Raw genomic sequence first — 57217 nt, forward strand, 5'->3', positions numbered from 1 at the left:
GTCTTGGTGCTGGCGACGGTGACGGGATGCGCGGCCCAGCCGCCCGCACGGGTGCCCCTCGCCGCGCCGGAGCGCCCCGCTGCCTCCGCCGACCCGGAGGCGCTGGCCAGGCGGCTGACCTCGATGCAGCGCGACTGGCCCGCCCGCCCCACCGAGTGCGGCCGGTGCGTGGCACTCACCTTCGACGACGGGCCGGGCGCCGACACCGGCAGGCTGCTCCGGGTGCTGCGCGAGCACGACGCGCGGGCCACGTTCTTCGTGGTCGGCCAGATGGTGGCCGCTCCCGGCGGGGCCGCCCTCCTGCGCCGCATCACCGGCGAGGGGCACGAGCTCGGCAACCACTCGTGGACCCACACCGAGCTCACCACCCTGCCGCGCCGGCTGATCGCCCAGGAGCTCCAGCGCACCGGCGACCTGGTGCGCTCGGTGACCGGGGTGCGCATGCACCTGATGCGGCCGCCGTACGGGTCCACCGACCGCACGGTCGCCGAGGAGTCCCGGCGGCGCGGGCTGGCGCAGATCCTGTGGAACGTCGACACCCACGACTGGCGCGACCGGGTGCCCGCCGTCGTGGCCAAGCGTGCGGTCCGGGCCAGGCCCGGCTCGGTGGTGCTGCTGCACGACATCCACCGCACCACCGTCGACGCGGTCCCGCGGATCATCGAGACGCTCACCCGCAAGGGATACCGGCTGGTGACGGTGAGCGAGCTGTACGAGACGCCGCCGGAGCCGGGCCGGCGCTACCTCGCGGCGGAGCCGAAGCCGTGACCGCGGGCCCGGCATGGCAGGCTGGGCGCCATGGGTTTCACCGGCATCCCGGACGAGGCGTTCCTGTTCTACGAAGGGCTTGAGGCGGACAACTCCAAGACCTATTTCTCCCGCCACAAGCACCTGTACGAGGAAGCGGTGCGGGCTCCGATGCTGGCCCTGGCCGACGAGCTGGCCGAGGAGTTCGGCGACGCCAAGCTGTTCCGCCCGTACCGTGACGTCCGCTACGCCAAGGACAAGTCGCCGTACAAGACCCATCAGGGCGTCTTCGTCGACCTGATGCCCGGCATCGGGTTCTACGCCGAGGTCAGCGCGGCCGGCGTCCAGGCCGCGGGCGGCCTGTTCTCGCAGGCGCCCGACCAGGTGGCCCGCTTCCGCGCGGCCGTCGACCACGACGAGACCGGCAAGCCGCTGGAGACCGTGGTGGCCGCGCTCGACGCCGCCGGCTACGAGCGCGGCGGCGAGCGGCTCAAGACCCGGCCGCGCGGCGTGCCGGAGGACCATCCGCGTCTCGACCTGCTGCGCCACAGGTCGCTCTACGCGAGCCGCCGGTTCGAGCCGGAGCCGTGGGTGCACACCGCGCGGGCCGCCGACCGGGTGCGCGCCTGCTGGCGCGACTTCCGGCCGCTCATCGAGTGGCTCTGCGCGCACGTACGGGGGAGCGAGCTGCCGCGCAGGCCCTGATCAGGGCTGCTGGGAGGTCTCGTCTCCCCTGAGGATGCGGTCGACGGTCTGGCCCGCGGCCGAGGTGGCGGCGGTGGTGACCGCCGCGATCACGATGGCCAGCAGCGGCGTCGCGAGGCTGCGCAGGCTGCGGACGTTGCGCACCCTGGCCCACGGCTCGCCGGCCAGGTGCATGATCCGCCACTCCCAGTAGAGGCCGAGCCCGATCGAGACCAGCGCCACCTTGCCCACGATGATGGCCACCACCTGCACCTTGTCCATCGCGCCCAGGTCGGGCTCGGCGAGGGCCGACAGGTAGCCGGACAGCTCGGTGGCCAGCGCGGCGGCCATCAGGTGGAGCGCCTTCGTCATCGGCTGGGTGCCGCGGACGCGCGGGTAGAAGTAGCCGAACAGGAAGCCGAACGCGGGCAGCGCGATCACCGAGCGGGCCTCGAACACGAAGCTGCTCAGGTCGGCCCCGGCGGGCACCCCGAACACGATGAGGAACGGCAGGCTCAGCAGCAGGCTGACGACGAACCCGCAGACGCCGTTGTGCCAGGGGGAGCAGCCCGCGGCGGTGGCGAAGGCGGTCTCGGGGTGGCCGCCGTGCCGGCGCAGCGCCGCGTCGAGTCCGTCGCGCTGCCTGCCGAACTCCTCCATGGACAGCTCGCCGGTGCCGATGCGGCCCCGGCCGGCGCGGTAGAGCTCCTGCTCGGAGGCCAGCAGCAGCCGCCGGTGCAGCGCGGACCTGATCAGCTCGCGGTGCTCCTCCTGGTCGCCCGGCTCGACGACCGACGGGTGCGGATGGGTCAGCAGCCAGCGCGCCGTCACCCAGGCGATGAGCGCGGTGATCGAGAGCATCGGCAGCGGCACGTTGATGTCGCCCAGCGTGGCGCTGCCCTGCGGGGCCAGGTAGGCCACCATCAGGCAGATGATCATCGTGGCCTCGGCGGCGGAGCTCCGCGTCGCGTCCAGGGCCGAACCGAGCCGCCTGAGCCGGAGCACCAGCAACAGGAACCCGAGCAGCAGCAGTCCCATCACCCCGCGCACGGCCGGGGTCAGCTCCAGCTCGCCGATGTGGGGCATGACCCGGCCAGGCACCTCGCGGCTCCACGAGCCGGCGTCGAGCCACTCGCTCGGCCAGCCCTGCACCATCAGGCTCACCACGACGGCGACCACGGCCGCGCCGCGCGTCCACTGCTTGATGGCCACGGCGACGGCGGCCACCGGGATCAGCGCCCAGCAGAACGCCAGCAGCAGCCGGACGCTGTCGGGCGGGTAGACCTGGGTGGCCAGCGCCTTGCCCCACAGGGCCAGGGCCAGCAGCGCGACCGCGGAGCCGGCCGCGAAGGCGGCCAGCCGCACGACCACGATCCGCACCCCGAGGTCGGCGCTGAGCACCACCGCGGACCCGGCGGCCGCGACCGCGGCGACACCCGACCCGGTGAGCAGCGTGTCGCCGGGGAGCTGCCCGTAGCGGTAGGACCACGACAGCATGCCGACCGCCAGCAGGACGCCCACCCCTGTCGCGCCGAGCGCGTCACGTGGCGTCCACTGCGGCCCGGTCGGCAGCACCTGGACCGCGTGGCGCAGCGCGAGCAGCGGCAGCCCGCCGAACAGCATCACGTACGCGGGCAGCGTGAACTCCTCGGCCACGGCCGGCAGCAGCACCACCGGCACGGCCAGGGCCAGCCCGGCGGCCAGCTCCCGGTTGGCCGTCCGCTGCCACCACTCGCCGCCGAGCGCGCGCAGCAGCAGCGCCGCCAGCACGACCGCGGTGAGCACGCCGAGCGCGGTCGCCCAGGAGAAGTCGTCCTCCTCCCGCACGTCGGGGAAGCCGTAGGAGCCCTGCGCGAGCGTGACGCTCACGGGGTAGACGCCGACGGTGAACTCCAGCCGCTGCCGCTCCTCCCGGTCGGGTTCGATCGAGGCCGCCCGCAGCACGGTCCACTCGCCGGGCAGCAGGGTCACCTTCCGGTGGACGACCAGCAGCGGCCGGGCGGTGGGGGCGTTGAAGTCGACGCGCATGAGCTCTTCAGGACGCACCTGCCGCAGCAGCGTCACGGTGAAGCGCACGGTGGTGCGGCCGTCCTCGGTGGTGAGCAGGGGCGGCAGCCGGGAGGCCGGGGCCAGCACGGTGCCGTTCACCTTGACGGCGCCGAACCCGTCGTCGGTGAAGCGCCGCATGCCGCGCGGGAACTCGGCCCCCTGCCGGAGCGTGCCGGCCAGGCTGTCGGTGGAGTCCATCAGCATCCGGTGCACGATCGTCACCTTCACCTGACGCCGGCGCTCGTCCAGCCGCCCCTCGGGCACGCCGGCCAGATCGGCGGCGCTCGCCGGGGCGATGGTCACCTCGGTGAACGCCTCGCGGTCACGCTCGACGCCGGGCTCGGCGCGGGTGGCGGGGAGGTTCCACGAGTCGCCCTCCAGCATCGAGGGCGGGACCGCAGCCGGAGGCACGGGCTCCGCCGCCATGGTGCACCAGATGATGGCGCCCATCGATATGACGGCCAGCCCGAACCCGGCAACAGCTCGGAGCCTCTCCACAGTCTGGATGATTCACTCGCCCGGCCGATTGTTCTCGCTGATGGGGTAACGGTGTGATTACATTGCTCCGGTCTTGACATCTTCTGTCTATTTCCGGAGCGTAAAAGCCCGCCAATCCCTTGAATTCCCCTTCTCCAGGTACGGCACACCTCACTAGAGAGGTAAGCGGAAATGCGTGATTCCGCATCGTAGCCTCCGACCAGGGAACCTGTGCTCCGCTCCCGGATTCCCGAATCGCCGCCCGGAGAAATGACTACGGGCCACTCCGCCGTACCGGAGAAACAATCTCCACACGGCGGGGTGACCCGGAGTAAGGACGGTCAGGCGCGCTTGGCGCGGGCCGCGGCGCGGCCCCGCGTGGCGGCGTCGAGAATCACCTTGCGGATGCGCACCGCGTCGGGAGTGATCTCCACGCACTCGTCCTCGCGGATGAATTCCAGCGCCTGCTCCAGCGAGAGCACGCGCGGCGGGATCACCTTCTCCGTCTCCTCCGCGGTGGAGGAGCGCATGTTGGTGAGCTTCTTCTCCTTGGTGATGTTGACGTCCATGTCGTCGGAACGGGAGTTCTCGCCGACGACCATGCCCTCGTAGACCTCGGTGCCGGGCGAGACGAACAGGGCGCCGCGCTCCTGGAGGTTGAGCATCGCGAACGCGGTGACGGGCCCGGAGCGGTCGGCCACCAGCGAGCCGCTGCCACGCGTGCGCAGCTCCCCGAACCAGGGCTCGTACGCCTCGAACACGTGGTGCACCAGGCCGGTGCCGCGGGTCTCGGTGAGGAACTCGGTGCGGAAGCCGATCAGCCCGCGCGCCGGCACCACGAACTCCATCCGGATCCAGCCGGTGCCGTGGTTGGTCATGTGTTCCATGCGGCCCTTGCGCACGGCCAGGAGCTGGGTGACGGCGCCGAGGTAGTCCTCAGGGCAGTCGACCGTGAGCCGCTCCACCGGCTCGTGCACCTTGCCGTCGATCTCCTTGGTGACCACCTGGGGCTTGCCGACCGTCAGCTCGTAGCCCTCGCGGCGCATCTGCTCCACCAGGATGGCCAGTGCCAGCTCGCCGCGGCCCTGCACCTCCCACGAGTCGGGCCGCTCGGTGGGCAGCACGCGCAGCGACACGTTGCCGACCAGCTCCCTGTCGAGGCGGTCCTTCACCATGCGGGCGGTGACCTTGGCGCCCTTGACCTTGCCGACCAGCGGCGAGGTGTTGGTGCCGATCGTCATCGAGATGGCGGGCTCGTCGACGGTGATGAGCGGCAGCGGGCGCGGGTCGTCGGGGTCGGCCAGCGTCTCGCCGATCATGATGTCGGGGATGCCGGAGATGGCGATGATGTCGCCGGGGCCGGCCTCCTCGGCGGGCTTGCGCTCCAGCGCGTCGGTCATCAGCAGCTCGGTGATCTTCACCCGCTGGATGCTGCCGTCGGTGCGGCACCAGGCGACCTGCTGGCCTTTGGTCAGCCGGCCCTGGTGGATCCGGCACAGCGCGATGCGGCCGAGGTAGGAGGAGGCGTCGAGGTTGGTGACGTGCGCCTGCAGCGGCGCGCTGGGGTCGTAGGTCGGGGCCGGGATCGTCGACTTGATGATGTCGAACAGCGGCTCCAGGTCGGCCGACGCGGGCATGGTGCCGTCGCCGGGACGCTCCAGCGAGGCGCGGCCCGCCTTCGCCGAGGCGTAGACGATCGGGAAGTCGATCTGGTCGTCGGTCGCGTCGAGGTCCATGAACAGCTCGTAGACCTCGTCGACCACCTCGGCGATGCGCGAGTCGGGCCGGTCGACCTTGTTGATGCACAGGATGACGGGCATCTTGGCCGACAGCGCCTTGCGCAGCACGAAGCGGGTCTGCGGCAGCGGGCCCTCGGAGGCGTCGACCAGGAGCACCACGCCGTCGACCATGGACAGGCCGCGCTCGACCTCGCCGCCGAAGTCGGCGTGGCCGGGGGTGTCGATGATGTTGATGGTCATGCCGCCGTGGCGCACCGCGGTGTTCTTGGCGAGAATGGTGATGCCCTTCTCGCGCTCGAGGTCGTTGGAGTCCATGACCCGGTCATCGACGTCCTGGTTGGCGCGGAACGCCCCGGACTGCCAGAGCATGGCGTCGACGAGCGTGGTCTTGCCATGGTCGACGTGCGCGATGATCGCGATGTTCCTCAGGTCGTCGCGGCTGTTCAAAGGCATGATGAGTTCTCGCTCTGTATTGATGGGGCCGGCCGCGCGATCTCGCGACCTTATAAGTCTAGTTGATCCCCTCTGGTGACACGCGCGGACTGGAGAGGCCGCTTCCCTGAGGTGCTGACCTAGGGAAGGTGCCACACTGTGACGTCAGAGTGATCCTCCCGCCACAGATGGTGACCACATGCCGCAGTTCTTCGCCGGCGCGCCGACGGACGACGTCGAGCGGCTGTGCCGGCTGCTCGACGGGATCCCGCTCGCGCTGGAGCTGGCCGCCGGGTGCGCGCTGAGCCCCGGGCGGATCGCCGACCGGCTCGGCGGGCGCCACGGTCTCCTGCCCGCCTCCGCCGACGGGGCCGGCAAGGTGCTGGCCGTGGTGCGGCTCGGGCACGAGCTGCTGGCGCCCCGTGAGCGGGTGCTGCTGCGCAGGCTGGCGGTGTTCGCCGGGGCGTTCGACGCGCCGCTGGCCGGGGCCGTGTGCGGCGACGGCGGGATCCTGCGGCGGGCCGAGGTGCCCCGGCTGCTCGACCGGCTCGTGGCCGCCCGATTGGTGACGGGGGCGTACGCGCTGCGCGGGGTGGTCAAGGAGTACGCGGCCGAGCGCCTGCGGGAGGCGGGCGAGCACGACCTGCTGCGCGACCGGCACCTGAGGGCGCTCTGCGAGGCGTACGAGGAGTGTCATAAGGGGGCGTCACTGGCGCGGCGGCAGCCGTGGCCGGAGCGGGTGCGCCACCTGCGCAGGGCGCGGGCACTCGGGGCGGAGTGCCGTGCCGCCCTGGGGCGGGCGGTGGAGCGCGGGGAGGCGGCGTGCGGGCTGCGGCTGGTCAGGGCCGCGATGGCGATGGGGGTGTCCTGCCCGGACGACGCGCTGGAGCGGCTGCCTGCGCTCGGGGCGCCGGGGGAGCTGGCCGACTGCGCGCAGGTGCTGCTGGGGTGCGCGCGCGGGGCGGTGGAGCCTGTCGTGGCGGGGGTGGACGGGCTGCGGGCGCGGGGCTACTCGTACTGGCTCGGGGTGGGTTACAACGCGGCGGTGCGGGTCTGCTTCGCGAACGGGCGGTGCGGGCTCGGCCGGCGTTACCTGGGCGAGCTGGAGGCCGCGGCGGCGGCCGACGACGACCTGGTGGCGCTGGCGGGGGCGCGGATGGCGCGGGGCGACCTGGCGCTGCTGGCCGGTGAGGTGCCTGAGGCGCGCGGCCACGCGGGCGCCGCGCTGACGCTGGCGCGGGAGGCCGGTGACCCGCGCGCGATCGTCGCCGCGCTCCGCCGCCTCGCGGCCGTCGCCGACACGGTGGGCGACCACGACGAGGCGGCCCGCCACCGCGCGGGCACCCTGCCGATCCTGCACGCCATGGGAGAGCAAGCGCCGCACCACATCCTGTCCCAGGCTTGAGCGGGCGCGACAGCTTCTCGCGCGGCCTGAAGGGCAGCGGCGACAGCCTAACGTGGGCCTGATCGGGAAGTCGCGCGTTGGCGCGCGCCGGTGCCGACGGTCCGGTTCTCGCCCTGGTCGGCGAGTGCAGCGGGCCGGAGGCACGCATGACGGCGGCCGGCCCGAGGGGTTTCCCGAAAAGCCTTTGATCTTGTCTTTGACGGGAAGATCCGTCAGATACAGGAGAAACGCCTCAGGGGAGGTGGGCGGCAAGATATCCGTGGGCCAGTCGCTTGCACTCGGCGATCAGGTCGGGGTCGCCGTCGGGGTCGACCCGGAAGGCCAGCTTGAGTACGGCGTCGGCGGCCTCGACCGTGACCAGGACCGCACGGTCGAACGCCGGCCCGGCCGGGGCGTCGAGCAGGTCGACGGTGATGGCGCGCAGGCGGTCGGCCACGATCGCGTTGTTCTCCAGGGCGGTGTCGAGCATCCGGTTGGTGCCCTCGATGGCGGGGCCGCCGGGGGCGCGCAGGATCTCGCCGAAGTCGACCACCGCGAACCCCGGGGTGGTCCGCTTCATGGCCACGAACTCGTCGATCGCCAGGTCGACCAGGTCGGTCCAGTGGCCGAGGTCGGCGGCGGTGATGCGCTCCTTGATGCGCTCGGTGACGCGGCCGAGGAACGCTTCGAGGTTGCGCAGGGCCAGCGCCCGCACCAGCCCCTGCTTGTCGGGGAAGAACTGGTAGAAGGTGCCGATCGGCACCTCGGCGCGGCGGGCGACCTCCTTGGTGGTCAGCGACTCGTAGCCGATCTCGTCGAGCAGGAACGCGCACTCGTCGAGCATCCGCTCCACCCGTTCCAGGCTGCGGCGCTGGGCCGGCCTGCGACGCAAGGTACTCGTCATGTCCCCATCCTGGCGCATTACCCGCAGGTAGCGGGCGTCTCGGTTAACATGAGCCGGACTCAAGCAGAGGGAGCCGGGCATGTTCCTGTGGGGTACGGCGACGGCCGCTTACCAGATCGAAGGCGCCGCGGACGAGGGCGGCCGGGGGCCGTCCGTCTGGGACACGTTCTCCCGCGAGCCCGGCCGCACCAGGAGCGGCCACACCGGTGACGTCGCCTGCGACCACTACCACCGCTGGCCGGAGGACGTCGCGCTGATGGCGGGGCTCGGGGTGAACGCCTACCGCTTCTCGCTCTCCTGGTCCCGGATCCAGCCGTCCGGGAGCGGGCCGGTCAACGCCGAGGGCCTGGACTTCTACGACCGGCTGGTGGACGCGCTGCTGGCGGAGGGCATCACGCCGGTGCCGACGCTGTTCCACTGGGACCTGCCGCAGGCGCTGGAGGACGGCGGCGGCTGGCTCGCCCGCGACACGGCGCACCGCTTCGCCGAGTACGCCGCGCTGGCCGCCGGGCGGCTGGCCGACCGGGTGCGGATGTGGATCACGCTCAACGAGCCGTTCGTGCACATGGCGTACGGGTACGCGATGGGGATCCACGCCCCTGGCCGCGCCCTGATGCTGGACGCGCTGCCCGTCGCGCACCACCAGCTGCTGGGCCACGGGCTGGCGGCGGGCGCGCTGCGGGCGGCGGGGGCCGGGCAGGTGCTGATCACCAACAACTGCACGCCGGTCTGGCCCGCGTCGGAGTCGGAGGCGGACCTGGCGGCGGCGGAGGCGTACGACGTCCTGCACAACCGCCTCTTCAACGACCCGGTGCTTCTCAGCAAATACCCAGATTTGTCGGCGTACGGGATGACAAATCTAGACTTCGTGCACGACGGGGACCTCGACCTCATCGCGACCCCGCTGGACGGCATCGGGATCAACTACTACAACCCCACCCGGATCGCCGCACCCTCCTCCGAAGGGCTGCCGTGGGAGGACGCCGGGATCTCCGGCTACCCGACCACCGCGTTCGGCTGGCCGGTGGTGCCGGACGGGCTGCGGGAGCTGCTCGTACGGCTGAAGGACCGGTACGGCGAGCGGTTGCCGCCCGTGTACGTCACCGAGAACGGCTGCTCCCAGGAGGACGTGCCGGGGCCGGACGGCGTGGTCGACGACCGGGGCCGGATCGCGTTCCTGGAGCAGCACATCGAGGCGATGCGCCGGGCCGGGCGGGAGGGGGTGGACGTGCGGGGATACTTCGTCTGGTCGCTGCTGGACAACTTCGAGTGGGCGGAGGGCTACCACCAGCGGTTCGGCCTGGTGCACGTCGACTTCCCCACCCAGAGGCGCACCCCGAAGGCGTCCTACGCCTGGCTGAGGGACTTCCTGTCGTCAGAACACTGAGACGTGCACGTGGTCGTAGTGGTTGGCGGTGGCCCCGCCGCGGTCGGACATGGGATCCCAGCCGCCGCCCGACCTGATGTCGTAGTAGCGCTGCTTCCAGATGATGTACATCACGCCCAGCCGGTCGCCGTTGCGGATGAGCCACTCCGCCAGGGCGTCGCCGCGGTCGGCCTCGCCGCCGCTGGCCATGCCGCGGGAGATCATGAAGTCGCAGGCCCGGCCCTTGCCGTGTTCGCCGGGGTCACCGGGGCGCAGGCAGCCGACCCCGTACGGCATCGGGAAGTTCTGCATGACCTCGGCGCGCACGTTGACCATGCGCTGGGTCAGGCCGCCGGCGCTGCCGGGCTGCTGGAAGCCGTACTTGGCGAGCAGTTTGTCGAGGTCGCGGCGCTTGCTCTGGAGGGTCTTGATCTCCTTCTGGAGCTTCTTGATCGTGGTGTTGGCCCGCAGCTTGGCCTTCTGGGCGTCCTTGATGAGCCTCTCGACGCCCGCGACCCGGTTGGCCCGCTCCTCGATCATGTGGGTCATGTTGGCCGCCTGGCCGAGCGCCTTGTAGGGGTCGATCTCCGTGCCGAAGAGCCGGGTGGTGTCGAGCGGGCCGAGGATGTAGGAGGTCTCGGCCAGCGCGGCCAGGTCGGACTGGGCCTCCGCCAGGCGCCTCTGCAGTGAGCCGGAGGTGTCGACGGCCTTCTTGGCCTGGATGCGGATCTCCTCCAGGCTCTGGATCGAGCCGCGGTAGCGCTCGTTGAGCTGAGAGGCCTGCTTGGTGAGCTTGCGCAGCTCCGCAGGGCTGGGGTCGGCGGCGGCCGGCCGCTCGGAGGGGAGCGCGAGCAGCCCGGCGAGGACGATGGCGAACACGGCCACGCGCCCGGCTTTCACGCCCGTCCTCCCCTCGTAGACGACCGAAACTATAGAAGATGATCTTGAAAGCTGTCATCTTAACGGCTCAACTCGCGACCGTTTAGTGAGGATTGTCCTGGCTGTCCGGAATAAGACAGGAATAAAGATTGGGTCTTGCCGGGATCGTCAAGTCCCATTGAGATGGCGATCGTACGCGTCTCTGCGAAGGGGCAGGAACCTGTGTCTCGTTCACTCACCCTTGTCACGGCCGTGATCCTCGGCTTAGGCACGTCCATGGTCGCGCTGCAAGCCCAGGCGGCCGTGGACCCGCTACCGCCCGGCGACCGGATCGAGCTCTACCAGCTCGACAGCCCGCTCGGCACCGCCCAGGCCCTCAGGGAGAAGGGCTTCGACGTCGTCCAGCAGGAGATCCGGAACGGCAAGGAGCACATCGAGCTCACCGCCGCCCAGAAGGATCTCGAAGGGCTGGAGAAGCTCGGCCACGAACCCGCGCCCGTACGCAACCCGCAGGGCCAGACCCAGCTCCAGGCGGCCAAGGCCCAGGCGGCGAGCGGATACACCGTCTACAAGTCCTACTCCGAGAGCGGCGGCATCGCCGACCAGCTCAGGAAGATCGCCGACGAGAACAAGGACGTCGTCAAGCTCCAGTCCATCGGCAAGACGCTCCGCGGCCAGGACATCCTCGCCGCCAAGGTGACCTCGCTGGCCAGGGTGCTGCCCGACGGCATCAAGCCCGCCACCCTGTACTCCGCCACGCAGCACGCCCGCGAGTGGATCGCCACCGAGGTGGACATGCGGCTGCTCAAGCACGTGGTGGCCAACAAGAGGCAGCTCAGGAGCCTGCTGGACCGGACCGAGCTGTGGTTCGTGCCGGTCGCCAACCCCGACGGCTACGACTTCACCTTCACCGAGGGCAACCGCCTGTGGCGCAAGAACCTGCGTGACGTGAACGGCGACGGCCAGATCACCACCGGCGACGGCGTCGACCTGAACCGGAACTTCCCCACCAACTTCCACTACGACGAGGAGGGCTCCTCCTCGATCCCGAGCAGCGAGACCTACCGCGGCGCCGGCCCGGCCAGCGAGCCGGAGACGAAGGCCATGGACGGCCTGCTCAAGCGGGTGAAGTTCGAGATGCAGCTCAACTACCACTCGTACGGCCCGCTGCTGCTCTACCCGTCGGGTTTCCAGATCGCCACGGAGACCGCCGACCACCCGATCTACCAGGCGCTGACCGGTGACGACGAGAACCCGGCGGTGCCCGGCTTCGACCCGGACCTGGGCGCCGAGCTCTACACCACGAACGGCGAGACCACCGACCACGCCCACTCCACCTACGGCACGCTGGCGTGGACGCCCGAGCTGAACGAGGGCTGCGACGGCTGCGGCTTCGTCTTCCCCGACGACGAGGCGCTGGTGCAGGCCGAGTTCGAGAGGAACCTGCCGTTCGCGCTCGACGTGGCCAAGTCGGCGGTCAACCCGGTCGAGCCGGTGAGCCACCTGGGCAACACCACGCCGGACTTCGTCCTGGACCCGTTCGACGTCAGCTACGGCAAGAACCAGACGGTCCAGGTCAACGCCAAGCGCAAGCTCGGCCCGGTGTTCCTGAACTACCAGGTCGACAACGGCCGCACGCGGGTGAAGCTGACCAAGGAGTGGAAGGGCGGCGAGCGGTACGGCAAGGGCTACGACCGCTACTACCACCGGTTGCGCGGCGAGATCACCGGCACCAAGCCGGGCGACACGGTCAAGGTGTGGTTCAGCTCCCTGGGCAAGAAGAGCCAGTCGTTCACGTACAAGGTGCACGACGACATCGGCGGCAAGGTGCTCGTGCTGGCCGCCGAGGACGTCACCGGCCTGAGCCCGGCGCAGGGCGTCACCGAGGCGAAGTACGCCGGCGCCTACGCCCAGGCGCTCCAGGCGGCCGGTTACAGCTCCGACGTGTACGACATGGACAAGATGGGGCGCAAGGCGCCGCACCCGCTGGGCGTGCTCAGCCACTACAAGGCCGTCATCTGGGAGACCGGTGACGACATCATCCCGCGCAGCGCGGGCCAGGTGCCCGGCACCACCTCCCTGGCGGGCGTGGACACCGAGCTGGCCGTCCGCGACTACCTGAACGAGGGCGGCAAGGTCATGCACGCGGGCAAGTACCCGTCGTACGCGGCCAACGCCAACGGCGCCTACTACTACGAGCCCGACCAGCCGGGTCAGCCGGAGTGCTCGGCGCCGAGCGACCCGCCCTGCATCCCGGTGTTCAACGACTTCCAGCAGTACTGGCTGGGGGCGTACGTCTACTTCGACAACTCGGGCAGCGACCCGGCCACCGGCCAGCCGTACCCGGTGAAGGGCGTGAACGGCGGGTTCGACGGCTTCGGGGGCACGCTGGAGCCGGACGTGCACACCAACGCCTTCGTGGCCACCTCGGCGATCCTGCCCGCGGACAAGTTCCCGCTGTTCGCCAGCTCGGCGCCGATCAAGTGGGAGCGGCCCGGCGCCCCGTTCGACCCGCACACCGGGTCCTGGGACGTCTACAGCGGCATCGCCGACGTCTCATGGAAGCGGCTGAGCAAGACGATCGACCTGACCGGCCGGTCGAGCGGCGAGCTGACGTTCTGGGCGTCGCTCGACACCGAGGCCGACTGGGACTTCTTCATGGTGGAGGCGCGCACGGCGGGCGGCGACGACTGGACGACGCTGCCCGACGCCAACGGCCACACCTCCCAGGCGACCGGCAGCAGCTGCCAGTCCGGGTGGAGCAGCATCCACCCGTTCACCCAGCGGTACCAGGGCCCGGACTGCGAGCCGACCGGCACCTCCGGCTCCTGGAACGCGGCCTCGGGCAACTCCGGCGGCTGGCAGCAGTGGCGGATCGACCTGACCCCGTACGCGGGCAAGCAGGTCGAGGTCTCGATCTCGTACGTCAGCGACTGGGCCACCCAGGGCGCCGGCGTCTTCGTCGACGACGCGGTCGTCACGCTGGACGGCGCGACGGCGGAGGAGACCTCGTTCGAGTCCGACCTGGGCGGCTGGACGGCGGCGGGCCCGCCCGAGGGCACGTCCGCCTCGGTGAACAACTGGGCCCGCACGGACCAGGTGTTCGAGGAGGGCGCGGGCATCACCACGCGCGACACCGTCTACCTGGGCTTCGGCGCGGAGAGCCTGCTCGACCAGGCCACCAGGACCGACCTGGTGAAGCGGTCGATGGCGCACCTGCTCAACGGCCGGCGCTGACGGTCTGAAGAGGGGCACGGCACCGGGTGCCGTGCCCCTCTTGCGTGCCCGGACAGAACATGATTCGGTCCTCTTGCGAAGAAAGCATTCGGTTCCGGCAGGAGGCTCACGACATGCGCCAGCACGACAAGCTGTTCATCGGGGGCGAGTGGGTGACCCCGGCGGGCACCGGCACGATCGACGTGATCAGCCCGCACACCGAGGAGGTCGTCGGCCGGGTCCCCGACGGCACCGCCGAGGACGTGGACCGGGCGGTGGCCGCCGCCCGCGAGGCGTTCGACCACGGGCCGTGGCCGCGCATGACGTTCGCCGAGCGGGCGGCCGTCATCGGCAGGCTGGCCGAGATCTACGCCGAGCGGCAGGGCGAGATGGCCGCGCTCATCACCGAGGAGATGGGCTCGCCGATCACCTTCTCCAACCTCGCCCAGGCGCCGCAGCCGCTGGGCATGCTGCAGTACTACGCCCAGTACGGCGCCACGTTCGAGCAGGAGGAGCAGCGGCCCGGCGTGTTCGGCCCGGTGACCGTCCGGCGCGAGCCGGTGGGCGTGGTGGCGGCCGTGGTGCCGTGGAACGTCCCGCAGTTCGTCACGATGACCAAGGTCGCGCCCGCGCTGCTGGCCGGCTGCGCGATCGTGCTCAAGCCGGCCCCCGAGACGCCGCTCGACGCGTACGTCCTGGCCGACATGGCGCGCGAGGCCGGGGTGCCGGCGGGCGTGCTCAACATCGTGCCCGCGGGCCGCGAGGTGAGCGAGCACCTGGTGTCGCACCCGGGCGTCGACAAGGTGGCGTTCACCGGCTCGACCGCGGCCGGCCGGCGCATCGCCTCCATCTGCGGCGAGCAGCTCAAGCGGGTCAGCCTGGAGCTGGGCGGCAAGTCGGCCGCGATCGTGCTCGACGACGCCGACCTGGCCTCCTCGATGGGCATGCTGGCCATCGCCTCGCTGATGAACAACGGCCAGGCGTGCGTGGCGCAGACCCGCATCCTGGCCTCGCGCAACCGCTACGACGAGGTCGTCGAGGCCGTCGTGAACATGGTCAACTCCCAGCCCGTCGGCGACCCCGCCGACCCGGCCACCGGCATCGGGCCCCTGGTGGCCCGGCGGCAGCAGGAGCGGGTCGAGGGCTACATCAAGATCGGCATGGACGAGGGCGCCAAGGTCGTCGTCGGCGGGCTGGAGCGCCCGCACGACCGCGGCTGGTACGTCGCCCCGACGGTGTTCGCGAACGTGACCAACGACATGCGCATCGCCCGCGAGGAGATCTTCGGCCCGGTCCTCGCGGTGATCCCGTACGAGGACGAGGCCGACGCGGTGCGGATCGCCAACGACAGCGACTACGGCCTGGCCGGCACCGTCTGGACGGCCGACACCGAGCACGGCATGGACGTGGCCCGCCAGGTGCGCGCCGGCACGTACGGCGTCAACTGCTACATGATCGAGACGGGCGCGCCGTTCGGCGGCTACAAGGCCAGCGGGCTCGGCCGCGAGCTGGGCCCCGAAGGGCTGGCCGGCTACCTGGAGTACAAGACGATCGCCCGGCTGGGCTGACGTCACGACGAGGGCCCCGGCGACGCGCCGGGGCCCTCGTCGTGCCGCGGATGGCACCCAGCGCGCCCCCGCGACGCTAGGTGCCCACCCTGCGGTGGACCACTTTGGGCAATCAGCCGACTACGAGAAGTATGAACCACGCCCATCGCCTGGGCGGATCGCTTACCCCTGAGACTTCTCCCGGCGGTTTGCTGCTGTCCGCCCTAGGTAGACGTGTTTTATTCAGGAAAAGTTCGAGGAGATCCACTTTCCGATCCTGCGGACCAGTTCGGGGGTCGCCGCGGACTCCGCGTGGCCGTACCCGGGCTCGATCCACAGCTCCTTCGGCTCCCGCGCGCCCTCGTACAGCTGCCGGGCGTGATCGAGCGGGAAGAACGCGTCCGCGTCACCGTGCACGATCAGCAGCGGCGTCGGCGAGATCAGCGCGGCGGCCTCGTGCGGCGGCATCGGGATCGGGTCCCAGCGGCCGACGGCGATCCTGGTCCGCTTCGCCATCCTGGCCGCCCAGCGGCCCAGGGGCTGCTCGATGATCCAGTGGACCTGGCGCATCGGCTTGGTGCCGCGGTAGTACCACCGGGCCGGGCCGCTGACCGCGACCACCGCGTCCGCGCCCTCGCACAGCCCCGCGTGCCGCACCGCCACGGCGGCCCCCATGGAGAAGCCGACCACGGCGATCCTGCGGTAGCCGGTCGCCCGCGCGTGGCGGACGGCCGCGGCCACGTCGAGGATCTCCTTGTCGCCCACCGTGCTCTCGCCGCCGGACCTGCCGTGGCCGCGGAAGTCGAAGGCGATCACCCCGCCGTACGCGCTGAGCACGTGCACGATCCGCCGGGCGGGCCGCTCCCGCCACGAGCCGGTGAACCCGTGCGCCACCACGATGCCGACGTCCCGCGCCGCGCTCCCGGTGGGAGGGGTGTGCGCGGCGTCGATGCGCACGCCGTCGTCGGTCCTGAGCATGACGGGGAAGCTGGGCGCGAACTGCATGCTCCGAGCTTAATTTCCCTCCCCGGGCCGCCCGCGTTCAGCTGGGGGTGTCGAGGCGGGACTTCAGGTCGTCGTCCAGCTTGAGCTCCGTCGCGGCGATGGCCTCCTCCAGCTGGGCCATCGAGCTGACGCCGACGATGGGCACGTGGCCGTCCGCCAGGAGCCAGGCCAGCACCACCTGGTTGGGGGTCGCGCCGAGCTCCCGCGCCACCTGGTGCAGGACCTCCAGGCGGCGGGTCGTACCGGGGTGGTGGTAGATGTCGGGGATCGGCCGGTCCTCGCGGGTGTAGGCGCCGAACATCAGCGTGTTGTACGCCCACAGCGTCACCCCGGTGTCCTCAAGGTAGCCCAGGTGCTCGTCCGTGGTGAGCGTGTGGCCGCTCTCGACGAGCTTCGTGTACGGGCGCGGGCGCAGGTAGGTGTGCCGGAGCTGCAGGTGCGTGTACGGGGTCCAGCCGTGGGCCGCCGAGACGTTCCTGGCCCGCTCCAGCCGCCAGGCCGGCAGGTTGCTGGCCCCGATGGCCAGCGCCCGCCCCGCCTGGACCAGCTCCTCGAACGTGCCCAGCGTCTCCTCCAGCGGCACCGACCTGTCCTCGATGTGCGCCCAGTACAGGTCCACGCGGTCGGTGCCCAGCCTGCGCAGGCTGCCCTCCATCGCGGTACGGATCGCCGCGGCGGACAGGCCCTCGGCGGAGTCGAGGGTGACGTCGCCGGGCACCGTGGGGCGCGCGCCCACCTTGGTGCTCAGGTACACCTGGTCCCGGTTGCCCCGGGCGGCGAGCCAGGCGCCGATGGCCAGCTCGCTCTCGTCGCCGGTGCGGCCGGGCTCCCAGAACGGATAGTTGTCGGCCGTGTCGAGCATCCGGCCGCCGGCTTCGACGAAGCGGTCGAGGATGGCGAAGGTGTCCTTCTCGCTGACGGTCGTGCCGAAGGGGATGGTGCCGAGTGCGATTCTCATGGCTATGACGATGGAAGCTGGAGCGCACTCCATGTCAACCGCCCACTTTTATCGGATTTATCGGGCTATTTCGGGCATTTCGACCTGGAGCTTGACCTGGAGTCCGCTCCAGGTGGCATGCTCTTTCGCGTGAGCGTCTACACCCCCGCCGAGGTCGTCGAGGAGACCGGCTTCACCCTCGACACGCTGCGCTACTACGAGAAGATCGGCCTGCTCGAACGCGTCGAACGCAACGCCGCCGGCCAGCGCCGCTTCACCGAACAGGACATCGGCTGGCTGGGCATGCTCCGCTGCCTGCGCGACACCGGCATGCCGATCGCCCAGATGCTCCGCTTCGCCGAGCTGACCCGCGCCGGCGACCACACCATCCCGGACCGCATCAAACTCCTCGAAGAGCACGACCGCCGCGTCGAGGGCCAGATCGACAACCTCCAGGAACGCAAGCGCTACATCAGAAACAAGATCTCCTACTACCGCAGCGTCCTCTGACCGAGCGGCTTCAGCTGTCGGGGTAGAGCACGCCAACTGCCATCACTTTCCGTGCTCATGATGTAACGGTAAGTTCATGGCCGCCCCGCGATTCGCCGCCTCATGGAGGAGATCATGACGTCCACCGACTGGCCGGTCTACACGCCGTGGGCCCGCGAACACTACGGCCGCGGCCTCCAGGAGGGTGTGGCCGAAGGGAAAGCCGAAGGGAAGGCCGAAGAGGCTGCCAAGTCGGTGCTGCTCGTGCTGGACGCGCGGGGCTTCGAGGTTCCCGACGACACTCGTGCGCGGATCACCTCCTGTACGGACCTGGCTCAGCTTCATTCCTGGCTCGTCCTCGCGGCCACCGTCCAGACCCTCCAGGGCATGTTCGGCGACTGAACCGGCGGGTCAGCGGTAGGCCGAGGCCTGGAGGGTGTAGAGCTCGGCGTAGAGGCCGTCGAGGGTCATGAGGGTCTCGTGGTCGCCCTGTTCGGTGACCTCGCCGTGGCGGAGGACGTAGATGCGGTCGGCGTAGCGGACGCTGGCCAGGCGGTGGGTGATGAGCAGGACCGTGCGGCCGTCGGAGTGGTGGCGGATGCGCTCGAAGAGCGCGTGTTCGGCGCGGGCGTCCAGGGCGGCGGTCGGCTCGTCGCAGATGAGCAGCTGGGCGTCGCGGTGGAAGCCGCGGGCGACCGCGATGCGCTGCCACTGGCCGCCCGACAGCTCGTGGCCGTCCTTGAAGCGGCGGTCGAGGAGGGTGCGGTAGCCGTGGGGCAGCTCCGCGATCACCTCGTCGGCCCCGGCCACCGCGGCCGCCGCGTGCAGGGCCGGCTCGCCCTTGCCGGTGCCCATGGTGATGTTGTAGCGGGCGTTGAGGGGCCAGCGGGTGTGGTCCTGGGCGATGACGGCGGTGCGCAGGCGCAGGTCCTCCGGGCTGACGAGGCGCAGGTCGACGTCGTCCCACAGGACGCTGCCGGTGTCGGGCTCGTACAGCCCTGAGAGGATCTTGGCGAGGGTGGTCTTGCCGGAGCCGTTCTCGCCGACGAAGGCGATGACCTCGCCCCGCTTGATCTCCACGCTGACGCCACGCAGCGCGGGCTCGTCGGAGCCGGGGTAGGTGAAGGTCAGGTCGCGGGCGCTGATCCGTTCGAAGCGCTCGGGGGCGGGGGAGCGGCTCGGGTCGGGCTGGCGCCGCTCGGCGTCGGCGCAGAACTCCACGAAGTCGGTGAAGTAGAGGCCCTCCTCGTAGAGCCGGTTGGTGGCGTACATGAGGTTGGCCAGCGACTGGGAGCCGGAGCGGATGGCGAGCACGGCGGTGCCGGCGACGGCGAGCGGGATGGCGCCGAGGGCCAGCAGGATGCCGAGCGCGACGTAGACCAGGCCGCTGCCGAGCCCGCCGAGCGCCTCGCCGACCAGCTTGGCGACGGTCTGCCGCCTGGCCAGCCGGAGCATCACCTCCTGCTCCGCCCTGGCGACCGCGTCGTACATGCGCAGCAGGAAACCGCGCATGGTGAACGAGCGGACCTCGGCGGCAGGGTCGCGCTCGGCCAGCAGGTCGGCGGTGATCCACTTGCGGCGGATGACCGGGATCAGCGCGAACATGGTCGTGTAGCGCATCCTGGCGCTGCGCACCGCGGCCCACGCGTCGGGCAGCACCGCGAGCAGCAGCAGCGGCAGCAGCACCGGGTGGAGGACGCCGAGCACGCCGGCCACGGCGGCGATGCCCACGGCGGCGGTCACCACGTCGATGGCCGAGGTCACCACCGTGTCGGCCACCGACACGCCGCGCAGCCTGGCCCGCTGGAGCGAGTCGTGGAACGCCGGGTCGTCGTAGGAGACCAGCTCCACGCGGCTGGTCAGGCCGTAGAGGCGCTCCTCCGTCAGCCGGGCGACCTGGGGGGTGAGCCGGGCCTGCGCCCAGCCGGCGCCCGCCGTGACGGCGGTGCGCAGCGCGGCGGCGGTGGCGACCAGGATCAGGCTGGGCAGCGCCGCCCGCACCCGCTCGGGCGTGGGCCCCTCGCTGAACAGGGCGTTGAGCACGCCCGTGGTCGCCAGCAGCCCGAACGCGGTGAAGACGCCGCCCAGCAGGTTGAGCGAGACGGTGGCCAGGGTGTCGCGGGGGCTGGCCCGCCAGGCCATGCCCATCGCCTGGCGGATGAGGGAGGGGAGGCGCCGGGCGATGGTCAGGAACCCCACCTCGGCCATCTTGTCGGTGTGCGCGTGCCAGTCGGAGAGGGATATCTCGCCCAGTTCGAGGGGCTCGTCGGCCATACCTGGTGTTGTTCCCGCCCGCACCGGCGAATCCGCATGCGATGTTCCTTCGCGTTGCCGGGGGAGTATGCCGACCTGTTATCCGCACGTCCTTGACGCATCAGCGGGCGAGATGGGTTGATGGCCCTACTGACAACGTTGTCAACTCACCGAAGTTCGGGGGCTTCTCGAAGGGATGGTGTGCGATGAGACGACGGTGGATGGCAGCCGCCGCGATCACTTTTGCGAGCGTGCTGGGCCTTTCCGCCTGCGGCGGCGGCGGTGGTGACACGGCCGGCGGCCAGCCGAGCGGCGGGAAGCAGCAGGTCGAGGTCTTCTCGTGGTGGACCGGCCCCGGCGAGGCCGACGGCCTGCAGGCCATGCGGCAGATCTTCGAGCAGCAGAATCCCGGCCAGACCTTCTTCGACGCCGCCGTGGCGGGCGGCTCGGGAGACAAGGCCAAGGCGCTGCTCGCCTCCAAGCTGCAGGCCGACACCCCGCCGGACACGTTCCAGGGACACGCGGGCGCCGAGCTGCAGGGCTACATCAAGGCGGGCGACCTGGAGGAGCTGAACTTCCTCTACGACGAGCTGAAGCTGCAGGACGTCTTCCCCTCCCAGCTCATCGAGCAGATCAGCGTGGACGGCAAGATCTACTCGGTGCCGGTCAACATCCACAGGTCGAACGTCCTGTGGTTCAACCCGGCCGTGCTCAAGGAGGCCGGCGTGGCCGGCGCGCCGAAGAGCATCGAGGAGTTCCTCACGGCCCTGGAGAAAGTCAAGGCCACCGGCAAGATCCCGCTGTCGATCGGCTCCGAGTGGACCGCGGTCCACCTGCTGGAGAGCGTGCTGCTCGGCTCGCTCGGCACCGACGCCTACAACGCCCTGTTCCTGCCGGGCGCCGACTGGAACAGCGCCGGGGTGACCAAGGCGCTGGAGGACTTCAAGAAGATCATGTCGTACGCGGGAGATCCGCAGGACGACTGGCAGCCCGCCGCCAAGCAGGTGGCCGACGGCGAGGCCGCGTTCAACGTCATGGGCGACTGGGCGTACGGCTACTTCCACAACCCGCCGGAGGGCGGCCTCGGCAAGACGTCGAAGACCGACTTCGACTGGGCGCCCTCTCCCGGCACCGAGGGCACGTACCTGTGGCTGTCGGACAGCTTCACGCTCCCCAAGGGCGCCAAGAACCGTGACGGCGCCGTCGCGTGGCTGAAGGTCGCCGCCAGCAAGGAGGGCCAGGACGCGTTCAACCCGAAGAAGGGCTCCATCCCCGCCCGCAAGGACGCCGACCAGGCGCTCTACACCGACTATCTGGCCGACGCGCTGAAGGACTGGTCGGCCGACAAGCTCGCCGGCTCCATCCAGCACGGCGTCGCGGTCAACCAGCCGTGGCTGGCCGAGATCAACACGCAGGTCGGCCTGTTCCTCGGCACGCAGGACGTGGCCGCGCTGCAGAAGGGCCTGGCGGACGCCGCGGCGGCGAACGCCCAGTAGGACGACGGCACGGCAGGCGCGGCACGCGCCTGCCGTGCCTTTTCACGGAGGGAGTGGTCGGTGAGACGAGTGCGCGCCTGGCTCCCGGGGCTGCTCCTTGTCGCGCCGTCGATCGTGGCGATCGGCGTGTTCGTGTACGGCATGCTGGGGTGGAACTTCCAGCTGGCCATGACGGACAAGCACGACGAGGTGTCCGAGGGGGAGTTCGTCGGGCTGACGAACTTCATCGGCATCTGGGACGAGGCCCGATGGCATCTCTCGGTCAACCACGCGATCATGTTCACGGTCGTGTTCGTGGCCGGGGCGCTGGTGCTCGGGTGGTTCCTGGCGTTCCTGATGGAGAAGGGCGTCCGCGGCGAGGGCACGTTCCGGGCGATCTACCTGTTCCCGATGGCCGTGTCGTTCGTCGCCACCGGCATCGTGTGGCGGTGGCTGATGAACTCGGGCCAGGACGAGCGGGCCGTCGGGCTGAACCGGATGTTCGACTGGCTCGGGCTGCCGCAGTGGCAGTGGTTCCGGGACCCGGACTGGGGGATGGCGGCCATGGCCATCCCTGCGATCTGGCAGATGTCCGGATATGTCATGGCGTTATTCCTGGCGGGGTTCCGCGGCGTCCCCGAGGAGCTGCGGGAGGCGGCGCGGGTGGACGGCTGCACCGAGTGGGGCGTCTACCGGCACGTGGTGCTGCCCCTGCTGCGCCCGGTCACCCTGTCGGCGCTGATCATCCTCGGGCACATCTCGCTCAAGGTGTTCGACCTGATCGTGGCGGTCTCCGGCAAGCAGGTCATCACCGACGTGCCGGCGGTGTTCATGTGGGTGGCGGTCTTCGACTCCCACGATCCGGCCAAGGGGGCGACCATCGCCTCCTACATCGTGCTCAGCGTGGCCGTCTTCGTGATCCCGTACCTGATCTGGTCCGTACGTAAGGAGAGGCGGCCATGACGGCGGTCGCGGTGGCGGGGCGCAGGCGCCGGGCCTTCTCGCTCGCGAAGCTGGCGGTCCTGATCGCGTTCGTGGTGATCTTCCTGATCCCCATCTACGTGCTGCTGGTCACCAGCTTCAAGCCGCTCACCGAAGCGGACCCCGGCCAGGCGTGGAACCTGCCGCAGACGTGGACGTTCGAGGCGTGGCGGGTGGCGTGGGAGAAGCTCGCGCCCGGCCTGTGGAACAGCGTGCTGCTGGCCGTGCCCGGCTCGATCCTGTCGTGCGCGCTCGGCTCGATGAACGGGTACGTGCTCTCCAAGTGGCGCTTCCCCGGCGCGGACGTGCTGTTCACGCTGTTCCTGTTCGGCATGTTCATCCCGTACCAGGGTGTGATGATCCCGCTGGTGCAGCTGCTCGTCGGGCTGAACGAGCTGACCGGGATGCAGGGCGTCTGGTACGGCGGCATCCCCGGGCTGGTGCTGGCCCACGTGGTGTACGGGATCCCGATCTCCACGCTGATCTTCCGCAACTACTACGTGACGATCCCGGACGAGCTGATCGAGGCGTCGCGGGTGGACGGGGCGGGGATGCTGCGCACGTACTGGTCGGTCGTCCTGCCGGTGTCGGGGCCGGCGATCGCGGTGGTGATCATCTGGCAGTTCACCTCGCTGTGGAACGACTTCCTGTTCGCCGTCTTCCTCACCGGCCCGCAGAGCTGGCCGGCCACGGTGATGCTGAACAACATCGCCGGAGCCCAGGCCACCCCCTACAGCCAGCAGATGGCCGCGGCCATCCTGGCGTCGATCCCGACCATGCTCATCTACGTGCTGCTCGGCCGGTTCTTCATGCGCGGCCTGATGGCCGGCGCGCTGAAAGGGTGACGGCGGGGTTGGCGCAGTGCGCCGGCGGCTCACCGCGGACGTACCTGGCCACGTCGGCGGCCACGATGGAGGCGGCCTTCATGGCCGTCTCCTTGCTGGCGCCGGCCAGGTGCGGGGTCATCACCAGGTTCGGCGCGGCGAGCAGCCGCGAGCCGGGCGGGATCGGCTCCTCGGGGAAGACGTCCACGCCGGCGCCGAACAGGTGGCCCGACTCCAGCGCGTCGCAGAGCGCGTCGTAGTCGAGCAGCGCGCCGCGCGCGCAGTTGACCAGTACCGAGCCGCGCGGCATCAGCGCGAGCTGCTCGGCGCCGATCATGCCGGTGGTCTCGGGCGTGGCCCGCGCGTGCAGCGACACGAACCGGGAGCGGCGCAGCAGCTCGTCCAGCTCCACCTGTCCGGGCACGTCCACGTACGGGTCGTACACGAGCACCTCGGCCCCGAAGCCCTCCACCATGCGGGCCACCCGGCGGCCGATCGCGCCGTAGCCGACCAGGCCGACCGTGCTGCCCTCCAGCTCCGGGCCGACCCTGTCGTAGGTGTAGTAGTCGCCGCGCCAGACGCCCCCGGCCAGGTCGCCGTGCGTCTGCGGGATCCGGCGGGTGGCGGCGAGCAGCAGCGCCATCGTGTGCTCCGCGGTGGCCACCGCGTTGCGCCCGGGGGCGAAGGTGACCGCCACGCCGGCCTCGGTGGCGGCCTCCAGGTTGGCGTTCACCGGGCCGCCCCGGCTGACGCAGAACAGCCGCAGGTCGGGGCAGGCGTCGAGGACGCGCCTGGTGAGCGGGGCCATCTGGGTCACGCACACCTCCACGCCCCGCAGCGCGGCGATCAGCTCGTCCTCCACGTCCGACGCCTCGTCGACCTCGCCCACGGGGCCGAACGGGACGACCGGCCACGGCAGGGTGAGCTCGCTGATCGCCAGGCCACCGGCGACCTCGCGGCGCAGCGCGCCGGCCAGCAGGTCGTTCCGGACGAAGTGGTCGCCGGCGGCAAGCACTCGGATGGTCAACGAACGGCTCCAATCGGGGTGTTGTACTGCAGGATCGCGGCCCGGGGCGCGTCGTCGCGCAGGCGCAGCTCGGTGAGGGCGCAGTTGTCCAGGCGCGGGAACAGCCGCCGGTACTCGCCGAGCGGCACGCCGACGAGGCGGCACAGGGCGATCCTGATGGCGGTGGTGTGCGCGACGACGAGCACCCGCCCGTCCGGGTCGGCGGCGGCGATGTCGCGCAGCGCGGCCGTGAACCGGTCCGCGGCGGCGGCCGGGTCCTCGCCGCCGGGCAGCGGGTTCGCGCCGGGGTCGGCCTCGAAGGCGGCACGGGCCTCGGGGAAGCGCTCGCGCATCTCCCCCGCGGTCAGCCCCTCGGCCTGACCGAAGTCCAGCTCCCGCAGCCGCTCGTCCACCCGCAGCCGCACCCCGGCCGCCTCGGCGCTGGCACCGGCGGTGATCTGGGCCCGGCTCAGCGTGGACGCCCACACCGCGCTCAGTCCCGCCCCGGCGGCCCATCCGGCTAGCTGCCGCGCCTGCTCGTGACCGCGCGGGGTCAGCTCCACGTCGCTGATCCCCGCGTAGCGGTTCTCGGCGTGCCAGACGGTCTCACCATGCCGCACCAGCACCAGCGTCGCGGCCCTTGCGTCGGTCACCACGTCCCCCTCATCCCGTTCTCAACGATCCCCACCAGCCCCGCAAACCGCGCCCCGCCCTCGTCCGGCGCCACTCGCGGCGGTTCCGCTCGCGGGGGTCGTACCGCCTGCGAGGGCTGAGGCTCGGCCGCGGGCCGCACCCTTGCGGACTGCACCCTTGCGGGCTGCGCCCCTGCGGTTGGCCGCGCGCCATGTGTGGGCTGCGGCTTGTCCACGGGGCGCGCCGCTCGCGGGGGTTGTGCCGCCTGTGAGGGCTGAGGCTCGGCCGCGGGCCGCACCCTTGCGGGCTGCGCCCCTGCGGGCTGCGCCCCTGCGGGCTGCGCCCCTGCGGTTGGCCGCGCGCCCTGGGTGGGCCGCGTTGTGTGCGCGGGCGGGGTCATCGCTCGCTCCTTTGGCGGGCGTGGGCGGCGGCGGGGGTGGGGAGCCAGCCGCGCTCTTCCAGGGCGGTGACGAAGCGCAGGTACGGGTCGCGCAGGTCGGCGCCGGAGGGTTCGACGACCTCGCGGGTGCGGATCATGCGGGCGGCGGCGTCTGCGGCGCCGGACGTGTCGGTGGCTCCGGCTGCCAGGACGGCCATGCCGAGTGCCGGTTCGGCGTTCTCCCGGAGGGTCACCGGACGGCCGAGGACGTCGGCGCGGAGCTGGGTCCAGTACGCGCTGCGGGTGGCGCCGCCGGTGAGGATGATCTCGCCGTCCACGGGGGCGCCGAGCAGGTCGAGGTAGTCGAAGCAGAGCCGCTCGACGAACGCCGCGCCGAGCAGGATCGCGACGTACCGCTCCACGTCGTCGGCGGGGTTTCCGAGCGTGAAAGCCTCGGCGTCCGGCGCCGCGAACGGGAACCGCTCACCTCGCGAGACCAGCGGATACGTGATCGGCAGCCTCGCCGGATCCAGCGGCACCCCGCCTTCGCCCCGGCCCGAGGGGTACGCGCCCACGGTGGTCCCGCGGCCGTACGCGCCCTCCCCGCGAGGGGAGCCTCCGCCACCGTAAGGACTGTCCACGTCCGAGGAGCCCCCGCGACCGTACGTGCCGTCCATGCCTGCGGAGCCCTCGTGACTGTACGTGCCACTCGGGGAGCCCTCGCGACCGTACGTGCCACCCGAGGAGCCTCCGTGGCCGTACGTGAGACTCGCGGGGCTGGGCGGGGCGTAGCGGGTGGCGGCTTCCAGGGACAGGGCGTCGAGGTCGCGGCCAGGGAGGTCGCGGGAGAGGACGCCGGCGCCGGTGCTCGACGCGCCGCCCGGGAGCCAGGACCCGTCCGGGGCGCGGTGTGAGTAGACGACGCCGAGCGGGTCGCGCACCGGCTCGCGGGTGACGCCCTTGAGCACGAGGGTGGTGCCCAGGACGGAGTTCCAGCTCCCGGGGGTCAGCGCGCCCGCGCCGAGCTGGGCGGCGCACCCGTCGGTGGTCCCCGCGATCACCGGGGTGCCCCGCGGGATGCCGGTGGCCCTGGCCGCCTCCGCGCAGACCTCGCCGACGCGGGTGCCGGGACGTACCACGGCGGGCAGCACGCCGGCGGGCACCCCGAGCGCGGACAGGACGTCGGACGGCCAGCGTTCGTCGATCAGGTCCACCCCGGTCTTGAGCGCGTTGCCCAGATCGGTCGCCACCTCGCGCCCGGCCAGCCGGCGGTTGACGAAGTCGCTCTGGTGGGCCAGGCGGGCCCCCGCCGGGGCGTCGCCGAGCAGCCACAGCAGCTTGGGCAGCGCCCAGTTGGCCTGCATGCGCCGGTAACCCAGCCGCTCCCAGACCGGCGCGCCCACCTCGTTCACCCGGTCCACGAACCCGGCGGCGCGCCTGTCGTCGTACATGAGCGCGGGCGTCAGCGGCGTCCCGTCCGGCGCGGTGAGCAGGATCGTCCCGGACGTGGCGTCGACCGCGACCCCCTCGATCCGCCCGGCGGGCACGTCGCGCAGCGCCTCGCGGGTGGCCGCGGCCAGCGCCTGCCACCACTCCTCGGGGTCCTGCTCGTGCCGGACGCCGTCGCGGCGGCTGGTCAGCGGGCGGACGGCCGCGCCGAGCACCCGCCCGCCGGCGTCCACGACCATCGCGCGCACGCTCTGGGTGCCGAGGTCGATCCCGATCCACGCGCTCATGACCTGCTCCGCATCTCGGCGAGCAGCGGCCAGGACCGGGCCGCGTGCTCGCGCAGGGTCAGGAAGTCCCGGTACGCGCTCGCGTACGGGCCGGGCTCGGGCTCCACGACGTCACCGAGCCGCACGTGACGGGCGGCGGCGTCCTGGATCGTCGCGGCGCCGGTGGCGGCGAGCCCGACGAGGAAGGCGCCCCTGGCGCCCACCTCGGCGTCGGCCGGGCGCAGCACCGGCAGCCCGGTGACGGCGGCGATGAGCCGCAGCCACAGCCCGCTCGCCGAGCCGCCGCCGCAGACCCGCAGCTCGCGCGGGGCGGCGCCGGTGGCGGCCAGGCAGTCCTGGACGACGAGCGTGAGCCCTTCCAGCACGGCGCGGGCGAGGTGCTCGCGACCGTGCTCGACGGACATGCCGAGGAACGCGCCCCTGGCGTACGGGTCGGAGAAGGGCGCCCGCTCACCGGCGGGGGAGAAGTAGGGCAGGAACGCCAGCCCGCGCGCCCCCGGTTCGCTCCGCTCGGCCAGCTCGCTCAGGTCGGCGGGCCGGTCCAGGCCGAGCATCCGGCAGGCCCACTGGATCACCTCGGTGCCGGCGAACGTGGGGAAGGCGCGCAGGTAGCCGCCCGGCGCCGCGATCGTGATGCCGACCGGGTCGCCGTCCAGGTCCGGCCGTTCGACCAGGGTCTCCACGCAGAGCGTGGTGCCGAGGATGCCGCACGCCTGCCCCGGGCTGACCGCGCCCGCGCCGAGCGCGGTCGTGACGATGTCGTACGGGGCCAGCACCACGGGCGTGCCCTCGGCCAGCCCGAGCCGCTCCGCCGCCCGCTTCGACAGCCCGGCCGTGCGCCGGTCGTCGTCGCGGATGCCGGGCAGCAGCCGCTGCGCCCATTCCAGCCCGAACAGCTCAAGCAGCTCGGGCGCGTAGCGGCGGGCGCGCAGGTCCATGAACGGGGCGGAGGCGTCGGACTCGTCGGCCGCGAGTTCGCCGGTCAGCCGCGCGAAGATCCAGCCGCCGCAGGTGAGTGCGGTGGCGGAGCGGGTCAGTCGTGCGGGGTCGTGCTCCTTCAGCCAGGCGAGGATCGCGTGCGGCAGCCCGGAGGCCGCCGACGAGCCGTTGACCCGGAAGGCCCGCGCGGCCAGCCCGGACCGGGTCCAGCCGTCGACGATCCCGGCCGCTCGGCCGTCGTTCCACAGGATGGCCGGGCCGGTGGGCTCGCCGGCGGAGTCGACCAGCCAGCAGCCGTCGCCCTGCGCGGTCACGGCCACGAAGTCGACCGGCTCGCCGAGCGCGGCGGCCACCTCGCGCACGGTCGCCTCGACGGCGTCCCAGACCGCGGCCATGTCCTGCTCGGCGTGTCCGGGGACGGGCCTGGAGACGGTCGTGGGCCGCCTGGACACCGCGGACTCGGCGCCCCGGGCGTCGTAGCCGACGGCCTTGATCACCGTGGTGCCCGCGTCGACGCAGATGGCCGCCATCATGCCCTGCCGTGCGAGGTCCTCGACCGGCGCGAGACGGAGTCGACGACCACCGCCAGGAGCAGGACGGCCCCGGTGACCATGAAGCGGATGGAGGAGTCGAGGTTCAGCAGCGTCAGGCCGCTGGAGATCGACTGGATGACGATGATGCCGAGCAGCGCGCCGAACGCGGTGCCGCGCCCGCCGAACAGGCTCGTGCCGCCGATGACCGCCGCGGCGATGGCGTTGAGGTTCACGTCGCCGCCGCCGCTGCTCTGGTTGGCCGCCGCGAGCCGGGCCGCGGCGAGGATGCCGCCGACCGCCGCGAAGGAGGAGCAGAGCACGAACACCGAGGTGTAGATGGTCCTGACGTTGATGCCGGCGCGCCTGGCGGCCTCGACGTTGCCGCCGACCGCGTACACGGATCTGCCCCACCGCGTCCGCGAGAGCAGGTAGTGCATGACCAGCACCAGCGCGACGAAGAACACGAACATCCAGCCGACGCCGCGCGTCTGTCCCAGGTACCAGACCATGAACAGCAGCGCCACCAGCAGCGCGGCGCTCCGCACGACCAGCGCCGAGGTGCTCTTCGACGACAGCCCGGCCTTGCGGCGCTCCCTGGCGTGCAGGTAGCCGCTCGCGAACAGCCACCCGGCCGCGACCACCGCCAGCGTGTACGACAGCCAGGCGGGCACGAAGGCGAGCTGGGCGAAGTTCACCAGCCCCGAGTCGAACGGCAGGTTGATCGCGCCCTTGGTGCCGAGCACGTACAGCTGCAGGCCGAGGAAGCCGAGCAGGCCCGCGAGCGTGATGACGAAGCTGGGCACGCCGAACCTGTTGAACAGCTGCGCGTACACCCAGCCGACGGCGGCGCCGATGATGACCGCGGCCGAGATCGCCACCCAGGCCGGCAGCCCCTGGTCCACGAAGAGCACCGCCAGCACCGCGCCCGACAGGCCGCTGACCGAGCCGACGGACAGGTCGATCTGGCCGACCAGCAGGACGCAGACGATGCCCAGCGCGATGACGCCGACCGCGGCCGACTCCATCGTCAGGTTCACCAGGTTCTGGCTGGACAGGAAGATCGGGTTGAGGATCTGCAGCACGCTCCAGATGACGATCAGCCCGACCACGACCGGGATCACGCCGAGGTCGCCGCCCCGCGCCCGCTCGACCACGTCGGTGAACGCGCCGCGCAGGCCCTCGCGCCGCTGCAGCCGCTCGTCCTGGTGGTCGGTGGCGACCGTGCCGCCCGTCGTGCTGTTCACCGTGTCCTTCATGACGGGAGCCCTTCCTGACGCCGGGACGCCCGCCGGGCCACCGCGTTGTCGGTGGCCCCGGTGATCGCGGCGATGATGTCTTCGGCGGAGACGTCGCCGACGTCGAAGACGCCGTTGTTGCGGCCGAGCCTGAGCACCGCGACCTTGTCGGCCACGGCCTTCACGTCGGCCATGTTGTGGCTGATCATGATCACGCCCAGGCCGTTCTCGCGCAGCCGCTCGACCAGGTTGAGCACCTCGGCCGTCTGGGCGACGCCCAGCGCGGCCGTCGGCTCGTCCAGGATGATGATCTTCGGGTCGCCGAGCAGCGACCTGGCGATCGCCACCGTCTGGCGCTGGCCCCCGGACAGCGCCGCCACCGGGACCCGCACACTCGGGATCTTCGCGGAGAGCTGCCGGAGCAGCTCCCACGAACGCGTCTCCATCGCCACGTCGTTCAGGCGCAGCGGGCGGATCTCTTGGCCCAGGAACAGGTTCTGGATCACGTTGAGGTTCTCGCAGAGCGCCAGGTCCTGGAAGACGGTGGCGATGCCGAGCTTGTGCGCGGCCGCCGGGTTGGGGATGTCGACCTCACGGCCGGCGAACGTGATCGTCCCCGAGTCCGGCGGATGCACCCCTGAGAGGATCTTGACCAGCGTGGACTTGCCGGCGCCGTTGTCGCCGACCACCGCGACGACCTGGTGCGGGGCCACGTCGAGCTCGATGTCGGTGAGCGCGGCGACGGCCCCGAAGGTCTTGCTGATGCCGCGCAGGGACAGGACTGCGTCCGGCTTCTGTGTGGGCGACACGGGGACCCCTTACTTGATGTCGAGCGCGGCGCAGCCCTCGGCGTACTCGCCGGTGCACACCTCGGAGGCCTTCATGATGCCGCTGTCGAACAGCACCTCCTTGACGTTCTCCTTCGTCACGACCGTCGGGACGAAGAGCTCGGAGGGCGTGTCGTACAGGGAGTCCTTGCCCTCGGGCTTCTGGCCCTGCATGAACTGGTAGGCGACGTCGGCGGCGGCCTCGGCGACGATCTTGATCGGCTTGGAGATCGTGTTGTACTGGTCGCCCTTGATGATGCGCTGGGCGGCGGCGATCTCCGCGTCGTTGCCGGTGACCGGCGGCACGTCCTTGCCCGCGGCCTTGAAGGCGGCGATGGTGCCGCTGGCGGTGCCGTCGTTGGCCGCGACCACGCCGACGATGTCGTCGCCGAACTGGGTGATCTGGCCGCTGACCCAGGTCTGCGCCTTCTCCGGGCTCCACTCGGGCGTGTCGTACTCGGCCAGCAGCTTGAAGCCGCTGGGGTCGACGGCGCTGTGGATGCCCTTCTTGATCAGGCCGGCCGCGGCGTCCGTCGGGGAGCCGTTCACCTGGAGGATGCCGCCCTCGGCGTTCTCCGCCTTGAGGTGGTCGACCAGCGACTGGGCGATCAGCGAGCCGATCTTCTCGTTGTCGAACGAGATGTAGTAGTCGGCCGGAGTGGACGGGATCGGCCGGTCGTAGGCGATGATCGGCACCTGCTGCGCCTGCGCGGCGCGCACGATGGTGGCCGCCGCGGTGGAGTCGACGGGGTCGATCACGATCGCCTTGACGCCCTGGGCCAGCGCGGAGTTCGCCTGCTGCTGCTGCTTGGCGGCGTCGGAGTCGGCGTTCTGGTAGATGACGGAGCAGCTGGGGCAGAGCTCCTTCATCTTGGCCTCGAACAGCGGCTTGTCCTGCTGCTCGTACCGGGTGGAGGCGAGGTCGGGCATGAGGAACGCCACCTTGGCGTTCTCCGCACCGCCCTCGGCGCCGCTGGTCGCCGCACCGTCGCCGCCGGTCGAGCCGCACGCGGCCAGCGCCGAAGTCGCGAGGACCGCCACGGCGGCGAAGGCGGACGTCCGCATCTTGATTCTCTTCACGGGTTCTTTCCTCACTCGCTACGTCCAGCGGACGATCTCGTATGCGTCGCGTCCCCCGAATGCGACCAATGACGCGCCTGTCGGGCCACGTCCTGTGGTGGGCATCACGCTAGCCGGGGCCAGAACATTTGTCCAGCACGAGTGTTCACACTCTAGGCATGCGGACGACGCCGGGTTCACCCCGGCGTGGCGCTCAACGCGTGGCGGCGAGGATGCTCTCGGCGGTCAGGGCGTCGGTCACGAGCCGGTTGAAGTAGCCGCCCCTGGCACCCGCGATGATCGAGGCCACCTTCTCCCCGCCCACGGCGACGGCGATCGAGTGCGGGATGCGCCGCAGCTCCTCCAGGCCGGCCGCGACCAGGCGTTCGCTGCCCGGGTAGCCGACAGGCTCGCCGTCGCGGTCGTAGAAGCGCGAGCAGACGTCGCCCACGGCCCTGCGCAGGCTGGGCTCGTCGCGCGGCACGAACGCGGGCACGACCTGGCGCGTCAGCGGCGGCGAGCCGACGCCCACGACCGCGCACCTGGCCTGCGCCCACAGGTCCATCACCCGGCGCACCGACGGCTCGTGCTGCAGCGAGTAGAACAGCTCGGGGCCAGGCAGCGCGGGCGCGTACAGGTAGTGGGGCACGCCGCCGACCTGGTCGGCCAGCAGGCGGGTGGTCTCGTTGGTCTGGAACCAAGGCTGCGGGTCCTGCTGCCCGCCGACCGCCGGGGCGATCCGCACGCCGGGGAAGCGGCCGAGCCCCTCGCGCGCGCACTCGTACACGGTGCTGCCCGACGACACCAGCACCACGTCGCCCGACTCCAGCCCCACCGCCGCCAGCGCCTTGGCCAGGCCGGGGGCCAGCCACGGGCCCAGCGCGGGCCCGCTGACCTTGGGGACCAGGTGGACGTCGTGGAGGTTCAGCGCGGCGGCGACCTCGCTCGCCAGGTGGCCTCCGGCCAGCCGTTCGGGGCGGTGCACCCTGATCTCGACGATGCCCTGCCTGCGCGCCTCGGTCAGCAGCCGGCTCACGGTCGCCCTGCTGACGCCCAGCCGCTTGGCGATGTCGGCCTGGGTGGCGTCGTGGAGGTAGTACTGCGACGCCGCGGCGTACATCAGCTCCTGGGGGAAGCGGGCTTCCTGTGCGGCGTCGACATTCATGCGCGCGCTCCCTGGGGATTCTCTGAACAATTGTGCTGAACGTATGCGCTCGACTATACCTTCGCGCCGCCCGGAAGAAAGGCTAGCGATCCTGGCGCGAATCCGGGATGCCCGGCCGGATCGCGCCCGCGACGAGGGCGTCGCCGAGCGGGGTGCGCGCGTACAGGACGCTGCGGCCGGTCCGGGTGCCGCTGATCAGCCCCGCCTCGCGCAGTGCCGCCAGGTGGCCGCCCGTGGTGCCGAGGCTCTGCCCGAGCAGCGCGGCCAGGTGGGTGGTCGTGGCCGGCGCGGCCAGCTCCTCCAGGACGCGGGCGCGGGTGCGCCCGATCAGCCGCGCCAGGCCGGCCCCCGCCCGGCGCCGTCCGGCCGCGATCCCGCGGGCGGGGTAGACCAGCGCGGACGGCCACGCCTCCTCCAGGTACGCGCCCAGGTTGCCGATGAACGCCGACGGCAGGAACAGCAGCCCCTTGCCGCCCAGCCGGTACCACTCGTCCTGCGTGCCCATCGCGATCTCGATGTGGCCGGCGCCGTTCCAGCGCACCTGCTCGCTCAGGCCGTCGAGCGCCGCCGCCCACCCGTAGGCCGCCAGCCGCCCTGCCCGGTGCACCACGTCCCGCTCCAGGATCGCCTGGAAGTGCGGCCACTCCCTGGACACGATCTCCGTCCAGAGCGCCTCGTACGCGTCGGCGATGAGCCGCACCACGTCGGCGCCGAGCAGCAGGGCCCTGGCTTCCTCGGCGGCCGGCGGGCGGCGGGCCAGCACCGCGGCGATCTCGGCGTGCGCCTGCTCGATCGGGGTCTCCCTGACGGCGGACAGCTCCGCCTCGAACGGCACGCCCACGCCGGTGGGCGGGGGCGCGATGAAGTCCACGTTCGCGTCGCCGCGGTTGCCGGAGATCACGGCCGTGGCGCGCAGCGCCGGGTGGCGGCGCGCCAGCTCCCGGTACGCCGGCCGCCACCGGTCCACCCACTGCCGGTGCACGCCCGCCGGTCCGCGGCCGTCGAGCAGCCACTGCGCGTGCATGGTCTCGATCAGCGGCGAGATGGCGAACCGGCTGGCGGCCACGTCCTGTGGGGTGACCTCGATCCTGTACACCATCTTTCGGTTATATCCGAAAGCTTCGCCGCGAGCTTGGACCCCGGCCACCATCGGATGAACAGAAGAGGCGGCCCCGGCCCTCCCTCCGGGGCCGCCCCTCCCATCCCTCCTGAGGAGATCCGCCTTGTCCACCGAACGCGCGGCGACCTACGGCGAGGTGTTCGCCGTCCGCGAGTTCCGGGTGCTGTTCGGCAGCTTCGCGCTGCTGGTGTCCGGCGACTCGATCAAGATGCTGGCGCTGTCGGTGCTGGTGTACGCGGAGAGCGGCTCGCCCGGGCTGGCCGCGGCCGCCTACATGGTGGGCTGGCTGCCGTACATCGTCGGCGGCATGTTCCTGCTGTCGCTGGCCGACCGGCTGCCCGCGCGAGGGCTCATGGTGGTGGGCGAGCTGGTCAGGGTGGTGGTGTGCCTGCTGCTGGCGTACGCCGGGCTGCCGGTCTGGGCGATGCTGGCGCTGGTGCTGGTCACGGGGCTGTTCTCGCCCGTCTTCGGCGCCGCGCGCAGCGCCATGCTGCCGGACGTGCTGCCCGGTGACGCGTTCGTCCTGGGACGGTCGCTCCTGGGCGTCACCTCGGCCGGAGCGCAGATCGGCGGCCTGGCCGTGGGCGGCGCCTTCCTGGCCGCCACCGGCCCCCAGGGCGCCCTCGCGGCCACCGCCGCGCTCTCCGCCTTCGGCGCCCTGATCCTCCGCTTCGGCCTTCCGTCCAGTCCGCCCCGCCAGACTGACCGGCGGGGCTCCGCTTCCGGAGCGGTGCGGACCACGCTGCGGGTCAACAAAGTGCTGCTCGCCGACCGGCGGGTGCGCGGGCTGCTGCTGGCGTCGTGGGTGCCGCCGCTGTTCCTGGCCGGGGGCGAGGCGATGATCGTGCCGTACCTGGGCGGGCAGGGCAAGGCGGGCGTGGTGCTGGCCGCGGCCGCCGCCGGGATGGCGGTGGGGGAGTTCGCCGTCGGCCGGTTCGCCGCGCCGGCGCTGCGGGAGCGGCTCTCGCTGCCGCTGGCGGTGCTGCTCGGGGTGCCGTGGCTGGGGTTCCTGGCCGCGCCCGGCGTCGGGTGGGCCGCAGCCCTCGCCGCCGTCGCGGCCGCGGGCCTCGCCTACCAGCTCGGGCTGCAGCGCCGGTTCGTCGACGCGGTGCCCGAGGACGTGCGCGGGCAGGCGTTCGGGCTGCTGTCGACGGGGCTGATGACCGGGCAGGCGGTGGGCGCGGCGCTCATCGGCGTCGTGGGCGAGGTGTTCTCACCCCGGCTGGGGATCGTGGTCGCGGGCGCCGCCGGCGTCCTCGCCGCCCTGGCCCTGTGGCGGCCCCTCCGCCCGGAGCCTGCGCCGGGGAGAATCACCGCCGAACAGACCCCCACCCGAACCCCTTGATCCCCTCTCGGGCAGGGCGCCGCAACGCGTGCCTGAGGCCCGCCGGCCTTGCCGTAAGTTCAGAAAAATCACGACCTTTTGGGAAACCCCGCGGGCTCGGCGCCGTCATGCGTGCCTGACGGCCCGCTCAGCCCGCCGTAGGTCCGGGTTCGGGACCGCGTCCGCTGACGGGGCCGCCCGCGTCAGGGCGGGGGAATCGTTCGGCCGAAGCTCTCGGGTGCGGCGCGTTGACGTCCGTGAGCCTCACGGGGGCAGTTCGCCGGAGCCGCGGGGGACGAGGCCGACCGGCAGCACCGGGTGCTCGGCGGGTCCGGTGTCGCCCGAGAGCCTGCGGAACAGCAGCTCGGCCGCCACCCGCCCCATGCGCGCCGGATCCTGCGCCACCACCGTCACGCCGAGCAGGTCCGACAGCTCGAAGTCGTCGAACCCGACCACCGCCGGCCCCCGCCGCCCCGCCAGCGCGCGCAGGGCGGTCACGGTGAGCCGCCCGTTGCCGGTGAACACCGCCGTCGGCGGCCGGTCCAGGGCCAGCATCCGGTCGAGCGCCGCCCGTACGGTGTCGAGCGCGGGGGACCGCATGCACACCAGCCGCTCGTCGTAGAGGTGACCGAGCGCGGTCCGGAAGCCGTGCAGCCGCCGCGCGGCCGTGAAGATCGACGGCTCGTCGCCGAGGAACGCGATCCTGCTGTGCCCGTGCGCGACGAGGTGCCGGGTGGCCAGCGCCGCGCCGCCCGCGTTGTCGGCGAGCACCGTGTCGACGTCGATCCCCGGCCCCGGCGGCCGGTCCACGAACACGGCCGGGGTGCCCGCGTCGAGCTCGGGCCGCAGGTAGGAGTGGTCCTCGCCGGCGGGCACCACGATCAGCCCGTCGACCCGCCGCGCGCAGAACGTGAGCACCAGCTCCCGCTCGCGCTCCGGGTCCTCGCTGGACGACCCGCTGAGCAGCAGGCACCCGTGGGCGGCGGCCACCGACTCCACGGCCCGGCTCAGCCCGGCGTAGAAGGGGTCGGCGACGTCCTCGATGACCAGGCCGATGGTGGCGGTGCGGCCCCGGCGCAGCACGCGGGCGCTCTCGTTGCGGCTGTAGCCGAGCCGGTCGATGGCGGCGCGCACCCGGTCGGCGGTCGCCGGATGCACGCCGGGCTCGCCGTTGACCACGCGGGACACGGTCTTGAGCGCGACGCCCGCGGCCGAGGCGACGTCCTTCATCGTCGGTCTCACGTCTAGGATCCTTTCTCACCTCGCAGTGCCGGACAACGTTGTCAAAGCACTGTGCGACAGGAGGAACCCGATGTCGTTCAGATCCGCACTGCTCGTCGCCGGCATCGTGCTGGCCGGGCTGAACCTCCGGCCCGCCATCGCCGGGGTCTCGCCGCTCCTCGACGAGATCATGACCGACGTCGGGCTCAGCCCCGCAGGAGCCGGCGGCATCTCCACGGTCATGGTGATCTGCCTGGGCGTGTTCGGGCCGTTGGCGCCGCTGCTCGCCCGCCGCATCGGGCTGGACCGCACGCTCCTGGCCGGCCTGCTGCTGCTCGCGCTCGGGGTGGTGCTGCGGGTCCTCGACGGCGCCCCGGTCCTGTACGTGGGCTCGGCCGTCGCGGCGACGGCCATCGCCGTGATGAACGTGATCATGCCCGCCATCGTCAAGCAGCACTTCCCCCACCGGCTGAACCTGCTGACCGGCGTCTACTCCTCGGCCATCGTGGGCGGCGCGGCGGGCGCCTCGGCCCTGGTCATCCCGCTGGAGAACGCCACCGGTCACGACTGGCGCGGCGTGTCGGCGCTGATGGCCGTGCCGGCCCTGGCCGCCGCCCTGCTCTGGCTGCCGCAGGTGTTCGGCAGGCAGGTGCTCCCGCGGCAGGGGCCGCGGCCCATCCGGGCGGTCCTGCGCAGCCGGGTGACCTGGCAGGTGACGGCCTGGATGGGGCTGCAGTCGGCGACGTTCTACATCATGCTGACGTGGCTGCCGAAGATCTTCCTGGACGCCGGGCTGCCCGCCGACCAGGCCGGTTACCTGCTCGGGCTGACGACTTTGGTCCAGGTGGCCGCCACGCTGGGGGTGCCGGTCGTGGCCGGGCGGCGGGCGTCGCAGGTGCCGTACGTGATGGCGGCGGGTGTGCTGACCGGCCTCGGCTACCTGGGGGTGCTGGTGGCGCCGACGACGGTGCCGTGGCTGTGGATGATCGTGCTGGGCATCGGGCAGGGCGCGTCGTTCGCGCTGGCGCTGCTGATCATCGCGCTGCGCCCGGCCGACCCGGCGGCGGTGACGGCGCTGTCCGCGGTGGCGCAGTCGCTCGGGTACGTGATCGCGGCGCTCGGCCCGCTGCTGTTCGGGTATCTGGGGCAGGTGTCCGGTGGCTGGTCCGTGCCGCTGGCGGCCGGGCTGGGCGTGGTGGGCGCGCAGCTGGTCACCGGATGGTTCGCGGGACGCCCTGCTACCTTAGGCAAGGCTAACCTTTAGCGAAGGGGTTCGGGGTGCTGACCGAGGTGCTGGAACGCGTCGCCGCCGAGCGCGGCGGCGTGCTGGGCGTGGAGCCGGGCCTGGTCATCGAGCCCGACGAGAGCTGGACGGCCGTCGCCGGTCTGGTGCGGGAGCCGTACACGGTGCTGGGCGAGCTGGTCGACGAGACGGCGGCGCGCTGGAACGCGCCACGCCACGTCGGCGCGGCGCTGTTCTGGAAGACCTACGGCTACTGGCACACGCTGCCGATGGCACTCGGCTGGGCGCTGGACGGGCGCGTGCCGATCATGAAGCTGGCCGACACGTACGTGAGGCGCTCCGACGCCGGGGTGACGATCGCGGCGAGCCGCGTGAGCTGGACGGAGGGCGCCGGCGCGATCGGGGAGGCGCTGGCGGAGTCGCAGCGGCCCCTGGTGAAGGCGATCGGCTCGATGGCCAGGGTGGGCGAGCGGACCTTGTGGGGCTCGACGGCCGAGGCGTTCGCGCACCCTCTGATCTCGATGGTGCCCGGCGACTACATGGACCTGCTCAGGCGCGTCGGCGAGCCGGTCGACGGCCTGATCGAGCCGTCCGGCGACGGATACTTCCGCCGTACCTGCTGCCTGTGGGTGACGCTGCCGGACGCCGAGCCGTGCGGGAGCTGCTGCGTGCTGAGGAAGCCCGCCGCCTGAACACGGACCCGGGGACGGCGGCTTGGATGGCGTCTGATCGCGGGGCGTGGAGCGCCTGAACGCGCGGCGTGACCGGGGCGTTACCACGCGGTCACCGGAATGTCGGTGGCGGCGTTTATCGTGGCGGGATGCCCCGCAAGCGAGCGACGATCCGGGAGGTGGCGCGCGCCACGGGCCTGTCCCAGGCCGCCGTCTCCTACGCGCTGCGCGGCGTGCAGGTCGCGCCCGAGACCGTCGAGCGGGTCCGCGCCGCCGCGGCCGAGCTCGGCTACGAGGCCGACCCGATCGCCCGCGCCCTGGCAAGCGGCCGCACCGGCATGATCGGGCTGCTCTGCGCCTCGCTGGAGGACCTCTGGCAGCAGTCGCTGGCCGTGGGCATCAGCAGGGGCCTGCGCGAACGCGACCGCTACGCGCTCATCCTCGACGCCGCCGGCGATCCGGCGCGGGAGCGGGCGCTCGCCGGTCAGCTGCGTGACCAGCGCGTCGACGGCCTCATCGTGCAGCCGCTCGACCCCTCCGCGCCGTTCTGGCCCGAGCTGTGCGCGTCGCTGCCGGTGGTCGCGGTCGGCGACTCGCTGCGCGGCACCGCCGCCGAGGTCGTCTTCGACAACCGGCGCGGCGTCACGCTCGCGCTGGAGCACCTGCGGGCGCTCGGCCACCGCCGCGTCGGCGTGCTCACCCCCACCCGGCCCAGCACCCCCGACCGTCCCGCCGACGTGCACGTCCTGGCCGAGGCCGAGCGGCTGGGCCTCGACATCGAGGTGGCGAGCGCCGCGCACGGCCCGATCGCCGCCACGCGGGCCGCCCGCGACCTGCTCCGCTGCGCCCGGCCGAGCGCCGTCTTCTGCTTCGCCGACTCCATCGCCTACGGCGTCTACGCCGCCGCCCGCGAGCTGGGGCTGTCGATCCCCGGCGACGTCTCGGTGATGGGCTACGACGACCACCCGATGTCCGGCCTGCTCACTCCTGAGCTGTCCACCGTCGACTGGAACATCGACGGCATCGTCGGCGCGGCCGTCCGCCTCATGACCGACGCGGCCGACGGCCAGGGCGAGCGCCGGCGCGTCGTCCAGCTGCCCACCCTGCGCGAGCGCGAGTCGGTGGCCGACCTCAGTCGTCGGGGATGAGCCAGCTGAGCAGCCAGGTCACCACGCTGATGATGATCGCGCCGAGGAACGCGTCGGGCCAGAAGGAGTCGACATGGAAGGGGATGCTCAGCTGGCCGGCCACCCAGCTGGTCAGCAGCAGCATGGCGGCGTTGATGACCAGCAGGAACAATCCGAGGGTGAGCACGATCAGCGCGCACCCGAGGCCTTTCACGATGGGTTTGACGATGGCGTTGATGAGGCCGAAGATCAGCGCGACGACGAGGAGCGTGCCCCAGTAGGTCGCCGAATACTCCGGCGCCGTCACGTCGATGCCGTCGAGGAACTGGACCGCCACCCAGAGCGCGACCGCGGCCGCGAGGGTTCTGATGATGAATCTCACGCTGCTTGATCCTCCCACTGCCGTCGCCATACGGATAGGCCGTAGCGGATCCCGATGCGTTACCGCCCCGCTCGCCCGGGAAAGGGGGAGGTTACCAGGGAGGAGCGAGATGGACGCCACCGGACTCGAAACGCTGTCGGACAGCGAGCTGCACGAACGCGCCGTGCGCTACGCCGTCCGCCATGGGGACCTCGGGTTCCTGTGGAACCTGCTCAAGGTGATCCCCGCGGCCGAGGCGGCCACCGGCCACGCGAGCGAGACGACGGCCGACCTCACCCGCGTCTCGGCGCTGCTGAGCGACGCCATGACCGCGGGCGAGGGCAACCTGGGGGCCGCGCTGCGCCCCGTCTACCTTGAGTATCTACGCGAGCATCCCGACGCCTAGCCGGCCAGCTAGCCGGCCAGCAGGGTGCCCGCCCCGCTGTAGGCGGCCAGGCCGGGGGTGCCGAACTCCTGGCCGTCACGGGTCACGATCAGGCTCTGGTACGGGCCCTCGGCCAGCTCGGTCCCGAAGCGCCTGGCGAGCACCGGTCCCATCGCGTACATGGCGGTGGCGTAGGCGTCCGCCACTCCCAGGTCGGGGCCGAGCACGGTGACGGACGACAGGGCGTCCTGCGGCTCGCCCGTACGGGGGTTCACGATCTTGGCGCGGCCGGAGGTCGCGACGGCCAGGTCGTGGGCGAACAGGACCCTGCGCACCACTCCGGTCTTCGGGTCGCGGACGCCGATCCGCCAGCGCCTGCCCGGCGAGGCCGAGCCGCGCACCCGGATGTCGCCGCCGGCGTCGATGAGGTGGTCGACCGCTCCCGACTGCGTCAGCGCCCGTGACAGCCGCTCCAGCGCCCAGCCTTTGATGTAGCCGGACGGGTCGGCCCTGCCGTCGATCCGGGCCTCGAACCAGCCGTCGGTCGCTTTGCTCAGTTCGTCGCACCGGTGGAGCACCTCGACGAGCTCCGGCACCTGACGCAGGGTCTGCCCGCGGTTGAGGCGGAAGATCTGGCTGTCCTCGTCGTCCGGGTCGAACGTCTCTTCCACCCACCGCAGCCATCTGAACGCGTGGTCGAGCACGGGAGTGAGCTCCCGCGTCGGCAGGGCGGTACGAATGTCGACACTGACGTGTGTGCCCATGAAGTTCCCGACACGGGCCGTTCCGGGGAAAGTCGTCACCTTCGCCTCCTTGTCCCCAGTAACACTCTCATAACGTCCGTAATGTCGGGTTAAGGGTATGCCGCAGCTTTACCGGCCTTTTACCGTGTCCTGGCCGTCCGCACCTGGGCGCCGGGAACGGCCAGCCGGGAGAGCGCGCCGCGCACGTACCGCTGGAAGTGCCGGGGGCCGGCGAGGATCACCTCGCGCTCGACGATGTCCGGAACCTGCCTGCTCAGGCCGGAGGCGCTCAGCCGCTCCTTCGTCCGCGGGTCGTGCTCCGCGCCGACCACCAGCACCAGGCCGTACCGCTGGTGAAGGTCGAGCAGTTCGGCGTCGACCCGCTCGGTGCGGTAGACGGCGACGGTGTCCGCGCCCTTGCCGGCCAGCAGCCCCCGCAGCGCGCCGGGCTCCAGCCCGGTGGCGATGAGCACGGTGCCCTTCGTGTGCCGGCCGTGGACGCGTACCGCCATGACGGCCGCCACCGCGTACACGGCCAGAGCCGCGCCCGTGACCGGGGACGCGTGACCGAGCAGGTACGCGGCCGGCGCCGCACCCGCTCCCAGACAGAAGAGGAGGGAACCGAGGAATTTCCGCTCACTAGCCATGATTGAACGATGCGTCTCGAAGATGAGAAGCGTCTGAGTAAGGTCTAAAACATGGCTAACGTGCGGGTAGAGCGGACCGAGGACGGCGGATTCCTGGCGACCAATGCCAGGGGCGCCCAGGTGCGGATGGGTGGTGCGGAGGACGGCGTGTTCACGCCTGTCGAGTTGTTGCTCGCGGCGCTGGGCGGATGTCACATCGTCACCGTCGAGCCGCTGACCGCCAAGCGCGGCCAGCGGCTGGTGCGCCTGGCCATGGAGGTCTCGGCCGACAAGGTCGAGCCGAACCGCCTGGGTCCCGTCACCGTCCGCTACGACGTCGAGCTGCCCTCGGAGGAGGCCGACGAGGTGTTCAGGGCGGTGGCGCACCGGGTGCACGAGAAGTACTGCACCGTCGGCCGCTCGCTCGAAGAGGGCACCGAGGTCCGTTTGGAGATCCCGTAGCCCTGATTAAACGGATATTCGACTGCGTTATGACGCGGTCGTTGCATAGGCCCCGGTAGCGTCGTAGACAGGTCGGAAGCATGGTGACCGGCCGAGAGACCTACACCGAAAAGCAGGCAGCGGAGGGGGACCGCTCGTCTGCAGCGCGGGACCGCCGGGGCTTTTGGGGGAAAGCCGACCGGCCTGGACCGCCACCGGACCGGGGTCGGGCAGATTTGGGGGAACTGCCCGGCCCCGGTCTCATACCCACCGGAGCCGGGCGGCAGACCGCCCGGCTCCGACTTTTTGATCTTTGCGTATCGTACGGTTCCGTGACGAAGATCCTCATTGACTGCGATCCCGGCATCGACGACGCCATGGCCCTGGCCCTCGCGGCCGGCGCGCCCGGTCTGGAGGTCGTCGCCGTCACCACCGTGGGCGGCAACGCCGACCTGGCCGTGACCACCAGGAACGCGCTGGCGCTGCGGGAGTTCCTGGACCTGGGCGACATCCCGGTCGCCCCGGGAAGCCCCGGCGCCCTCCTGCACCCCGTCGTCCGCGCCGATCACGTGCACGGACCCACCGGCCTCGGCGCCGCCGTGCTCCCCGAACCGGTGCGCGCCGCGGCGGACGGGCACGCGGTCGACGTCATCATCGACACCCTGCGCGCAGCCCCCGGCGAGGTCACCCTCGTCGCGATCGGCCCGCTCACCAACATCGCGCTCGCCGTCCGCAGGGAGCCGCGCGTCGTGGAGTGGGCCCGCGACCTGGTCATCATGGGCGGCTCCGCCACGCGCGGCAACCACAACCCGGCCGCCGAGTTCAACATGCTCGCCGACCCGGAGGCCGCCGCCATCGTCTTCAGGTCCGGCTGGACGGTGAAGATGCTGGGCCTGGACGTGACGCTCACCGCCGTCGTCACCTCCGCGGTGCTCGACCGCATGCGGCCGCTCGGCCGTCTGGCCGAGTTCCTGATCCCCGCCGCCACCTCCTACGGCGTGGTCACCGCCGACGGCGGCCCCACCATCCACGACGCGTGCGCGGTGGCGTACGTGCTGGACCCGGCCCTGGTGACGATGACGCCGGCCGTGGTCGACGTGGAGACCAGGGGCGAGCACACCCGGGGCATGACCGTCGTGGACTTCCGGTCGATGGACCGTGTCCCCAACGCGCTCGTCGGCACCCACCTGGACGTGGACCGCTTCTGGGACACGATGCTGGACGCGTACGGCAGGCTGGCGGAGCGTCTGGGCTGACGCGTGCGTGGTGCGGGGAGTGTTCGGCGGCTGATACAGTTACACGTGTTGCGGGCGCCGCTAGCTCAGTTGGTCAGAGCAGCTGACTCTTAATCAGCGGGTCCGGGGTTCGAGTCCCTGGCGGCGCACCATCAAGAAACCCCGATTCGGTTCAGCCGGATCGGGGTTGTTTCATGTCCGGACCGGTTTCCGCGACGAGTCCTCCTCCGCCACCTGAGCCCGCGACAGGGCAGGAGTGAGTCTTTGCCTGTGAGCTGTCGAGGGTTGAGGGCATGGGGGAAGAGGCCAACGGAGGAGAGGAACGGTGACATGACAGATGTTTCCGGACAGGGGTCCGGCACCGGTGACCAGCGGCAGATTCTGACGAACCGGCAAGGCCACCCCGTATACGACAACCAGAACCAGCGCACGGTCGGCGCCAGAGGCCCCGCGACGCTGGAGAACTACCAGTTCCTGGAGAAGATCAGCCACTTCGACCGGGAGCGCATCCCGGAGCGGGTGGTGCACGCCCGCGGCGCGACCGCGTTCGGCTTCTTCGAAGCGTACGGGAAGATCGGCGACGAGCCGATCAGCCGCTACACCCGCGCGAAGCTGTTCCAGGAGGCGGGCAAGCGGACCGACGTGGCGCTGCGGTTCTCCACGGTCATCGGCGGCCGGGACTCGGCGGAGACGGCCCGCGACCCTCGGGGGTTCGCGGTCAAGTTCTACACCGAGGACGGCAACTGGGACCTGGTCGGCAACAACCTGGCCGTGTTCTTCATCCGGGACGCGATCAAGTTCCCCGACGTGATCCACTCGCTCAAGCCCGACCCGGTGACGTTCCGGCAGGAGCCCAACCGGATCTTCGACTTCATGTCGCAGACGCCCGAGTGCCTGCACATGCTGGTCAACCTGTTCAGCCCGCGCGGCATCCCGTCCGACTACCGCCACATGCAGGGGTTCGGCGTCAACACGTACAAGTGGGTCAACCAGCAGGGCGAGACCGTGCTGGTCAAGTACCACTGGATGCCCAAGCAGGGCGTGCGCAGCATGACCGAGCTGGACGCCGCCGTCGTCCAGGCCCAGGACCTGGGGCACGCCACCCGTGACCTGCACGAGGCGATCGACCGGGGCGACTACCCCGAGTGGGAGCTGCTCGTGCAGATGATGAGCGACGACGAGCACCCCGAGCTCGACTTCGATCCGCTCGACGACACCAAGGTGTGGCCGGAGAACGAGTTCCCGGCCAGGCCGGTCGGGCGGCTGGTGCTCAACCGCAACGTGTCGAACAACTTCGCCGAGAACGAGCAGATCTCCTTCGGCACCGGCGTGCTGGTCGACGGCCTGGACTTCTCCGACGACAAGATGCTCGTCGGCCGGACGTTCTCGTACAGCGACACCCAGCGTTACCGGGTCGGCCCCAACTACCTGCAGCTCCCGGTCAACCAGGCGAAGAACGCGGAGATCCGGACGAACCAGCGCGACGGTCAGATGACGTACTTCGTCGACACCGCCGGCGAGTCGCCGCACATCAACTACGAGCCGTCGCTGATCGACGGGCTGCGCGAGGCCGAGTACCCGACCGTCGACGAGGAGGGGCCGGTCATCTCCGGGCGGCTGACCCGCAAGCGCATCCCGAGGACCAACGACTACGCCCAGGCAGGGCAGCGTTACCTGCTCATGGAGGAATGGGAACGCGACGACCTGGTGGCCAACTTCACGGCGAACCTCAGGCAGTGCGACCGGCGCATCGCCGAGCGCATGGTCTGGCACTTCCTCATGGCCGAGGACGAGCTGGGCCTGCGCGTCGGCGAGGGGCTCGGCATCACGCCCGACGACGTGGCGCACCTGGAGCCGCTCGCGACCCAGGACCTCACCAAGGAGGAGCGGGAGCGCCTGGCGAACCTCGGCAGGAACGGGCCGCGCGACGTGCAGGGCCTGAAGATGACGCACTGCGTGCCGAACGAGCGCGCCGCGCGCGCCGAGCAGTAGTCCCGGACAGTCCCGGAAGTCACCCCAGGCGGCGGAGCAGGGCCTGCTTCGCCGCACTGAACTCCTCGTCCGTCAGCACGCCCTGGCGGTGCAGCTCGCCGAGCTCGGACAACTGGCCCAGGATCGTCTGCGTCTCCGCCGTCGTGCTCGGCGGCGGGGGCAGCTCGGCGGGCCCGCGCGGGATGCGGGCCAGGACGGCCGCCGCGACCAGGCAGGTCGTCCCGCCGAACCGCTGCACCCCCCACGACAGGCAGCGCGGGTCCTTCTGCGGCGGCCTGAGCGGGCCCTCGTCCTTGGGATGGAAACGCAGGACGCCGTAGCCCATGCCGCTCTGCGGCTTCCACTCCACGCCGGTCAGGTCGGCCACCGCGAACTCCTGCGGGCCCGCCTCGTCCTTGGCCGTCGAGGCGAAACCGGTCCACTCGACGCGCACGCGCTCGCCGTCGAAGCTCACCGTGCCGTCGCCCGCGGTCGCCGTGATCGGCACCTCCGGGCCGGGCAGCACGAAGTCCTCGCACGGCCCCGCAGCCGTCTGCCACACCGCGAGGCTGTCGCGGATCTCGTCGGCGAAGTACTCGGCCGCGCCGGTGCGGTCCTTCGGGATCTGCAACCGGTAAGGGTCGGCGGGCGCGGTGAGCGAGCCCGCCACCGCGTCGGTCAGCGGGTCGGCCCCCTTGCGCAGCCGCAGCCTGAGATGGCCGCCCTTGCGCGCGGGCTCGAACGTGGCGCTCGCGATCGCCTCCAGCGGGATGACCAGCTCTCCGAGCGCCTTGCGGATCTCGTGCACGTCGCGCCCGCTGCCCGGCACGATCCGCAGCGTCTCGCCGTCGAAGGTCCACACGCCGTCGGCAAGCGCGATCTCAGCCATGCGTTCCAGCCTAGTGGCCAGGAAACAATCCGGTAACGGCATTTGACCTGCCAAAACCGGACAAACTAACCTCCTCCATATTCTATAGAAAGTAGAATGTGGAGGACGTGGATGGACGGGCTGGCACGTGCGGCGATCGTCACCGACGTCACTGGACCAGTGGAGGTGCGCGAGTACGCCCTGCCGCGGCCCGGCCCGGGAGAGTTCGTGCTCCAGGTCGAGCTCTGCGGGATGTGCGGCACCGACGCGCACATCTACCGCGGCAGGCTGGCCAGCGTGCGCTTCCCCGCGCTGCTCGGGCACGAGATCGTCGGCCGGCTGGCCGCCCTCGGCGAAGGCGTCGAGGCGGACCACGCGGGCAGGCCGGTGGCCGTCGGCGACCAGGTCGGCGTCTTCCCGTCGCTGAGCTGCGGCCGGTGCTTCGAATGCCAGGTGCGGCACAGGCCGGCCAACTGCCCGGACCGCCGTCCCTCGTACGGGTTCGCCTCGCCCGCCGACCGTCCCCCGCACCTGACCGGCGGCTTCGCCACCCATCTGTACGCCTCGAACGCGGGCACGGTGTTCTACCGGACCGACCTGCCCGCCGAGGTCGCCGTGCTGCAGGAGCCCATGTCCGTGGCCCTGCACGGCGTGGAGCGCTCCGCGATCCGGATCGGCTCCACCGTCGTGGTCCAGGGCGTCGGCGCGATCGGTCTGATGGCCGTGGCCGCCGCCCGCGCCGCCGGCGCCGCCCGCGTGGTCGCCGTCGGCGGGCCCCGCGCCCGGCTGGACCTGGCCGCCGGACTGGGCGCCGACGCGGTGGTCGGCCTCGGCCAGAGCCCGGAGGAGCGCAGGCGGGCGGTCTTCGACGCGCTCGGACGCCAGGGAGCCGACGCCGTCATCGGCACGGCCGGCTCGCCCGAGTCGTTCGCCGAGGCGCTCGGCCTCGTCGCCGACGGCGGTGTGCTGGCCGAGCTCGGCAACTTCACCGACCGCGGCGCCATCCCCTTCAACCCCTACAGCGACCTGCTGAGGCGGGACATCACGATCGCCGGCGTGTACGGCGCCGGTCCCGACATGCAGCGCCGCTACCACCAGGCGCTGACGCTCCTGGAGCGCGGCGGCAGGCCGTACGAGCGCGTGGTGAGCCACCGCGTGCCGCTGGCCAGAGTCCGCGAGGCACTGGAAGCACTCGGCGGCGGCTACGCCCTCGACGGCAGGGACGTCGTGAAGCTCGCGATCGATCCGGTCGCCTGAACCCCCTTTCCCCCAAGGAGAAGTGTTGAGAAGCATTCGGCTCGTCGCGGCCACGGCCGTGCTCGGTCTGGCCGTCGCGGCCTGCGGTTCGTCGGCGGAGGAAGTCCCGGCCGACGGCGGCGGTCTCGGCACCGCGGAGAACCCGGTGTCGATCCGCGTCATCGCCAACGACGCGTTCGCCAAGCAGTGGCAGGACGGCCTCGTGCCCGAGTTCAACAAGAAGTACCCGAACATCAAGGTCACGATCGACGGCGTCCCGTACAACGACCAGCTCGCCAAGACGATGCTGGAGCTGACCGGCGCGAACGCCACCTACGACGCGGTGCTCGCCGATGACAACTGGCTGCCGCAGCTCGCCAAGACCGGCGCCCTGCACGACCTCAAGGGCACCGAGCTGGCGCAGTGGAACGATCCCGAGTACGACTGGGACGACATCCACCCGGCGCCGCTGGCGGCGGGGGAGTGGGAGGGCAAGCAGTACGCGGTGCCGGTCCGCTCCAACCTGCTGCTGATGTTCTACAACAAGACGCTCTACAAGAAGGCCGGGGTCGCCGAGCCGACCGCCGAGACCACCTGGGAGCAGTACTTCAAGGACGCCGAGAAGCTCGTCCAGGACACCGACGGCGACGGCCAGACCGACTCGTGGGCGGCGGCCACGTACTTCACCAAGGACCCGCTGACCCCCACGGTGTGGCAGACCGTGCTCAACTCCGACGGCGGTCAGCTGCTCGACGAGAACATGCGGGTCGCGTTCGACAACGAGGCGGGGGTCAAGGCTCTGCAGACGCAGGTTGACCTGCTCAAGTACGCGCCTCCCGGGGCGAGCACCTACCAGTTCAACGAGCCGCTGGAGGCGTTCCGCCAGGGCAAGGCGGCCACCATGTTCATGTGGGGCAGCGTCTTCAAGGGCACGGCCGTGGACAAGGAGACCACCACCCTGACCCCCGACGAGGTCGGCATCACCACGCTGCCCGCCGGGACCGCCGCGCCGGGCGCGCACCGCGGCATCTGGACGGCGGGCATCTCCAAGAAGTCCCAGCACCCGGCCGCCGCCTGGACGTGGCTGCAGTGGGTCACCTCCAAGCAGGGCGAGCAGTTCACCGCCAAGGAGTTCGGCACGTTCCCCGCGCGGGTCTCCACGCTCGACGGCGAGCCGCCGGCCGACTGGGCCGAGCCGGTCTACAAGGCGCTCAAGGAGGGCTACGAGGTCGTCACCAAGGGCGAGATGTGGCGTCCGAGGCTGCCCGAGTCCGACGCCGTCCAGCAGATCCTGGCACTGCACACCAGCCAGGCCGTGTCCGGCCAGTCGACCGCCCAGCAGGCGATCGAGGCGGCCGCCAGTGAGATCACGGCACTGCTGAAGTCCAAGGGCTACGGGCAGTGAGACGCGTTCGCCTGGGAGAGCCGGGCACCGCCTGGCTCTTCCTGGCACCCGCTCTGATCCTGCTCGCGGGCATGCTGCTCTACCCGATCTTCTACACCCTCTGGGTGAGCCTGTCCGACTTCGACCTCGCCACCTTCCAGCCCGCCGGGTGGGTCGGCTGGCGCAACTACGAGGCCGTGCTGAACGACCCCGGTTTCCTGGAGTCGCTCCGGGTCACCGCGGTCTACCTGGTGATCGCGCTGCCGCTGCAGATGGTGCTCGGGTTCGCCATCGCGTTCCTGCTCAACGTCGCCTGGCGGGGGCGGGGCGTGCTGCGCGCGCTGTTCCTCATCCCGATGGTGGTGGCGCCGGTGGTCGCGGGCGGCGTCTGGCGGATGCTGCTCGACCCTCTCTGGGGCGTCGTCAACTACGCGCTCGGCCTGGTCGGGATCGGCCCGGTCGAGTGGATCGGCGACCCGACGCTGGCCATGGCGAGCCTGATCATCATCGACACGTGGCGCTGGACGCCGTTCGTGGTGCTCATCGCCGCGGCCGGGATCATGGCGCTGCCGGGTGACGTGTACGAGGCGGCCAAGTCCGACGGCGCGGGCCGGTGGGCCACGCTGCGGCACATCACGCTGCCGCTGCTGGTGCCGGTGATGGCCGCCGCGTTCGTGGTGCGCTGGCTGGGCGCGGTCAAGATGTTCGACATCGCGCTGGCCGCCACCAAGGGCGGGCCCGGCAACGCGACCAACGTGGTCAACCTCTACATCTACGAGAAGGGGTTCCGGAGCCTGGAGTTCGGCACGGCCTCCTCGATGGCCACGATCGTGCTGGTCCTGACGATGATCATCACCTATGTCCTGTTCAACGTGACCCGGCGTCTGGAGAACCGATGGTGAGGAGGTACGCGGCCATCACCGGGGCGATCCTGGTCACGCTGCTCTTCCTGTTTCCCGTCCTCTACATGGTCAGCATCTCCTTCAAGCTGCCCAAGGACATCTTCACGGTGCCGCCGAGGTGGCTGAGCGAGTTCACGCTCGACAACTACGTCAGCTACTTCCACCAGGCGCGCATCATGCCCCGGATGGTCAACACGGTCATCGTGGCGGTGGGCGCGTCGGTCATCTCCATGGTCGCCGGATCCATGGCGGGCTACGCGCTGTCGCGGATGCGCATGCGCGGCGCGGGCGTCGTGGGCGGGCTCATCCTGGCCTCCCGCGCGGTGCCGCCGATCGCGCTGGTCGTCCCGCTGTTCCTGGTGGCCAGGAAGCTCGGGCTGACCGACCAGTACATCACGGTGATCCTCGCGTACGTGACCTTCCTCGTGCCGTACGTGGTCTGGCTGATGCGGGCGTTCTTCCGCGGCCTGCCGAAGGAACTGGAGGAGGCCGCGATGATCGACGGGTGCACCCGCTTCGGCGCGTTCTTCCGGATCATCGTGCCGACGAGCCTGACCGGGCTGGTCTCGACGCTGATCTTCTGCATCATCCTGGCCTGGGAGGAGCTGCTGTTCGCGCTCATCCTCACCAATGACAAGGCGGTCACCATCCCGGTGGCGATCGCCGGCATGGCGGCCGACACCGAGAAGGGCGGCATGTGGGGGCCGCTGGCCGCGGTCGGCGTGCTGACCGTGCTGCCCGTGGTGGTCTTCGCGCTGCTCGTGCAGAAGTACCTGATCAAGGGCCTCGCGGACGGCGCGACCAAGGGGTGATGGGCCGATGAAGATCACAGACGTGCGGGCCAGGGTCATCGAGCTGCCCTATCCGCGGCCTTTCGTGCCGTCGTGGGCTCCGGAGGGCGCCCACCGGGCGATGTCGGCGGTCATCGTCGAGGTCGAGACCGACGAGGGCATCGTCGGCGTGTCAGGCGGCGACATGGGGCACGGCACCGGTCCGATGCTGCTGGAGGCGATCCGCGGCTGGATCCGCCCGCAGCTCGTGGGCCTGGACGTGTTCGACACCACGCACGTCGCCAACCGGCTGCGGTACGTGGCCGAGTACGTCTTCCCCCGGCCCTGGGTCGTCGGCGTCGCGGTGTGGGACGCGGTGGGCAAGGCCTGCGGTCAGCCGCTGTACAAGCTGTGGGGCGGGCACTCGGGAGCGGTTCGCGCCTATGCGAGCTTCGGCGAGGTCCGCAGCCCGGAGCAGCGGGTGGAGGACAGTCTGAAGGTCGTCGAGGAGGGGTTCCGGGGCATCAAGTTGCGGGTCCACGCCGCGACGATCGCCGAGGACGTCGCCCAGGTGGCCGCCGTGCGCGAGGCCGTCGGACCGGACGTCGCGATCATGGTGGACGCCAACCAGGCCGCCGCCCGCTGGCGGTACGCGCCCGACGGCAGCCGGTTGATCTGGGACTACGACCGCGCCCTGACCACCGCCAGGGAGCTGGCCGATCTCGGTGTGGCCTGGCTGGAGGAGCCGATGCCCCGGCACGACTACCGCGCGCTGTGCGAGCTGACCGCGGCCGCGCCGATCCCGATCGCCGGCTGCGAGCACAACCGCGGCATCGGCCAGCTCGTGCGGATGCTGGAGGACGGGTGCTTCGACATCTTCCAGCCGGACGCCAACGAGAGCGAGGAGATCGGCGCGCTGCGCGACTTCGGCGCCATGGCCGCGGCCCGGCAGCGCAAGGTGATCCCGCACGCCTGGGCCACCGGCCTCGGCGTCGCGGGAAACCTGCAGCTCTGCGCGTCGCTGCCGAACTGCGACTGGCTGGAGTACCCGTACGACCCGCCGGTGATCGTCCCGGAGGTGTTCCACGCGATGCTGACGAAACCGCTGCTGCCGGACTCCTCCGGGCTCGTAGGCGTTCCGGAAGGACCGGGACTCGGTGTAGAGCTGGACCACGCGGCGATCGAGCCGCTCACTGTCCAGCGGGTCTGAAGGGCTCCCCCAACCATGGCCGAATCGCGTTCCCCCTTCCGCACCAAGGCGGATCTGGCAGCGGACCACATCAAGAATCTGATCATGTCAGGAGAGGCGCCACCCGGGATGAAGATCACCACCCGGATGGTCGCCGAGGCCGTGGGCATCAGCGAGACGCCGGTGCGCGAGGCCATCAAGCAGCTCTGCTCGGAGGAGTGGCTGGTCGAGCGCCCGCACGTCGGGGCCGTGGTGGCCGCGTACACCGTCGAGAACGTCCGCGAGCTCTACAGCGTGCGGGCCGCGCTGACCTCGCTGGCCCTGAAGCTGGACGGCCGGCCGCTGGCCGGCGACCGGCTGGCCGAGGTGGACGCGGTCCTCGCCGAGTGCGAGGTCGCCGTCGCGAAGCTGGACGTGGCCGCGTTCGCCCGGCTCAACCGGCGCTTCCACTCCCTGCTGTGCGACACCGAGAGCAGCAGGCTCACCCACCGCATGCTGCAGAGCCTGTGGGCCCGGACGGAGACCGCCCAGCGCGGCTTCCGCCTGGTGCCCTGGCGGCTGCCCGAATCGCACACCGAACACGTCGCCATCAGGAACGCCCTGGTGGCCGGCGACATCACCCTGGCCAGCGAGTTGCAGCACGCGCACGAGATGGCCGCCATGAAAGCGCTGATCGACGGATTGCGGGAGACAGATGGCTGACACGGGAAGGGCACTCATCGGGGCCGAGTGGCGGGAGGCGGACGGCACGTTCACCGTCTACGCGCCCGCCACCGGGCAGCCGCTGGGCGAGGTCGCCGACTGCGGCCCCGAGCTGACGGCGCGGGCGGTCGACGCCGCCGCCGAGGCGTTCCCGGCCTGGCGTGCCCTGCCCGCGCACGAGCGGGCCGACCTCATGCGGGCCGCCGCACGGGAGCTGGCGGCCAGAGCGGAGACGATCGGCGCGATCATGACGGCCGAGCAGGGCAAGCCGCTCGCCGAGGCGACCGGCGAGGTGCTGTCGGGGGCCGACCACCTGCTGTGGGCGGCAGAGGAGACCCGCCGCCTCTACGGTGAGACCGTGCCGGGCGCGCACGCCGACAACCGCATCTGGCTGCTGCCCGAACCGGTGGGCGTGGTGGCGGGCATCACGCCGTGGAACTTCCCGGTCTCCATGATCACCCGCAAACTGGGCCCGGCGCTGGCCGCCGGCTGCACGGTGGTGCTCAAGCCGGCCGAGCTGACCCCGCTGTCGGCCATCGCGGTCGCCGAGGCGTTCGTCGCCGCCGGGCTGCCGGCCGGCGTGTTCAACCTGGTCACCACGTCCCGCCCGGCGGAGTTCGGCGCGGTCGTCATGGCCGACCCGCGGGTGCGCAAGGTGTCGTTCACCGGCTCCACGGAGGTCGGCAGGGAGCTGATCAGGCAGAGCGCCCAGGACGTGAAGCGGCTCAGCGTCGAGCTGGGCGGGCACGCGCCGGTGCTGGTCTTCCCCGACGCCGACCCGGTCGCCGCCGCCCGGGCCGTGGCCCGCAGCAAGTTCCTCAACGCCGGCCAGGCCTGCACCGCGCCCAACCGGATCTACGTGCACTCCTCGCTGGCCGCCGCCTTCACCGCCGAGCTGGTCCGCCGGGCCGAGGCGGCCGAGCTGGGGCCGCTCATCGACGAGCGGGCCGTGGCCAAGGTGACCAGGCACGTCGAGGACGCGCTGGCCCGCGGCGCCACGGCGCTGACCGGCGGCCGGGCCTCCGGCGGGCCGGGCACGTCCTACCCGGCCACGGTGCTGTCCGGGGTCACCGACGACATGCTGATCTGCCGCGAGGAGACCTTCGGGCCGGTCGCCCCGGTGCTGGAGTTCGACGACTGCGACACGGTCGTCGCCCGCGCGAACGCGACCCCGTACGGACTGACCGCTTATGTGTGGACGAACGACCTGAACAGGACCATCCGGATCGCGGAGGAGCTCCAGTTCGGGATGGTCACCGTGAACGGCGGCCCGCTGGCGCCGCCACAGGCGCCGTTCGGCGGGGTGAAGAGCAGCGGCTACGGCCGCGAGGGCGGCCACCACGGGGTGGCCGACTACCTGGAGTACAAGTACCTCAGCGTGGGGCTGGGGCGATGACGGAGAGCACGATGAAGACGAGCCCGCGCGCGGTCGCCGAGCGCGAGATCACCAGCAGGGTCGACCTGTGCCTGCCGAGCGGACGGCTCAACCCGGCCGCCGTCGGGTGGAGCCGCACCCCGCTGCACCGCGCCAACATCCGCGGCTGGGGCCGCACCATGCGCTGGGACTACTGGTGCGTGACCAGCCCTGAGCAGGTGTTCGCCTTCAGCGCGAGCAGCCTCGACTACCTGGCCGGCGAGGCGGCGTTCTTCCTGGACCGGCGCACCGGCGAGCAGGTGACGAGCAGGGGCCTGCTCGTGCCCGCCAGAGGCGTCTCGTTCTCCGCGCGCAGCGGCGAGGGCAGCGTGCGCATCGGCGCCGGTCCCGTCCGGATCAGCGTCGACGAGACCGCGGCCGGCACCCGGCTCCGGCTCAGGTCGGCCGAGCTGGACGCGGAGATCCTGGTGCACCGGGTTCCGGGCAGGGAGAGCCTGTCGCTGGTGGTGCCGTGGAGCGCCCGCCGCTTCCAGTACACGGTCAAGGACGTCGGCCGGCCCGCCGAGGGCACCGTCCGCGTCAACGGCAGGACGTACGAGTTCGCCACCGAGGACGCGCTGGCCACGCTCGACCTCGGCCGCGGCCGCTGGCCGGGGGAGGTCCTGTGGAACTGGGGCGCGGCCGCCGGCCGCCCCGGCGGCCGCGACGTGGCTATCCAGATCGGCGGCAAGTGGACCGACGGCACCGGCAGCGTGGAGAACGCGCTGATCCTCGACGGCCGCGTCCACAAGATCAGCGAGGAGCTGGTCTGGTACTACGACACGAGCGACTGGAACGCGCCCTGGCGGATCACCGGCGACCGGCTGGACCTGGAGTTCGTCCCCGAGCACGTACGCGAGGCCGACGTGCGGCGGGCGCTCTACATGCGCACCCGCGAGGCCCAGGCGTTCGGTCACTACCGGGGCACGGTCGTCGCGGACGACGGGGAGATCGTGGAGATCTCCGATCTGTACGGCTGGGCCGAAGAGGTCTACAGGCGCTGGTGAGGATGAGGATGGCAACGGTCATGGGACAGCGCGACGCCCTGCTGCACGAGGTGTCGGAGAACCTGCTCGACGTGCTGGTCGTCGGCGGCGGCGCGACCGGCGCCGGAGCCGCGCTGGACGCGGCCTCCCGAGGGCTCACCGTGGCCCTCGTCGAGGCCGGCGACCTGGCGTCGGGCACGTCGGGCAAGTCCAGCAGGCTGCTGCACGGCGGCGTGCGCTATCTGGAGCAGCTCAGGTTCGGGCTGGTGCGCGAGGCGCTGCACGAGCGCGGCCTCCTGCACGACCTGGCCCCGCACCTCGTGCGGCGGCTGTCCTTCCTGTATCCGCTCACCCACCGGATGTGGGAGCGCGGCTACGTGGGCGCCGGGCTCGCCCTCTACGACGGGCTCGCCGGGATCGGCGACCGGCACGGCTTCCGGCGGCACCGCCACCTCAGCCGGCGGGCGCTCCTGCGCGCCGCGCCGTCGCTGCGCCCCGACGCCGCGGTCGGCGCCCTCGCCTACGACGACGGTCAGGTGGACGACGCCCGGCTGGTGGTCACGCTGGCCCGCACCGCCGTGCGCGAGGGCGCCACCGTGCTCACCCGCGTGCGGGTCACCGGCCTCGCCACCCGGCCCGGCCACACGGTCGCCACCTGCGAGGACGTGCTCAGCGGCGAGCGGTTCGCGATCCGGGCGCGGCGCGTGGTGCTCGCCACCGGGCCGTGGTCGGAGCTCACCCAGCGGATGCTGGGCGTCTCCCCCGTACGGACGCGGGCCTCCAAGGGGGTGCACCTGGTGGTGCCCAAGTCGCGGCTGCCCATGTCGTCGGCGCTCATCGCGCGGACGGCGAGTTCGGTGCTGTTCGTGATCCCCGCGGGGGACGTGGTGCTCGTCGGGACCACGGACACGCCGTGGGAGATCGGGCCTGGGCCGGTGCTGCCGACCGGCTCCGACGTGCGCTACCTGCTCGACCAGGCCAACCGGTGGCTGCGCGAGCCGCTCACCGGGGACGACGTGGTCGGCGTGTACGCCGGGCTGCGGCCGCTGGTCGACGCAGGCTCCGGCGACACCCAGGCGGTGTCCCGCGAGCACGTGGTGCGGGAGGTGGCGCCCGGCTGCTTCGTCGTGGCGGGCGGGAAGCTGACCACGTACCGGGTGATGGCGCGCGACGCGGTCTCGGCCGCCGTCCGCGGGCTCGGCGCGCGCCGCTCCTCGACGGCCACCCTCCCGCTGGCCGGCGCCAGCGGCTTCGCCCAGGCCTGGGCCCGCCGCGACGCCGCCGCCGTCGCCGCCGGGGTGCCCGTCTCGGTGGTGGAGCGGCTGGCTCTGCGGTACGGATCCGACTACCGCGAGGTGCTCACCCTGGGCTCCGGCCCGCTCGGCGGCGGGACGCCGGGCTCCCTCCCTGGCGGGCCGCTGGAGCCGCTCCCCGGGGCGCCGTCGCTGCTGGGCGCCGAGGTGCTGTTCATGGCGGCGCACGAGGGCGCGCTCGGCGTGGACGACGTGCTGCGCCGGCGCAGCCGGGCCGGGCTGGAGGCGCGCGACGGCGGCGCCGCCGCGGCTCCGCACGTCGCCGCGCTGCTCGCCACCGCGCTCGGCCGCGACGCCGCCTGGGAAGCCGACCAGGTCGGACGGTACGTCGCCGCCGCGCGCATGACCGAGGAGGCCCTCGCCGTCGACCACGACGCCGACCTCGTCCCCCTGCTGGCCCGCCTGCGGGAGGCCGCGTGACCTCGCGCGGCCGCGCCGGCCTTCTCGTCCTCGACCTGTCCCTGGAGGCCTCATGACCGTCCTCGCCGTGGACGCCGGGACCACCGGCGTCACCGCGCTCGTCGTCGACGACGAGGGGCGGGTGCTGGCCAGGGGGAGCCGCGAGTTCCCGCAGCACTTTCCCAGGCCGGGGGAGGTGGAGCACGATCCGGACGACATCTGGGCCGCCGTGCTGGACGCCTGCCGCCAGGCGGTGGACGCGGCGGCGGTCCCGGTGTCGTGCCTGGGGCTGACCAATCAGCGGGAGACCGTCGTCATCTGGGACCGCGACACGCTCCGCCCGGCCCGGCGCGCGATCGTCTGGCAGGACCGCCGCTCCGCCGCCGTCTGCGAGGAACTGCGCGAGTCCGGCGCCGAGGACCGGGTCCGGAAGGTCACCGGGCTCCGCCTGGACCCGTACTTCTCCGCCACGAAGCTCACCTGGCTGCGCCGCTACGACCCCGCCACCTGGGAGGGCGTCCGGTCCGGCAGGCTCGCGATCGGCACCGTCGACTCGTACCTGCTGGCCCGGCTCACCGGCGGACGGCTGCACGTCACCGACGTGTCCAACGCCTCCCGCACGCTGCTGCTCGACCTGGCCGCCGCCACCTGGTCCGCGGAGATGGCCGACCTGTTCGGGGTTCCGG

Annotated in this window: 50 protein-coding genes and 1 tRNA gene (2 of these 51 running past the window's edge); 30 read left to right on the forward strand and 21 right to left on the reverse strand. The window is 71.7% G+C overall.

Annotated elements, in window-relative coordinates; all coding sequences use genetic code 11:
- Both ACZ6YG_RS17305 and ACZ6YG_RS17310 read left to right on the forward strand, forming a co-directional pair.
- Window positions 1-768, forward strand: the 3' portion of a protein-coding gene (locus ACZ6YG_RS17305; RefSeq protein WP_466018557.1) for a polysaccharide deacetylase family protein. 24 nt of this gene lie to the left of the window's left edge; 768 of the gene's 792 nt are visible here — the last part of the coding sequence; its start codon lies off the left edge, out of view; the stop codon is at window positions 766-768.
- 30 nt (window positions 769-798) lie between these two features.
- Window positions 799-1452, forward strand: a complete 654-nt coding sequence (locus ACZ6YG_RS17310) for a DUF2461 domain-containing protein (protein ID WP_148029535.1) — start codon at window positions 799-801, stop codon at window positions 1450-1452.
- On the opposite strand, the gene ACZ6YG_RS17315 is transcribed toward ACZ6YG_RS17310, so the two are convergent.
- Both ACZ6YG_RS17315 and typA read right to left on the reverse strand, forming a co-directional pair.
- Window positions 1453-3978, reverse strand: a complete 2526-nt coding sequence (locus ACZ6YG_RS17315) for a hypothetical protein (protein ID WP_466018558.1) — start codon at window positions 3976-3978, stop codon at window positions 1453-1455.
- A gap of 320 nt (window positions 3979-4298) precedes the next feature.
- Window positions 4299-6149 carry a translational GTPase TypA gene (gene typA, locus ACZ6YG_RS17320; RefSeq protein ID WP_219543729.1) on the reverse strand — a complete coding sequence of 617 codons (1851 nt, stop codon included), beginning with the start codon at window positions 6147-6149 and terminating at the stop codon, window positions 4299-4301.
- A 178-nt stretch (window positions 6150-6327) separates the two neighbouring features.
- Between typA and ACZ6YG_RS17325 the strand changes: the two genes are divergently transcribed.
- Complete coding sequence (locus ACZ6YG_RS17325) at window positions 6328-7533, forward strand: hypothetical protein (RefSeq protein WP_466018559.1); 1206 nt, start codon at window positions 6328-6330, stop codon at window positions 7531-7533.
- A gap of 232 nt (window positions 7534-7765) precedes the next feature.
- On the opposite strand, the gene ACZ6YG_RS17330 is transcribed toward ACZ6YG_RS17325, so the two are convergent.
- Complete coding sequence (locus ACZ6YG_RS17330) at window positions 7766-8416, reverse strand: TetR/AcrR family transcriptional regulator (RefSeq protein ID WP_148029539.1); 651 nt, start codon at window positions 8414-8416, stop codon at window positions 7766-7768.
- A gap of 79 nt (window positions 8417-8495) precedes the next feature.
- Between ACZ6YG_RS17330 and ACZ6YG_RS17335 the strand changes: the two genes are divergently transcribed.
- Window positions 8496-9803 (forward strand): GH1 family beta-glucosidase, encoded by a 1308-nt coding sequence (locus ACZ6YG_RS17335; protein WP_466018560.1) that lies wholly within the window; start codon window positions 8496-8498, stop codon window positions 9801-9803.
- Here the strand turns inward: ACZ6YG_RS17335 and ACZ6YG_RS17340 are convergent.
- On the reverse strand, window positions 9792-10682 hold the full coding sequence (locus ACZ6YG_RS17340) for a VldE C-terminal domain-containing protein (RefSeq protein WP_148029541.1): 891 nt from the start codon (window positions 10680-10682) through the stop codon (window positions 9792-9794). The genes ACZ6YG_RS17335 and ACZ6YG_RS17340 overlap by 12 nt on opposite strands.
- A gap of 231 nt (window positions 10683-10913) precedes the next feature.
- Between ACZ6YG_RS17340 and ACZ6YG_RS17345 the strand changes: the two genes are divergently transcribed.
- Window positions 10914-13898, forward strand: coding sequence for a M14 family metallopeptidase (locus ACZ6YG_RS17345; RefSeq protein ID WP_466018561.1), 2985 nt, complete (start codon window positions 10914-10916; stop codon window positions 13896-13898).
- Between the two features lie 113 nt (window positions 13899-14011).
- Window positions 14012-15445, forward strand: a complete 1434-nt coding sequence (locus ACZ6YG_RS17350) for an aldehyde dehydrogenase (RefSeq protein WP_148029542.1) — start codon at window positions 14012-14014, stop codon at window positions 15443-15445.
- A gap of 222 nt (window positions 15446-15667) precedes the next feature.
- Here ACZ6YG_RS17350 and ACZ6YG_RS17355 read toward each other — a convergent pair whose 3' ends face one another.
- Both ACZ6YG_RS17355 and ACZ6YG_RS17360 read right to left on the reverse strand, forming a co-directional pair.
- Window positions 15668-16429, reverse strand: coding sequence for an alpha/beta hydrolase (locus ACZ6YG_RS17355; protein WP_261808333.1), 762 nt, complete (start codon window positions 16427-16429; stop codon window positions 15668-15670).
- Between the two features lie 37 nt (window positions 16430-16466).
- The gene (locus ACZ6YG_RS17360) at window positions 16467-17387 is read right to left on the reverse strand and encodes an aldo/keto reductase (RefSeq protein ID WP_219543734.1); all 921 of its coding nucleotides are present in this window, start codon (window positions 17385-17387) and stop codon (window positions 16467-16469) included.
- Between the two features lie 129 nt (window positions 17388-17516).
- Between ACZ6YG_RS17360 and ACZ6YG_RS17365 the strand changes: the two genes are divergently transcribed.
- Window positions 17517-17876, forward strand: a complete 360-nt coding sequence (locus tag ACZ6YG_RS17365; protein ID WP_261808334.1) for a MerR family transcriptional regulator — start codon at window positions 17517-17519, stop codon at window positions 17874-17876.
- 114 nt (window positions 17877-17990) lie between these two features.
- Window positions 17991-18257 carry a hypothetical protein gene (locus ACZ6YG_RS17370; protein ID WP_466018562.1) on the forward strand — a complete coding sequence of 89 codons (267 nt, stop codon included), beginning with the start codon at window positions 17991-17993 and terminating at the stop codon, window positions 18255-18257.
- Between the two features lie 9 nt (window positions 18258-18266).
- Here the strand turns inward: ACZ6YG_RS17370 and ACZ6YG_RS17375 are convergent, their stop codons facing one another.
- The gene (locus ACZ6YG_RS17375) at window positions 18267-20129 is read right to left on the reverse strand and encodes an ABC transporter ATP-binding protein (protein ID WP_466018563.1); all 1863 of its coding nucleotides are present in this window, start codon (window positions 20127-20129) and stop codon (window positions 18267-18269) included.
- A gap of 185 nt (window positions 20130-20314) precedes the next feature.
- Between ACZ6YG_RS17375 and ACZ6YG_RS17380 the strand changes: the two genes are divergently transcribed.
- The 3 genes from ACZ6YG_RS17380 to ACZ6YG_RS17390 are packed head-to-tail and all read left to right on the forward strand — an operon-like array spanning window position 20315 to window position 23409.
- Complete coding sequence (locus ACZ6YG_RS17380) at window positions 20315-21604, forward strand: ABC transporter substrate-binding protein (protein WP_148029546.1); 1290 nt, start codon at window positions 20315-20317, stop codon at window positions 21602-21604.
- A 60-nt stretch (window positions 21605-21664) separates the two neighbouring features.
- Window positions 21665-22546 (forward strand): carbohydrate ABC transporter permease, encoded by an 882-nt coding sequence (locus tag ACZ6YG_RS17385; protein WP_148029547.1) that lies wholly within the window; start codon window positions 21665-21667, stop codon window positions 22544-22546.
- Complete coding sequence (locus ACZ6YG_RS17390; RefSeq protein WP_219543737.1) at window positions 22543-23409, forward strand: carbohydrate ABC transporter permease; 867 nt, start codon at window positions 22543-22545, stop codon at window positions 23407-23409. Before ACZ6YG_RS17385 ends, ACZ6YG_RS17390 begins: the two co-directional genes overlap by 4 nt.
- On the opposite strand, the gene ACZ6YG_RS17395 is transcribed toward ACZ6YG_RS17390, so the two are convergent.
- The 9 genes from ACZ6YG_RS17395 to ACZ6YG_RS17435 all read right to left on the reverse strand — a co-directional run bounded on the left by ACZ6YG_RS17395 (window position 23372) and on the right by ACZ6YG_RS17435 (window position 33999).
- Window positions 23372-24415 carry a 2-hydroxyacid dehydrogenase gene (locus ACZ6YG_RS17395; protein ID WP_466018564.1) on the reverse strand — a complete coding sequence of 348 codons (1044 nt, stop codon included), beginning with the start codon at window positions 24413-24415 and terminating at the stop codon, window positions 23372-23374. The genes ACZ6YG_RS17390 and ACZ6YG_RS17395 overlap by 38 nt on opposite strands.
- Window positions 24412-25047 carry a histidine phosphatase family protein gene (locus ACZ6YG_RS17400; RefSeq protein WP_466018565.1) on the reverse strand — a complete coding sequence of 212 codons (636 nt, stop codon included), beginning with the start codon at window positions 25045-25047 and terminating at the stop codon, window positions 24412-24414. Before ACZ6YG_RS17400 ends, ACZ6YG_RS17395 begins: the two co-directional genes overlap by 4 nt.
- Before the next feature lie 376 nt (window positions 25048-25423).
- Window positions 25424-27142, reverse strand: a complete 1719-nt coding sequence (locus ACZ6YG_RS17405; protein ID WP_466018566.1) for an FGGY-family carbohydrate kinase — start codon at window positions 27140-27142, stop codon at window positions 25424-25426.
- Window positions 27139-28614: an FGGY family carbohydrate kinase gene (locus ACZ6YG_RS17410; protein WP_466018567.1), complete on the reverse strand. Its 1476-nt coding sequence runs from the start codon at window positions 28612-28614 to the stop codon at window positions 27139-27141. The genes ACZ6YG_RS17405 and ACZ6YG_RS17410 overlap by 4 nt, the downstream gene beginning before the upstream one ends.
- Window positions 28611-29870 carry a sugar ABC transporter permease gene (locus tag ACZ6YG_RS17415; protein ID WP_466018568.1) on the reverse strand — a complete coding sequence of 420 codons (1260 nt, stop codon included), beginning with the start codon at window positions 29868-29870 and terminating at the stop codon, window positions 28611-28613. Before ACZ6YG_RS17415 ends, ACZ6YG_RS17410 begins: the two co-directional genes overlap by 4 nt.
- Entirely contained in the window at window positions 29867-30658 is a 792-nt protein-coding gene (locus ACZ6YG_RS17420) for an ATP-binding cassette domain-containing protein (protein WP_148029552.1), read from the reverse strand. The genes ACZ6YG_RS17415 and ACZ6YG_RS17420 overlap by 4 nt, the downstream gene beginning before the upstream one ends.
- 9 nt (window positions 30659-30667) lie before the next feature.
- Window positions 30668-31756, reverse strand: coding sequence for an ABC transporter substrate-binding protein (locus ACZ6YG_RS17425; RefSeq protein ID WP_364231096.1), 1089 nt, complete (start codon window positions 31754-31756; stop codon window positions 30668-30670).
- Window positions 31757-31949: 193 nt separating this feature from the next.
- Complete coding sequence (locus ACZ6YG_RS17430) at window positions 31950-32900, reverse strand: sugar-binding transcriptional regulator (RefSeq protein WP_466018569.1); 951 nt, start codon at window positions 32898-32900, stop codon at window positions 31950-31952.
- Window positions 32901-32982: 82 nt separating this feature from the next.
- A complete protein-coding gene (locus ACZ6YG_RS17435; protein ID WP_466018570.1) occupies window positions 32983-33999 on the reverse strand; it encodes an ArsR/SmtB family transcription factor in 1017 nt (338 codons plus the stop codon).
- A 124-nt stretch (window positions 34000-34123) separates the two neighbouring features.
- Between ACZ6YG_RS17435 and ACZ6YG_RS17440 the strand changes: the two genes are divergently transcribed.
- Window positions 34124-35365 (forward strand): MFS transporter, encoded by a 1242-nt coding sequence (locus ACZ6YG_RS17440; RefSeq protein ID WP_466018571.1) that lies wholly within the window; start codon window positions 34124-34126, stop codon window positions 35363-35365.
- A gap of 243 nt (window positions 35366-35608) precedes the next feature.
- Here the strand turns inward: ACZ6YG_RS17440 and ACZ6YG_RS17445 are convergent, their stop codons facing one another.
- Entirely contained in the window at window positions 35609-36586 is a 978-nt protein-coding gene (locus ACZ6YG_RS17445) for a LacI family DNA-binding transcriptional regulator (protein ID WP_378525188.1), read from the reverse strand.
- A 70-nt stretch (window positions 36587-36656) separates the two neighbouring features.
- Between ACZ6YG_RS17445 and ACZ6YG_RS17450 the strand changes: the two genes are divergently transcribed.
- From ACZ6YG_RS17450 to ACZ6YG_RS17460, 3 genes are all read left to right on the forward strand, one after another.
- Window positions 36657-37829: a CynX/NimT family MFS transporter gene (locus tag ACZ6YG_RS17450; RefSeq protein ID WP_397198771.1), complete on the forward strand. Its 1173-nt coding sequence runs from the start codon at window positions 36657-36659 to the stop codon at window positions 37827-37829.
- A gap of 14 nt (window positions 37830-37843) precedes the next feature.
- Window positions 37844-38500 carry a hypothetical protein gene (locus tag ACZ6YG_RS17455; protein WP_466018572.1) on the forward strand — a complete coding sequence of 219 codons (657 nt, stop codon included), beginning with the start codon at window positions 37844-37846 and terminating at the stop codon, window positions 38498-38500.
- Window positions 38501-38628: 128 nt separating this feature from the next.
- Window positions 38629-39627 carry a LacI family DNA-binding transcriptional regulator gene (locus tag ACZ6YG_RS17460; RefSeq protein WP_466018573.1) on the forward strand — a complete coding sequence of 333 codons (999 nt, stop codon included), beginning with the start codon at window positions 38629-38631 and terminating at the stop codon, window positions 39625-39627.
- Here the strand turns inward: ACZ6YG_RS17460 and ACZ6YG_RS17465 are convergent.
- On the reverse strand, window positions 39611-39988 hold the full coding sequence (locus ACZ6YG_RS17465; protein WP_466018574.1) for a phage holin family protein: 378 nt from the start codon (window positions 39986-39988) through the stop codon (window positions 39611-39613). The genes ACZ6YG_RS17460 and ACZ6YG_RS17465 overlap by 17 nt on opposite strands.
- Window positions 39989-40097: 109 nt before the next feature.
- Between ACZ6YG_RS17465 and ACZ6YG_RS17470 the strand changes: the two genes are divergently transcribed.
- The gene (locus ACZ6YG_RS17470; RefSeq protein WP_148029559.1) at window positions 40098-40373 is read left to right on the forward strand and encodes a hypothetical protein; all 276 of its coding nucleotides are present in this window, start codon (window positions 40098-40100) and stop codon (window positions 40371-40373) included.
- Window positions 40374-40381: 8 nt separating this feature from the next.
- Here ACZ6YG_RS17470 and ACZ6YG_RS17475 read toward each other — a convergent pair whose 3' ends face one another.
- Window positions 40382-41155 (reverse strand): FAD:protein FMN transferase, encoded by a 774-nt coding sequence (locus ACZ6YG_RS17475; RefSeq protein WP_466018575.1) that lies wholly within the window; start codon window positions 41153-41155, stop codon window positions 40382-40384.
- 80 nt (window positions 41156-41235) lie between these two features.
- Window positions 41236-41742 (reverse strand): ferredoxin reductase domain-containing protein, encoded by a 507-nt coding sequence (locus tag ACZ6YG_RS17480; RefSeq protein WP_148029561.1) that lies wholly within the window; start codon window positions 41740-41742, stop codon window positions 41236-41238.
- Between the two features lie 51 nt (window positions 41743-41793).
- Here ACZ6YG_RS17480 and ACZ6YG_RS17485 point away from each other — a divergent pair, with 51 nt between their 5' ends.
- The 4 genes from ACZ6YG_RS17485 (at window position 41794) to ACZ6YG_RS17500 (ending at window position 45389) form a co-directional block, all read left to right on the forward strand.
- On the forward strand, window positions 41794-42183 hold the full coding sequence (locus ACZ6YG_RS17485; RefSeq protein ID WP_148029562.1) for an OsmC family protein: 390 nt from the start codon (window positions 41794-41796) through the stop codon (window positions 42181-42183).
- Window positions 42184-42494: 311 nt separating this feature from the next.
- Window positions 42495-43418 (forward strand): nucleoside hydrolase, encoded by a 924-nt coding sequence (locus ACZ6YG_RS17490; RefSeq protein ID WP_466018576.1) that lies wholly within the window; start codon window positions 42495-42497, stop codon window positions 43416-43418.
- Window positions 43419-43472: 54 nt separating this feature from the next.
- Window positions 43473-43549, forward strand: a tRNA-Lys gene (locus ACZ6YG_RS17495).
- A gap of 178 nt (window positions 43550-43727) precedes the next feature.
- The gene (locus ACZ6YG_RS17500) at window positions 43728-45389 is read left to right on the forward strand and encodes a catalase (protein ID WP_148029564.1); all 1662 of its coding nucleotides are present in this window, start codon (window positions 43728-43730) and stop codon (window positions 45387-45389) included.
- 19 nt (window positions 45390-45408) lie between these two features.
- On the opposite strand, the gene ACZ6YG_RS17505 is transcribed toward ACZ6YG_RS17500, so the two are convergent.
- Entirely contained in the window at window positions 45409-46257 is an 849-nt protein-coding gene (locus ACZ6YG_RS17505) for a DUF4429 domain-containing protein (protein ID WP_148029565.1), read from the reverse strand.
- Between the two features lie 111 nt (window positions 46258-46368).
- Here ACZ6YG_RS17505 and ACZ6YG_RS17510 point away from each other — a divergent pair, with 111 nt between their 5' ends.
- The 10 genes in view from ACZ6YG_RS17510 to ACZ6YG_RS17555 are tightly spaced (at most 52 nt apart) and all read left to right on the forward strand, a layout consistent with a single transcriptional unit that may run on beyond the window.
- On the forward strand, window positions 46369-47493 hold the full coding sequence (locus ACZ6YG_RS17510) for a zinc-binding dehydrogenase (RefSeq protein ID WP_222708825.1): 1125 nt from the start codon (window positions 46369-46371) through the stop codon (window positions 47491-47493).
- Between the two features lie 22 nt (window positions 47494-47515).
- Window positions 47516-48877: an ABC transporter substrate-binding protein gene (locus ACZ6YG_RS17515; protein WP_466018577.1), complete on the forward strand. Its 1362-nt coding sequence runs from the start codon at window positions 47516-47518 to the stop codon at window positions 48875-48877.
- On the forward strand, window positions 48874-49758 hold the full coding sequence (locus ACZ6YG_RS17520; RefSeq protein ID WP_364231128.1) for a carbohydrate ABC transporter permease: 885 nt from the start codon (window positions 48874-48876) through the stop codon (window positions 49756-49758). Before ACZ6YG_RS17515 ends, ACZ6YG_RS17520 begins: the two co-directional genes overlap by 4 nt.
- Window positions 49752-50570 carry a carbohydrate ABC transporter permease gene (locus ACZ6YG_RS17525; protein ID WP_148029568.1) on the forward strand — a complete coding sequence of 273 codons (819 nt, stop codon included), beginning with the start codon at window positions 49752-49754 and terminating at the stop codon, window positions 50568-50570. The genes ACZ6YG_RS17520 and ACZ6YG_RS17525 overlap by 7 nt, the downstream gene beginning before the upstream one ends.
- A gap of 7 nt (window positions 50571-50577) precedes the next feature.
- Window positions 50578-51738 carry a mandelate racemase/muconate lactonizing enzyme family protein gene (locus ACZ6YG_RS17530; protein ID WP_364231130.1) on the forward strand — a complete coding sequence of 387 codons (1161 nt, stop codon included), beginning with the start codon at window positions 50578-50580 and terminating at the stop codon, window positions 51736-51738.
- A gap of 15 nt (window positions 51739-51753) precedes the next feature.
- Entirely contained in the window at window positions 51754-52419 is a 666-nt protein-coding gene (locus ACZ6YG_RS17535) for a GntR family transcriptional regulator (RefSeq protein ID WP_148029570.1), read from the forward strand.
- Entirely contained in the window at window positions 52412-53815 is a 1404-nt protein-coding gene (locus ACZ6YG_RS17540; RefSeq protein ID WP_466018578.1) for an NAD-dependent succinate-semialdehyde dehydrogenase, read from the forward strand. Before ACZ6YG_RS17535 ends, ACZ6YG_RS17540 begins: the two co-directional genes overlap by 8 nt.
- Window positions 53816-53826: 11 nt before the next feature.
- Entirely contained in the window at window positions 53827-54840 is a 1014-nt protein-coding gene (locus tag ACZ6YG_RS17545) for a DUF2804 domain-containing protein (protein ID WP_466018579.1), read from the forward strand.
- Between the two features lie 20 nt (window positions 54841-54860).
- Window positions 54861-56552, forward strand: a complete 1692-nt coding sequence (locus tag ACZ6YG_RS17550; protein ID WP_364231138.1) for a glycerol-3-phosphate dehydrogenase/oxidase — start codon at window positions 54861-54863, stop codon at window positions 56550-56552.
- A 52-nt stretch (window positions 56553-56604) separates the two neighbouring features.
- A protein-coding gene (locus ACZ6YG_RS17555; RefSeq protein WP_466018580.1) for an FGGY family carbohydrate kinase crosses the window boundary here: on the forward strand, window positions 56605-57217 show its 5' end (the start). 854 nt of this gene lie beyond the right edge of the window; 613 of the gene's 1467 nt are visible here — the first part of the coding sequence; the start codon lies at window positions 56605-56607; the stop codon falls past the right edge of the window.

It is taken from the genome of Nonomuraea sp. NPDC054003 (assembly GCF_055585125.1).

Coding starts and splice junctions, on each gene's coding strand:
- ACZ6YG_RS17375 (WP_466018563.1), bottom strand. CDS start 20,129: ATGGCCGACGAGCCCCTCGAACTGGGCGAGATATCCCTCTCCGACTGG.
- ACZ6YG_RS17390 (WP_219543737.1), top strand. CDS start 22,543: ATGACGGCGGTCGCGGTGGCGGGGCGCAGGCGCCGGGCCTTCTCGCTC.
- ACZ6YG_RS17505 (WP_148029565.1), bottom strand. CDS start 46,257: ATGGCTGAGATCGCGCTTGCCGACGGCGTGTGGACCTTCGACGGCGAG.
- ACZ6YG_RS17380 (WP_148029546.1), top strand. CDS start 20,315: ATGAGACGACGGTGGATGGCAGCCGCCGCGATCACTTTTGCGAGCGTG.
- ACZ6YG_RS17510 (WP_222708825.1), top strand. CDS start 46,369: ATGGACGGGCTGGCACGTGCGGCGATCGTCACCGACGTCACTGGACCA.
- ACZ6YG_RS17485 (WP_148029562.1), top strand. CDS start 41,794: ATGGCTAACGTGCGGGTAGAGCGGACCGAGGACGGCGGATTCCTGGCG.
- ACZ6YG_RS17370 (WP_466018562.1), top strand. CDS start 17,991: ATGACGTCCACCGACTGGCCGGTCTACACGCCGTGGGCCCGCGAACAC.
- ACZ6YG_RS17405 (WP_466018566.1), bottom strand. CDS start 27,142: ATGAGCGCGTGGATCGGGATCGACCTCGGCACCCAGAGCGTGCGCGCG.
- ACZ6YG_RS17480 (WP_148029561.1), bottom strand. CDS start 41,742: ATGGCTAGTGAGCGGAAATTCCTCGGTTCCCTCCTCTTCTGTCTGGGA.
- ACZ6YG_RS17450 (WP_397198771.1), top strand. CDS start 36,657: ATGTCGTTCAGATCCGCACTGCTCGTCGCCGGCATCGTGCTGGCCGGG.
- ACZ6YG_RS17540 (WP_466018578.1), top strand. CDS start 52,412: ATGGCTGACACGGGAAGGGCACTCATCGGGGCCGAGTGGCGGGAGGCG.
- typA (WP_219543729.1), bottom strand. CDS start 6,149: ATGCCTTTGAACAGCCGCGACGACCTGAGGAACATCGCGATCATCGCG.
- ACZ6YG_RS17415 (WP_466018568.1), bottom strand. CDS start 29,870: ATGAAGGACACGGTGAACAGCACGACGGGCGGCACGGTCGCCACCGAC.
- ACZ6YG_RS17310 (WP_148029535.1), top strand. CDS start 799: ATGGGTTTCACCGGCATCCCGGACGAGGCGTTCCTGTTCTACGAAGGG.
- ACZ6YG_RS17325 (WP_466018559.1), top strand. CDS start 6,328: ATGCCGCAGTTCTTCGCCGGCGCGCCGACGGACGACGTCGAGCGGCTG.
- ACZ6YG_RS17355 (WP_261808333.1), bottom strand. CDS start 16,429: ATGCAGTTCGCGCCCAGCTTCCCCGTCATGCTCAGGACCGACGACGGC.
- ACZ6YG_RS17530 (WP_364231130.1), top strand. CDS start 50,578: ATGAAGATCACAGACGTGCGGGCCAGGGTCATCGAGCTGCCCTATCCG.
- ACZ6YG_RS17360 (WP_219543734.1), bottom strand. CDS start 17,387: ATGAGAATCGCACTCGGCACCATCCCCTTCGGCACGACCGTCAGCGAG.
- ACZ6YG_RS17430 (WP_466018569.1), bottom strand. CDS start 32,900: ATGAATGTCGACGCCGCACAGGAAGCCCGCTTCCCCCAGGAGCTGATG.
- ACZ6YG_RS17435 (WP_466018570.1), bottom strand. CDS start 33,999: ATGGTGTACAGGATCGAGGTCACCCCACAGGACGTGGCCGCCAGCCGG.
- ACZ6YG_RS17330 (WP_148029539.1), bottom strand. CDS start 8,416: ATGACGAGTACCTTGCGTCGCAGGCCGGCCCAGCGCCGCAGCCTGGAA.
- ACZ6YG_RS17545 (WP_466018579.1), top strand. CDS start 53,827: ATGAAGACGAGCCCGCGCGCGGTCGCCGAGCGCGAGATCACCAGCAGG.
- ACZ6YG_RS17550 (WP_364231138.1), top strand. CDS start 54,861: ATGGGACAGCGCGACGCCCTGCTGCACGAGGTGTCGGAGAACCTGCTC.
- ACZ6YG_RS17535 (WP_148029570.1), top strand. CDS start 51,754: ATGGCCGAATCGCGTTCCCCCTTCCGCACCAAGGCGGATCTGGCAGCG.
- ACZ6YG_RS17525 (WP_148029568.1), top strand. CDS start 49,752: ATGGTGAGGAGGTACGCGGCCATCACCGGGGCGATCCTGGTCACGCTG.
- ACZ6YG_RS17500 (WP_148029564.1), top strand. CDS start 43,728: ATGACAGATGTTTCCGGACAGGGGTCCGGCACCGGTGACCAGCGGCAG.
- ACZ6YG_RS17350 (WP_148029542.1), top strand. CDS start 14,012: ATGCGCCAGCACGACAAGCTGTTCATCGGGGGCGAGTGGGTGACCCCG.
- ACZ6YG_RS17410 (WP_466018567.1), bottom strand. CDS start 28,614: ATGATGGCGGCCATCTGCGTCGACGCGGGCACCACGGTGATCAAGGCC.
- ACZ6YG_RS17460 (WP_466018573.1), top strand. CDS start 38,629: ATGCCCCGCAAGCGAGCGACGATCCGGGAGGTGGCGCGCGCCACGGGC.
- ACZ6YG_RS17470 (WP_148029559.1), top strand. CDS start 40,098: ATGGACGCCACCGGACTCGAAACGCTGTCGGACAGCGAGCTGCACGAA.
- ACZ6YG_RS17335 (WP_466018560.1), top strand. CDS start 8,496: ATGTTCCTGTGGGGTACGGCGACGGCCGCTTACCAGATCGAAGGCGCC.